A 56343-nucleotide genomic window follows, 5' to 3' on the forward strand; every position below is an offset into this window, starting at 1 on the left:
AACAAGAGCCTGAAGCGTCAAACGGCTTTCGACCGCAGCTTGGATGTGGTCGGCAGGACTGAGGTTCCCGTCTCTAGCCTCAATCATCTTCATAGTCTTGAACGCTTCGGCGAGATAGTAACTCATCGGCCCCAACGCCCCGCCTCGCTTGAGAACAATGGCAGCGTGGTTTTCCCATTCCTTCACTGCCATCTGCATCGCGAGTTCTTGAAGATGCCGGCGACGATCGCGCCCCGCCTGTATCAGCACCACCAACACTGAGCTTGCGCCACCGACAAGTGCCCCGACAAATCCGCTCAGCAGCGGGATCCATACTTCAGCTGTCATCACTTCCTCCCGGTTGTCTCACACGCAAGCTCTTCCCCTGGCGGGGAATGCTTGACGAGAATCGACGTCGGGGGCAACGTGTCCGTGGGCGTAGAAACCCGGACCAGTGCAGCGATCGAACGATTGGCGTCTTTCGAACCGCTGATTGCGCAGTGAGCCTTGGCGGGCTCGAGTCGCACGGCAACGCCTTGGCGGGCGTTCCAACTCGGCTGTTATGGCCGGGGGCGAACGCTATGTCCAGAGCGAAAGCTTAAAACCGTTCGGCCTGTCACTGGCAGGTTTCTACCCCCCGGCTGCCGCGCCCGCCGCGCGGTGCAGGCGCATCGCGCCGCCGGCCGTAGAAAACCGGTTCGACCAGTGAGCACCCCATGACCATCATTACCCGTCGCCGCCTAATCGGCGGTCTCGCCACAATCCCCGCATTGGCCCCAGGAATGGCCTTGGCCGCTCCGGAGGCTCCGGAATGCGTCCGGGACGTCCAAACGCTGCCAGCGGCCGCGCCTGCGGCCTTAGCGCCCGAAACGCCGCTTGACCGGATCAACCGGTTGACCGCGGAACTCGGCGAAGCGCTCGAGGAGTGGGCCTTGGATCACAAAATCCGCTGGCACATCGTCGTGCCCCGCGCGTCGGTCGGTCTCAGATGGTACGTCCTCAACGGCCCGCCCTCGTAACGGCGCGACGGGAGGGTCGAATGAAGGTCCGTGTCAGACCCGCCCTGGTGCTGACCATCACCCGCGATCGGCGCTCGCTGGCCGCGGCGATCGAGCAATTGATCGATGCGCTCGATCGATTGGACAAAGACCCCGACCTCGAGCCGTCGCTGGGATGGACCGAACACGGCCGCGGCGTCAGTAAATTCGATGCTGCCTATGACGATCGCGAGGAAGAGAACGAATACGGCCGCGCGTGATCGGCTTGCCGACTTGCCGCCGTCCGGCAGAAAGCCTCGGTGGGGATCAGAGTGGGGACAGCACTTTCTGATCCCCAATTTATCATATATTTCAGTCAGATAGATAAGGTTCTGGCGGAGGGAGTGGGATTCGAACCCACGGTGAGCTTGCACCCACGCCGGTTTTCAAGACCGGTGCCTTAAACCGCTCGGCCATCCCTCCGAAGCAGGGAGATCTCCTGCAGGAACCTCGACGCCGGAGACGAGAATTCGCGCTAGATAGCACCGAAGACCGCGCCCGTTCGTTGAGGCTTTTCTGTAGTGCGGCAGCCGGGCCGGCGTCAACCGACGAACAGAGCTTCGGTTTCGCGAGCGCCGGCCCACCCACTGCCCGCCTTCCGGTGAGACGAACGAAATCGGGATCCGGCCACTTGTTTGCAACCCGACGTGGGGCGGGGGGCACGCGCGAATTCGGATCGTCGACCCCGTGCCCGCGGGGACAAACAAATGCCGACCAGGCATGGTCGACATTGACGTCACAAATTTGCCCGCTTCGGGTCACAATCGGTTAAGACGGCGCTAAAGACTGAGGCGTTAGAAGCAGACTCGGCGAGCTGGCAGCGGAGGTCGGCTTGCGGAATGCATCAGACACCGGCGTGCCGGACGGTGACATGACGGGGACAGACAGAGCATGACCGACAGGAGAGGCCGGGGGGCGCTCAAATCCGGTGCAATCGTCTCGTTGCTGGCCGCTGCGACGGCTCTTGCAGGCTGCACCTCGCACGAACCCAAGGTGTCGCTGTCGAAACGTCCGGCGACCAAGGAATATTTCCCCGAGGCCGTCTACGGCAAGGCGAGCCCGCGCATGACCAGCCAGCGCAGCAACCTGCCGCGCGGCGGCGGGCGCGACCAGCTCGGCAAGCCGTATCAGGTCGCCGGCAAATGGGTACTACCCCAAGGAACAGCCCGGCTATTCGAAGAAGGGCAAGGCGTCGTGGTATGGCGACGCGTTCCATGGCCGGCTCACGGCCAATGGCGAAATCTACGACATGACGCACCTGTCGGCTGCGCATCCGACCATGCCGCTGCCGAGCTATGCGCGCGTAACCAACCTGAAGAACGGCAGCTCGGTGATCGTGCGCGTGAACGACCGCGGTCCGTTCGCGCATGGCCGCGTCATCGACCTGTCGCGCCGCGCCGCCGAAATGCTGGACTACCAGCACAGCGGCATCGCCGACGTGAAGGTAGACTATGTCGGCCGCGCGCCGCTCGAAGGCCGCGACGACGAATATCTGATCGCCTCCTACAAGCCCGGCAACGCGGCTCCCGATCCGTCGGACGGAATGCCGACCGGTGTGATGATCGCCATGGCAGGCCCAACACCCACGAGCGGAAGTGGCACGTCGCAGGCGGTCGCAGCGGCTGCCTTCCCCGGACAGCTGATCTCTTCGGGAGCAGTCGCTCCCGGCGACGGCGTAATGGAGTTCCCAGAAAACGGCCCGGTCATCATCGACCGTCCTCTGGCGCGGCTTGGTGGGGGCGACGGCGCGAAGCCCCAAGTGCTCGGCTATGCCGAGGAGCGCGTCGGCCGCGCGGCTGTGCCGTTCGACGGCATGGCGAAGGGCGGACTGGCACCGGCCGAGATCCTGTCCTCCTGGTCGTCCGGCCAGCCTTCGGACGGCGAGTATGTCTCCGTGGGCACATTTGCCGATCGCGCGGAAGCCGAAAGGCTCGCGGCCGCATTGATGCCTCTCGGTCTCGCCTCCATCGAGCAGGGCAGGGACGGGTCGCAGACCTGGTATTCCGTCACCGCGCGGCCGAAATCGGCCAAGGCGATCGACGACCTGCTGCGCACCGCCTGGAACGAGGGCGCTTCGGACGCCTTCATCGTCCGCAACTGAGCGCTGCGGCGCGGCCGTCACACATTCTTCCTTCTTTCCGGCTTTCTGCCTTCGCACGACATCTTTAGGATCCGTGTCGGGGACAGGTGGAGGGAACGTGGTGACATCCAGCATCATGCGCGGCTTTTCGGCGGCCCTGGCCGTCGTCGTTTCGCTCGTTCTCTCGGCCGGAGCCTCCTTCGCGCAGTTCGAGACCAAGGCCGCGCGCGCCTACATGATCGACGCCGAGACCGGCACGACCCTCTATGCTAAGAATCCCGATGCAGCCTTCCCGCCGGCTTCGCTTGCCAAGCTGATGACAATGGAAGTCGTCTTCGACGCGCTCAAGTCCGGACGATACAGCCGCGAGACGACATTCCAGGTCAGCGAACATGCCTGGCGCACCGGCGGAGCGCCGTCGAGGACCGCGACCATGTTCGCGGCGGTCAAATCCTTCGTGCCGCTGGGCGACCTGATCCAGGGCGCAACGGTGATCACCGCCAACGATGCCTGCATCGTCATGGCAGAAGGGATTTCCGGATCGGAGGCGGGCTTCACCGAACAGATGAACCAGAGGGCCAGGAAGATCGGGCTGACGAAGTCTATCTTCGTCAATCCGACCGGCCTGCCGGCAGACGGCCAGTCGGTCACCGCGCGCGACCTCGTCACCCTCGCGCGCCATCTCTGGCAGGCCTATCCCGAGTTCTATCCGCACTATTCTCAGCCCGAATACAAGTGGAACAACATCAACCAGCAGAACCGCAACCCGTTGATCAAGCTGGGGATCGGTGCCGACGGGCTCGCCACCGGCTTCGCGGAGGAGGCGGGGTTCGGCATCGTCGCCTCGGCGGCGGGCGACGGCAAGCGGCTGTTCCTCGCCATGAGCGGCATGTCGAGCGACAAGGAGCGCGTGGACGAGGCGCGCAAGCTGATCGAATGGGGTATGCGCGCCTTTCGCAAGATCGACATCTTCGCGGCCGACGAAACGGTGGGCGAGGCGAAGACATATGGCGGCGAGAAGGCGCGCGTCAGGCTTTCCGCGCACGGCCCCGTGTCCATGCTCGTGCCGACGGAGAATCGCGACAAGGTGATCGCGCGCATCGTCTACGAAGGACCGGTCGAAGCTCCGGTCGAGGCCGGACAGCCGGTCGGCAAGCTGAAGATCTGGGTCGGCGACATGCTGACCCAGGAGACGCCGCTCTACGCCGCCGAATCGGTGGGCGTCGGATCGCTGTGGCGGCGGACCCTCGACGCGCTCGAGGAACTGGCGATCGGCTGGCTGCGCTGATGCCGGTGGACCTTTGGGGCCGGGGCGAATAAACGCTTGGACCTGTTATCCGGCACGACGGTGGATTCTTGGCGCGCGGACTTTTCGTGACATTCGAAGGCGGTGAGGGGGCCGGCAAGTCGACGCAGATCGTGCGACTGGCCGAGGCACTGCGCGCCGAGGGGAGGGAGGTGCTGGTGACGCGCGAGCCGGGCGGCTCGCCCGGCGCGGAAGCGGTTCGCCACGTGCTGCTCTCGGGTGCTGCCGAGACCTTCGGCCCGGCGATGGAGGCGATCCTGTTCGCCGCGGCGCGCTCCGACCATGTCGAGCAGGTGATCCGTCCCGCCGTCGAGAAGGGCACGATCGTGCTCTGCGACCGCTTTCTCGATTCATCGCGGGTCTACCAGGGCGTGACGGGCAATCTCGACGCCGGCTTCATGCGCGCGCTGGAAGCGGTCGCGATCAACGGGATGATGCCCGACCTGACGGTGATCCTCGACCTCGATCCAGCGCTCGGGCTGGCGCGGGCCGCCGCACGACGCGGCAATGAGACGGCCGACCGGTTCGAAAAGGAGACGCTCGACATCCACGAGTGGCGCAGGCGGGCCTTCCTCGACATTGCGGCGCGCGAGCCGGAGCGCTGCGTCGTCGTCGACGCGTCCGCGCCCGCCGATCGCGTGGCCGCGGACATTGAACGCGCAGTCCGCGCGCGCCTGATCGGCGAGGACGCGGCGCAGGCAAAGCGGCAAGGGCAGGGTGCATGAGCGAACGTCTCGCGCCCGAACAGGCCGACAGCCTGCCCGACGTGCCTGAGCCGGCCGAGAACCCGCATCTGTTCGGCCATGCGGAGCATGCCGCCCATATCGCCGGCGCCTACCGGACCGGCAAGCTGCATCACGCTTTGCTGCTGACCGGGCCGAAGGGCATCGGCAAGGCGACCTTCGCCTTCCATATTGCGCACCACCTCCTGTCGCACCCGCGCGGCGAGGATGCGCCCGAGACGTTCGGCCAGCCCGATCCTTCGAGCTCGCTGGCGCGGCAGGTGGCGAGCGGTGCGCATCCCGCGGTGCTGCATCTGACGCGGCCCTATGACGAGCGGGCGAAGAAGTTCAAGAGCGCCATCACCGTGGACGAGGTGCGCCGTGTCGGCCGCTTTTTGTCGCTGCGGGCGCATGACGACAGCTACCGCGTCGTCATCGTCGACCCGGCCGACGAGATGAACCGCAATGCGGCGAATGCGCTGCTGAAGAGCCTGGAGGAGCCGCCGGCGCGCGCCATCTTCCTGCTGGTCTCGCATTCGCCGGGAGGCCTGCTGCCGACCATCCGCTCCCGCTGCCAGGTGCTGCGTCTCGCGCCGCTGTCCGAGACGGAGATCGGCTCGGTGCTCAATTCGTTCGGCACCGGCCTGCCCAACGCTCCGGAGGCGCGCCGCGCGCTGCTCGACCGCGCCGGCGGCAGCGCCAGGCAGGCGATCCTGCTTGCGGAGCACGGCGGCTTCGACATCACCGAGGCGGCCGACCAGTTCGTCGGCAAAGCGCGGCGCGATCCGCTGGACGCCTACAGGCTGGCCGACGCCGTGACCGGGCGCGACCAGACGGTGACCTTCGAGATCCTCAACGACCATCTGCTCGAAAAGGTCGCGCGCGCGGCCACCGACGCCGCGGCGCAAGGCGAGGGAAGACGGGCCGCGCGCCTCGCCGAACTGTGGTACGAGGCCAATTCGACGATCCGCGAGACCGACACCTACAATCTCGACAAGCGCCAGCACGTCGTCGGGCTGCTCAACCGCATCGGCGACGCATTGAGCCGGTAGGGCTATCCGGGATAGCAATGCGCCGACCTATGCGCTATCTGACCGCGCAGTGACCGAAGCCCAAGCGTCCCCCATGCCAAAAGAAAAATTCTATCTCACGACACCGATCTTCTATCCGAACGGCAAGCCGCATATCGGCCATGCCTATACGGTGATCGCAACCGACGCGCTGGCGCGCTTCCAGCGCCTCGACGGCAGGCAAGTGTTCTTCCTGTCGGGAACGGACGAGCACGGCCTGAAGATGCAGCAGACGGCCGAGAAGGAAGGCGTGACGCCGCAGGAACTGGCCGACCGCAATTCGGCGATCTTCCGCACCATGGAAGAGACGCTCGGCGCCTCCAACGACGATTTCATTCGCACGACCGAGGAGCGCCACAAGCGCGCCTGCCAGGCGATCTGGCAGCGCATGGCCGACAATGGCGACATCTATCTCGACCGCTACAGCGGCTGGTATTCGGTGCGCCAGGAAGCCTATTTCGACGAGAGCGAGACGACCGTCGGCGAGGATGGTGTGCGCCGCGAGCCGCTGGGCTCGCCCGTCGAGTGGAATGAGGAGGAGACCTACTTCTTCCGCCTGTCTGCCTACCAGGACAAGCTGCTCGAACTCTACGAGAGCCAGCCCGATTTCGTCGGCCCTGCAGAGCGGCGCAACGAGGTGATGAGCTTCGTCAGGTCGGGGCTGAAGGATCTGTCGGTGTCGCGCTCGACCTTCAAGTGGGGCGTGCCGGTGCCCGGCGACGACAAGCATGTGATGTACGTCTGGGTCGACGCGCTGACCAACTACATCACCGCGGCCGGCTTCCCGGACGAGAGCAACCCGCGCTGGGGCTTCTGGCCGGCCGACGTGCACATCATCGGCAAGGACATCGTGCGGTTCCACGCCGTCTACTGGCCGGCCTTCCTGATGTCGGCCGGCATACCGCTGCCCAAGCGCGTCTACGCGCACGGCTTCCTGTTCAACCGCGGCGAGAAGATGTCGAAGTCGGTCGGCAACGTCGTAGATCCGTTCTCGCTGGTGGAGCATTACGGGCTCGACCAGGTGCGCTACTTCTTCCTGCGCGAGGTGCCGTTCGGCCAGGACGGCAGCTACAGCCACGAGGCGATCGTCAACCGCACCAATGCGGACCTGGCGAACGGCATCGGCAACCTCGCCCAGCGCTCGCTGTCGATGATCGCCAAGAACTGCGGCGGCAAGGTTCCGGCACGCGACCTGACGGACGACGACCGCGCCGTGCTCGCCGAGGCCGACAAGGCGCTCGTCCAGGCCCGCCGCGCCATGGGCGAACAGGCGATACACCAGGCGCTCGCAGGTGTAATCGCGGTGGTGAGCGAGGCGGATCGCTATTTCGACCGCCAGGCGCCATGGGCGCTGCGCAAGACCGATCCCGCGCGCATGGAGACCGTGCTGTGGACCACGGCGGAAGCCGTGCGCCGCATCGCCATCATGCTGCAACCTTTCGTGCCGGGCTCGGCGGCCAAGCTGCTCGACCTGCTGGCCGTGGCGCCGGACAAGCGCGGCTTTGCCCATGCGGGCGACGCCAACGCGCTCGTTTCCGGCACGCCGCTGCCGGCGCCGGCGGGCGTGTTTCCACGTTACGTCGAGGCGGCGGGCAACTGATCGGATGCTGGTCGACAGCCACTGCCACCTCGATTTTCCGGACTTCGCTTCCGAGTGCGCGGACGTGATCGCCCGCGCCAAGGAAAACGGCGTCGGCGCAATGGTGACGATCTCGACGCGCGTGCGCCGCTTCGACGAGATCCGCGCCATCGCCGAAACCTATCCCGAGGTCTGGTGCTCCGTCGGCACGCATCCGCACAATGCAGGCGAGGAAGACCGCATTTCGGCCGGCGAACTGGTCGCGCTGTCGGCGCATCCGCGCTGCGTGGCGATCGGCGAGGCCGGCCTCGACTATTTCTACGACCATGCGCCGCGCGAGGCGCAGGCGAGGGGGTTCCGCACCCATATCGAGGCCGCGCGGCGCACCGGTCTGCCGCTCGTGATCCATGCGCGCGACGCGGATGCCGACGTCGCCGCGATCCTGGAGGACGAGACGGGGAAGGGCGCCTTCCCCTTCCTTCTCCACTGCTTCTCCTCCGGCGCGGACCTCGCCCGCACCGGCCTGCGCCTCGGCGGCTATATCTCCTTTTCCGGCATCCTGACCTTCCGCCGCTCCGACGAGCTGCGCGCGATCGCCCGAGAAGTGCCGCGCGAGAGGCTGCTGGTCGAGACCGATGCGCCCTATCTGGCGCCGACGCCGTATCGCGGCAAGCGCAACGAGCCGGCCTATGTGCACCACACCGCCGAGGTGCTGGCCGAGACGATCGGCGTGACGGTGGACGAGATCGAGCGCATCACGACGGACAATTTCTACCGGCTCTTCTCCAAGGCCGTCCGGCCGGCGGCGGCCTGAGCGATGGCGGACCGGCTGCGCCTCACCATCCTCGGCTGCGGTTCGTCGCCGGGCGTGCCGCGTATCACCGGCGACTGGGGCCAATGCGATCCCGACAATCCGAAGAACCGCCGCCGCCGCGCTTCGGCGCTGGTGGAGCGCATTTCCGCGCGCGGCACGACGCGCATCGTCATCGATACCGGCCCCGATTTCCGCGACCAGATGCTGACCGCCGGCGTGACGCGTCTCGACGCGGCAATCTACACCCATCCGCATGCTGACCACATCCACGGCATCGACGACCTGCGCGGCTTCGTCATCGAGCAGCGCCGCCTGATGCCGGTCTACGCAGATGCGCCGACGTCGCTGCGCCTGATGGAGGCTTTCGGCTACTGTTTCGTGACGCCGGAAGGCAGCTCCTATCCGCCGATCCTGAAGCATGTGCCGATCGAGCACGGCGTGCCATTCGAGATCGCAGGCGAGGGCGGTCCGATCACGTTCGAACCCCTGCCCCAAATCCATGGCGACATCATCTCGCTTGGCTTCCGCATCGGCAACCTGGCCTATTGCGCTGATGTCAGCGGCTTCACCGGCGCCACGCCCGAGCGGCTGAGAAACCTCGACTGGCTCGTCATCGACGCGCTGCAGTATCGGCCGCATCCGAGCCATCTGTCACTTGAACAGGCTTTGCAATGGATCGACCGGCTCGACCCGAAGCGCGCCGTGCTGACCCATATGCACACGCCGCTCGACTACGACACCGTGCGCCGCACGACGCCGGACCATGTCGAGCCGGCGTTCGACGGGATGACGATAGAGCTCGATCTCAACGATACCTAGATTCTGGGTCCTAATCCGATGGAATCGGAACTTGCGCGATGATGCAGGGAGACGACAGGTTACCGATTGTGGAGTTTCTCTCTCGGACGATCGGACGTTTCACCGACACCCGCCCGAGAAGCGAGAAGGAACTGAAGAAGGGTTTTCTGATTTCGCCTTCAGCCTGCGACAACGCAGTGTCTGTGGAGGGCCGCGTAACCTGGAGACACTACACATACCAGATCGAGATCATGTTTCGAATCGATAATGCGGAGTTCAAGCGACTCCAAAAACGCTTTTTTGACACGTACTCACCGGGCCAAAAGCCTCAACAGCTGTCGATGATTTTCATAAGTTTCGATCATGCGGCTGGACTCAGCGGCTCCAAGATTGCCCCGCTTATTCACGACGCGGAGACCCAGGCGGCAGCATTCCGACATATCGAAGCGAATTGCCAAACCGTCTTCGAATGGGTCCGCTCATTCGCAAACTCCAACGAAGCGCTTAGACTCTATAGCGAACACGTGTGGCTTCGGGCTTCCTGGTATCCGTTGGTATTTTACGTCCTGATCAGTTCGGTTCACGGCAAGAAAGCCGCTGTCGACTATGCGAGAAACCTTGGCGCAAAGGAACTACCTCGAATGATGGCGGAAATGGCTGAGTTTCTCAGGGTCGAGCAGCCGTAAAGCCGGCCCTCGCTGCAGAGGCATAAGTTCCATAATCTATCTTATGCGATCGTCCGATGCGGTGGTGAGCAGCCGTCGAACGGCACCGTTCACGCCACCCTACTCCTCAAACCGACCGGTGCCGTCGCGATCGCGCTCGTATCGTCTCGTGACCGGAAACGGCGGCAGCCAGGATTCGCGGCGGATGGTCCACAGTTCGTAGGTCGGCAGGAATTGGTCGGGCGCGTCCAGCGATCCCAGGCTCACCTCGACCTCGTCGCCGGTGCGGGCAAAGACGGACGAGCCGCAGCGCGGACAGAAATGCCGCCCGGCATAGTCGCGGGTCTCGCCCTCGATCGTCACCGCATCCTGCGGGAAGATCGCGGACGCGTGAAAGAGCGCTCCGTGATGCTTGCGGCAATCCAGGCAATGGCACAGCCCGACGCGGTATGGGCGCCCTGACGCCACGATCCGAATGTCGCCGCACAGGCAGCCCCCCGTGAATCGCTCCATGCTGCGTCTCCATCTCGAACTGCCGGAAGGAAGGATGCACCTCTTTGGACCTCGACGGAAGCTTGTTCACCCAACAACCTGTGTCAGACTGCCGAATATTTCAGATATAAACCGCTGTTTTTGCAATGAAAACTGAATTTCACCCGGGCGATTTCGGCTCTTCGTCATAGCCTAGGATTTTTATGCTCAATCCGCCTCGAGACGGAAAATCGCCCGGATTTGCGCCACGGCATGGGAAACGCTATTCGGGCAGGACAGACTGTGCGGAGAGCCCGCTCCTGTTCAGTCCTTCGATGCTCAACGACCACCCTCGCCTGCGATGAATTGATGGACTGGACCACGGCGGTAGTTCTGGCAGGCGCTGCGGCCGCGGGCTTCGCGCAAGGCGTCTCCGGCTTCGCCTTCTCGTTGGTGTCGCTGTCGATCTGGGTCTGGGCGATATCGCCGCAGCTCGCCGCGCCCATGGCCGTCTTCGGGTCGCTGGCCGGCCAGTTGGTGACCTTGCCTTGGGTCTGGCGCGGCTTCGACCTCGTGCTCCTCATGCCGCTGGTCATCGGCGGTCTTCTCGGCGTGCCGCTCGGTATCTTCCTGCTGCACTGGCTCGACCCGAACCTGTTCAAGCTGGCGCTGGGCATTTTCCTGCTGATCTATTGCCCACTCACTCTGCTGCTGCCGCATGACTTCCAGTTGCGCGCGGGCGGCCGCTTCGCCGACGCCGCCGCCGGCTTCATCGGCGGGGTCATGGGCGGACTGTCGGGCGCGTCTGGCCCGATCCCGACGCTGTGGACCACGTTGCGCGGTTTTGCAAAGGAGACGCAGCGCGGCGTGCTGCAGGCGTTCAACATCGCCATGCACGTGGCAACGCTGACCGGATACGCCCTCGCCGGCACGATCAACCAGGATACGCTCGGCATGTTCGCCCTTATCGCCCCGGCGCTGGCGATCCCGGCGGTCCTCGGCGTGCAGGTGTTCCGCCGCATGCCGACGCCGGCGTTTCGCCGGCTGGTCCTGCTGCTCCTGGTCCTCTCCGGTATCGTCCTGTTTTCGGGCAGCGTCCGCGCCTTTCTCGGATCGCTGTAGCCGCGCGCCCTCAGGCTTCGATCTGGACTGTGCCCAGCGGCCGCGAGCAGCAGGCCAGGATATAGCCGTCGGCGATCTCGTCATCGAGGATGCCGCCATTGTGCTGCATGTCCACCGGACCGTCGCACTTGACCTTGCAGGTGCCGCACAGGCCGAATTCGCAGGCCGCCGCGATCCTGACGCCGGCCGAGCGCGCCGTCTGGAGAACCGTCTGGCCGGACAGGCAGGACGCCTCGACACCGGAAAGGCTGAAGGTGATGGGCGTCGCCTCTGCAACCGTGCCATCAGCCGGTGCGGCGACGGGGGGCGCCTCTTCCCCGGCCGGCGCAGCGAAGCTTTCCTGATGATAGCAGGCCATGTCGAAGCCGGCATTGTCTAACATTGCGCGAACCGCCTGCATGAAGGGCTCGGGGCCGCAGCAGAACACTTCCCTGTCCCGGAAATCCGGCGAGAGCAGTGGCAGGCGCACCGCGTCGATGCGGCCCATATGGCCGAACCAGCTCTCGCGGCTCGACCGTTCCTCGATCAGGAAGCCGAGCGACAGGCCGGGCATCCGGCTGCCGAGAAGCTCGAGTTCCTTGCGGAAGATAATCTCTTCCGGCCGCCGCGCGCAGTTGACGAAGGCGACGTCCGTCCACGGCGCGCAGTCGTTCAGCCAGCGCAGCATCGACATCATCGGCGTGACGCCGGAGCCCGCCGATATCAAAAGATATTTGGCTGCGGGGTGGCGATGGAGCGTGAAGTCGCCGGCGGGGCCATAAGCCCTCAACAGCGAACCCGGGCGGACATTCTCGAACATCCAGCGCGTGCCCAGGCTGCCCGGCTGCGCCTTGACGGTCACCGCGATCGAGAACGGCCGCGACGGGCTCGACGACAGCGTGTAGGTGCGCATCAGCGGCTCTTCGCCGACCGGGAGCTCAAGCGTGACGAACTGCCCGGGCTGGTACCGGAACCAGGTCTGGTTGTCCGATCGAAACGTGAACGTCTTCACCTCCGGTGCCTCGTCCGTCACGCCGATGCATTCCAGCGTCTGCAGACGGTCGTTCCAGGGCGTCATCTCGTCGAGATGACGATAGAGGGACGGGGCGGCGAAGGCGTTCATGGTCCCCTCCCCGTGCTCAGGCGACGCTGCGCAGCGCAGGCTTGCCGCTGCCGGAGAGACGCGGCTCGATAAAGGCGCGTTACCACTCGACGAACTGCATCACGCCGCCCTCGTGGTCCGGCGAGTAAGGTCCCGGCTCGTAGGCGGGCGACTTGATGCCGAAGGCGTTCTCCTCGACGATCCGCCGGTCCTGGTCGTTGGTCTCGGTCCAGACATGGGTGAGCTCGGCAAGATCGTAGTCGACGCCTTCGACCGCGTCCTTGTGGACCAGCCATTTGGTCGTCACCGCCGTTTCCGTGGCGCTGATCGGCAGCACGCGGAAGGTCACGGCGTGGTCGCCCAGGATGTGGTTCCACGTTGTCGGATAGTGGTAGAGCAGCAGCGAGCCGATGCGGTCGGTCGATACGTCGTCGGACAGGTTTTTCCTGACCGCGCGTCTGCCGGTCATCGTGTAGCTGACCGCGTCGCGCAGCAGCGGCACGCGCGTGGTGCGGTACTGGCCGTCATCGGCGATGGTGAAGCGGCTGGGCAGGCCCGCCGCCTCGCAGCGCTGCCAGTGTCCGACGATCTCGGGATCGCCTTCCGCGCCCTGCACGCCGGTGACAGTCGGGGCCTCAGGGAAGGTCTTGCACAGTTCGGGATGATTGCCGGCGCAGTGATAGCACTCGCGGTTGTTTTCCCAGACGAGCTTCCAGTTGCCCTTCTCGACGATCGTGCTCTCGAAGGCGACCTTGGCCTCGGTGAGCCGATGCGGCTTGAAGAACGGCTCGACGGTCGCGCGGAAGGGGGCAAAATCGGCAGGTTCTTCGGCAAGACAGATGAAGACATAGCCGCCAACCGTCTCGCAGGCGACCGGCTTCAGCGAGAATTGCGACGGATCGAAGTCCGGTCCCATCTGGCGCGCGAAGAGCAGTTTTCCGTCGAGATCGTAGGTCCACTGGTGATAGGGGCAGACGAGCCGCGCCGAAGCCCCCTTCCCGCCCGGACACACCCGGCTGCCGCGGTGGCGGCAGGAATTGTGGAACGCCCTCACCTGCCCTTGCCGGTCGCGCACGATCACCACGGGATAGTCGCCGACCTGCAACGTCACATAGTTGCCGGGCTTCGGGATCTCGCAGTCATGCGCTGCGAACAGCCAGTCGCGATACCAGATCAGTTCCAGATCGACCTGGAAATAGTCCGGATCGGTGTAGAACGGCTGCTCGAGACTGTAGCCGTCGCGCCGGTTGCGCAGGCGGCGCAGCATGTCGTTGCGGATATCCATGTCCTGTCCTCGCGGTCCAAGGACTGAACTGGTGGTGATTTCAGGGAAGAGCATCCGCGCACGGCATTGCCGGGCACGAAGATCTGCCGCTTGACCGCCCACCGCGATCAGTCGAGTTCATCATGTCCAGGGCTGGTTTCCGGGCTTCGGAGCCGTCCTGTCGGACTGTCTCGACACCTTCCCGGGTTCGGCACCCAGTGGTCTCCCGTCGAGACGTTCAGCTCCGCTACCGTTGCGGGGGCAGCGCCGGCCTTTCACCGGCTTCCCAATTCTCCGGCGCGTTCATCGCGCGCCGGCACCTCGGACACGCTGATCTAAGCACCACCGCTCGATTCCGGGCCGCAGGAAAGCGACATCCACGGGGCAAAAGGCGACAGGACGATGCGGGCTACTTCGCCGAGATCAGGGCGCGGTCGTATTTGAACTGCTGGCCGCCGTCGCCGAACCAGCTCGCATCGAAGCTCGCCTGCTTGCGCTCGTGCCATGCCTGGGACGAGGTCGCCTGCCGCTTCCCCTGCTCCACCATCCCGGCGCATTCCCGGCGCGCATCGCCTTTCAACCGCAGAATGTCGCGCTCGACGCGCCTTGCATATTCGAGCGCGATGTCGCGGTGGCGCTTCTCGTGCCGCCACAGATGCGCTTCGAAAGCGGCCCACGCCTTGCGCACGGAAGCGCTCCCCTTCCCTGTCCACTTCGGGATCCGGTAGATGAACGCGATGTGCACATCGAGGCCGGTCACGACGCACCGGGTTCCGCTGACGCCGGCCTTGATGCCGCGCACGTCGAAGGTCATGCTGGTCGTTGCCACCTTGTGGTCGCGCTGGCCGGTGAGCTTCGGCCCTTTCCTGGCGATCTGCGCATAGATTTCCTGGCCGGTGCGGCCGCTCACCGTGTAGTGGATGGTCTTCTCGCTGTAGGTGACTTTGGCGGCCGAGTCGGACAGGCTCGGGGCCGCCAGGAGGACACCAAGGGCGATTGCTCTCAGGCTGGACTTCACGCGTCGTGGTCTCCCGGCTGACCGGGAGATCCGGTGCGCCGAACCAAATTATTGCGCGTGTGGACAAATGCAACCGTCGAGAGATATCGCCCGCCTCATCGAGATCATGGCCGCGCTGCGGACGCCAGGCACGGGCTGCGCGTGGGACCTGGAACAGACCTTCGCGACCATCGCGCCCTACACGGTCGAGGAGGCCTACGAAGTCTCCGACGCGATCGCGCGCAACGACCTGACCGACCTGCGCGACGAGCTCGGCGATCTGCTTCTCCAGGTCGTATTCCATTCCCGCATCGCGCAGGAGGCGGGCGAATTCGAGTTCGGCGACGTCGTCACCGCGATCACCACCAAGATGATCCGCCGTCACCCCCATGTCTTCGGCGATGCGGAGGCACGCGCGGCCGGCTCCGCCAAGGGCCAGTGGGACCGCATCAAGGCCGAGGAGAAGGCAGAGAAACGGGCGGCACGCATTGCCCGCGGCGAGAATCCGGAGGACCACGGGACGGGTTTCCTCGACGGGATTCCCGTCGCCCTGCCCTCGCTCACACGCGCGTTGAAGCTGCAGCAGAAGGCGGCGACGGTCGGCTTCGACTGGGGCGCGGCAGCGCCCATCCTTGACAAGATCGAGGAGGAGATCGGTGAGTTGCGCGCCGCGATGGCCGCCGGACGGCAGAGCGAGATCGCGGAGGAGTTCGGCGACATCCTCTTCGCGGTCGTCAATCTTGGCCGCCATCTCGACGTCGATGCCGAGGCCGCGCTCGCCGGAACCAACGAAAAATTCCGCTCGCGCTTCCATTTTGTGGAAAAGGCGCTTTCCGACGCGAAATCAAACCTGAATGATGCATCTCTTCAAGAGATGGAGGAGCTTTGGCAAAAGGCAAAGGAAAGGTCATAATAGGCTGATTCAGCACCTATTTCTGCCCGACCTTCGCGTTAAATTCGGCCAGCGCTGCAGGTGTTGCGCGAAGTTCGAGCGTTACCGACCCGTCATCATTGTCTTTTCGGGACTGGATCGCCGCGTTGCGGTAGAGCCAGTCGATCGAGCCGAGCTGCTCCGGCGCGAGGACAATCGTGGCGAGCGTCAGCGCGCCGGATATCCGCGCCTCCATCAGGTCCAGCAGCTGCGAAATGCCTTCGCCGGTGACAGCGGAGATCGCGATGGGCGGTTCCTTGTCCGGCGCGCGGCCCTCTTCGAGCAGGCGATGCCGGGTGCCCTCTTCCAGCAGGTCGATCTTGTTCCAGACCTCGATCACATGGCGGCTGTCCGATGCGTCGACGCCGAGATCGCCGAGAATGCGCTCCACGTCCTCGGCCTGAGCTGCGGTGTCGGGATCGGAAATGTCACGCAGGTGCAGCACGAGATCGGCCTCCACCACCTCTTCCAGGGTGGCGCGGAAGGCCGCGACCAGATGGGTCGGCAGGTCGGAGATGAAGCCCACCGTGTCGGAAAGGATGACGATCGTCCCGTGCGGCAGCCGCACCCGGCGCAACGTCGGGTCGAGCGTAGCGAACAGCATGTCCTCGGCCAGCACCCCTGCCCCGGTCAGCCGGTTGAACAGGGTGGACTTGCCGGCATTGGTGTAGCCGACGATGGCGACGATCGGATAAGGCACCTTCTTGCGCTTTGCTCGGTGCAGCTCGCGCGTGCGCTTGACCGTTTCCAGTTCGCGCTTCAGCCGCAGGATCTTCTCCTGCAGGATGCGCCTGTCGGCCTCGATCTGGGTTTCGCCGGGGCCTCCGAGGAAGCCCGCGCCGCCGCGCTGGCGCTCAAGGTGCGTCCAGCTGCGGACCAGCCGGCCCTTTTGATAATTCAGATGCGCGAGCTCTACCTGGAGCGAACCCTCCTTGGTGCGGGCGCGCCTGCCGAAGATTTCGAGGATGATGCCGGTGCGATCAAGCACCTTGGCCTTCAGTTCCTTTTCGAGGTTGCGCTGCTGCACCGGTGTGAGCGGGTGGTCGACGATCACCAGCTCGGCCTTCTTCTCCGCCACGACGGCCGCGAGGTCCTCGATCTTGCCGCTGCCGATCAGCGTCGCGGGACGCGGGTCGGCAACCGTCACGATTTCGGTGTGGACGGGTTCAAGGTCGATCGCGAGCGCAAGCCCGACTGCCTCATCATGCCTGGCTTGGGGAGAGCGCGACAGTCTCGGGCGAGAAAGCGAATCACCGCCCTCATCAGTGCGCGGATGACGCGTCAGCACCGGCACCACGACCACAGCGCGGCCAGTGCTTTCGGGAACAGCCTCCGCGGGTCCGGCTTTGCGGCCCCGCGGCTTGTCGCCGGTTTCGCTCAATCAGGCGCCTTCTTCGCCGTCGAACATCTGCACCGGCTGGCTCGGCATGATCGTGGAGATCGCGTGCTTGTAAACAAGCTGCGAATGTCCGTCACGGCGCAGCAGAACGCAGAAATTGTCGAACGATGTCACGACGCCCGTAAGCTTGACGCCGTTGATCAGGAAGATGGTCAGGGGGTTTTTGCTCTTGCGAACCGAGTTAAGGAACAGGTCCTGGAGGTTCTGCGATCGTTCCGCCATTTTTCTTATCTTTCACCTTGCCCGCAAGTTCACCGACAGTAGCACCGAACAAGACCGGGCTTGTCAAGCGTCGCGGACCTGAATCCGGCGCATGGCAACCCTGCGTTTCGGTGGGGAACTCGACATCGAGCCATGAGGGCTCTGGATGCGGTTATCAGGCCGGAGTCTTTTCCGCAACGTCAAAAAACGCCTGCCGCAGCGATTGGACGACCGAGCCCGGATGGCCATTGGCGATCGGAGACCCGTCTACCTCCACGACCGGCATCGCGATGGTGGTGGCGGAACTGATGAAGGCTTCGCGGGCAGCCTTCGCCTCGGCAACGGAGAAGCCGCGCTCCTCGATCCTCAGCCCCAGTTTCGCGGCGACCTCGAACAGGGTGGTGCGCGTGATGCCGCGCAGGATGCCGTGCTCCGCAGGCCTCGTGACCAGGCAACCGTCCTTGGTTATGATCCAGGCGTTCGACGACCCGCCTTCCTTGACGTTGCCGTCGGCGTCCACGAACCACGCTTCCTGCGCGCCGGCCTCCTTCGCTGCCTGCTTGGCAAGCACGTTGGGCAGCAGCCCGACAGACTTGATGTCGACGCGATCCCAGCGGTTTTCCGGCAGGGTGATCACCTTGATGCCCGTCTCGGCGCGCCTGGCGGCAAGAGCCGGATCGACTTTCTTCGCAGTCACGACGACGGCCGGGACGGTGTCTTCCGGGAACACGAAGTCCCGGCTGGCCACCCCCCGCGTCACCTGCACATAGACTAGGCCGTTTTGGACGCCATTGCGGGTCACCACCTCGCGCATGACCATCACCAGCGCGGAGCGATGCATGGGCCAGCCGATCCGCAGCTCGCGCAGCGACCGATCGAGCCGGTCGAGATGGCGCGTCATGTCCATGAGGTTTCCGCGCGCGACCTCGCAGACTTCGTAGACCCCATCCGCGAACTGGTAGCCGCGGTCCTCGATATGGATAGCGGCGTCCCGATGCGGAACATAGCGGCCGTTGACGTAGGCGATGCGAGGCATTGTTGCTCCTTGGAGGGGTTGGAACGGCCGGTGATCAGAAGAATTCGAGGCTGACGCGGAACATCTGTTCCACCTGCCGGACCTCGTTCGCCATAGCGAAGATCACAACGCGATCCTTTGGTTTGATCCGCATGGCGCCATCCGGCTTCAACACCTGCCCGTCGCGGTAGATCGCGCCGATGCGCATGCCCGACGGCAGGTCTGCGTCTCGCAGCTGCGGACCGACCAGGGGCGAGGTTTCCAGCGCTTCCGCCTCGATGATCTCGGCAGCCCCCTTCTGGACGCTGTGGACGGCCCGGATGCGCCCGCGCCGCACATGCTGCAGCACACGTGAGATCGTCACGTTGCGGGGGTTGATGTAGGCATCGACGCCGATGGTCTTGGTGAGGTCGTGGTAGGACGGATTGTTGATCAAGGCGAGGTTCGACTTGCAGCCGAGCCGCTTGGCCATCACGCTCGACAGGATATTGACCTGATCGTTGTTGGTCAGCGCCACCATCAGGTCGGCCGCCTCGATGTCGGCCTCCAGCAGCAGCTTTTGGTCGAGCGCGCTGCCATGCAGCACGACGGTCTTCCGCAACTGGTCGGCGATGGCAATCGCGCGCTCGCGCGTGTTCTCGATCAGCTTTACGCGGGTGCGGATCTGCCGCTGCTCCAGCGCCCTGGCCACGTAGAGGCCGATATTGCCGCCGCCGGCAATGACGATCCGCGACGCCTCGGTCTCCTCGTGCCCAAACAGACCGAGCGTGCGGCGCACCTGGTCCTTGGTCGTCACGACATAAGCGAGGTCGCCCGCGAGCAGCTGGTCGCTGGAATGCGGCACAAAGAGCTTCCCATTGCGGCTGACGCCGACGACGGTCGACGGCAGGTCGGGAAACAGCTCGCTCAACTGGGCGAGCGGCGTATTGATGACCGGGCATTCCTCCAGGCACTCGATCGCGACCATGGCGACCTTACTGTCGGCGAAGCGCACGACATCGGTCGCGCCGGGCAGCGCGATGCGGCGCAGCACCATTTCGCCCACTTCGAGCTCGGGTGAGATCACCACGTCGATCGGCAGGTGCTCGCGCGAGAACAGGTCCTGGTAGTGCGGCCGCAGATAGGACTGCGAACGGATGCGCGCGATCTTGGTCGGCACGTTGAACAGCGAGTGCGCGACCTTGCAGGCGATCATGTTCACTTCGTCGTAGAGCGTGACGGCGATGACCATGTCCGCCTCGGCGGCGCCCGCGGCCTCGAGCACGTCCGGATGCGCGCCGTGGCCGACAATGCCGCGCACGTCGAGCGAATCGCGGATCGCGCCGATCAGCTCGGGCGAGGTATCGATGACGGAGACATCGTTGCGCTCCGCCGCCAGGCGTTCCGCGATGCCGTATCCTACCTGTCCAGCACCGCAGATGATGACGCGCATAGATCAGACTCCGAGCGACTTCAGCTTCCGGTGAAGCGCGGAGCGTTCCATACCAATGAACTCGGCCGTGCGCGAGATGTTGCCGCCGAAACGGTTGATCTGCGCGATGAGATATTCCTTCTCGAAGAGTTCGCGGGCCTCGCGCAGCGGCAGGGCCATGATGTGCTGGTCAGACTGGTTCGGGGCTCTTGGCATCACGTCGCCGATCTCCGCCGGCAGAAGGTCCGCCGTGATCGGTGCGTCGACGTCGTCGCCGCGCGCCAGGATCATCAGGCGCTCGACATTGTTGCGCAGCTGGCGGACGTTTCCGGGCCAGTTGTGCGCCTGGAGCACGGCCATCGCATCGTCGCCCATGCGACGCGGCTTGATGCCGGCCTGGGCGCCGACAATCTCCATGAAATGGTGCACCAGCAGCGGAATGTCCTCGCGCCGCTCGGACAGGCCCGGCACCGGAACCGGCACGACGGCGAGACGGTGATAGAGGTCCTCGCGGAAGCGCCCGTCGGCGATCATCGCCTCCAGATTGTGGGCGGTCGACGAAATGATGCGCACGTCGACCTTGACGCGCTTCGTGCCCCCTACCCGCTCGAACTGCTGGTCGACGAGGACGCGCAGGATCTTGTTCTGCGTCTCGCGCGGCATGTCGGCCACCTCGTCGAGATAGAGGATGCCGCGATGGGCTTCCTCCAAAGCGCCGATCTTGCGCTCGACGCCGTTCGCCTCGGTGCCGAACAGCTCGATCTCCATCCGTTCCGGCGTCATCGACGCGGAGTTGACGGAAACAAAAGGCCCGCCGGCGCGGGCCGAATGGGCGTGTATCGCGCGCGCCACCATCTCCTTGCCGGAGCCGGAAGGCCCGATGATCATGACGCGGCTGTTGGTCGGTGCGACGCGCTCGATCGTCTGGCGAAGCTGATTCATCGCCGTCGAGGTGCCGATCAGGTCGAAGGTGTCGCCGGTGCGCCGCTTCATGTCCGAAACCTCGCGGCGCAGCTTCGACGTTTCCAGTGCACGCTCAGCGATCAGGATAAGGCGATCCGCCTTGAACGGCTTCTCGATGAAATCGTACGCGCCGCGCCGAATCGCCGACACCGCGGTCTCGATATTGCCGTGGCCCGAGATCATCACGACCGGCAGCTCGGGATGGATCGCCTTGATTTCGTCGAGCAGGGCAAGGCCGTCGAGACGCGAGCCCTGCAGCCAAATGTCGAGAAAGACGAGGCGGGGCATCCGGTCCGAGATCGACGCCAGCGCGCTGTCAGCATCGTGCGCGATGCGCGTTTCATGGCCCTCGTCGCCGAGGATGCCGGCCACGAGTTCGCGGATGTCCTGTTCATCGTCAACGATCAGGATGTCAGACGCCATTTTGCACCTTCTCCGCTTGCTGTTCGCCCTCGGCCCGTTTCACGGTTCGGGAGCCGGCCTGCGCCGCGCCGACGCCCGGAAGAATCATCCGAATCAACGCGCCGCGGCCGCCATGGAAATCGGCCGGCGCGTCATGCAGTTCGAGCCGGCCGCCATGGTCCTCGACGATCTTCTTGACGATAGCGAGGCCGAGGCCGGTGCCTTTTTCGCGCGTCGTCATATAGGGCTCGAGCAGCCTCTGCCGGTTCTCGCGCGGCAGGCCCTTGCCGTTGTCCATGACGTCGACGGCGATGAAGCCCTTCGCCTGCACAGCCCGGATGCGAATGACGCCGGGCTCGCCTTCGGGTCTCTCGCCCGCGTCGATCGCCTCGGCAGCGTTCTTGATCACATTGCCGAGCGCCTGGCCCATCAGGCGGCTGTCGAACGTGCCGACGAGCGGCTGATCTCCGAACTGACGTTCGAAGACGATGTCGGACCGGCTCACCTCGACGAGGAAGGACGCCTCGCGCAGCGCCTCGCGCAGGTCCATCTGCTGCATCGCCGGTTTCGGCATGCGGGCGAAGGCGGAGAACTCGTCCACCATTCTGCCGATATCGCCGACCTGGCGGATGATGGTGTCGGTGCACTGGTCGAAGATCTCGCGATCCTCGACGATCACCTTGCCGAAGCGGCGGCGGATGCGCTCGGCTGAGAGCTGGATCGGCGTCAGCGGGTTCTTGATCTCATGCGCGATTCGGCGCGCGACGTCCGCCCAGGCCGTCGAGCGCTGCGCCTGGACGAGGTCCGTGATATCGTCAACGGTGACGACATAGGATTTCGGGCCGTCGCGCTCCTCGCTGCCTTCCACGGTTATCTGGACGTTGAAGGTGCGCTCTGCACCGGCGCGATAGAACGTCACCTGCTCGCGATAGACCGGTCGCGAGGAATCACGCGCGATCTCGAAGACACGGCCGATCTGCGGCAGCACGACGGAGATGTTCTTGCCGATGGTGGCCGCGAGCGGCAGCGCCAGCATCGTTTCGGCGGAACGGTTAACGATCGTCACCAAGCCTTCGGAATCGACTCCGATGACGCCGGCCGTCACGCCCGCGAGAACCGCCTCCGAGAAACGACGCCGTTCGTCGATCTGGTCCTTGGCGCCCAACAACTCGTTGCGCTGTGACTTGAGCTCGGTCAGCATCGTGTTGAAGGTCTGCGCGAGATAACCGACATCGCCGTCGGACGAGCGCACGGGCACCTGCACGTCGAGATTGCCGGTCGCGACCTCGTCGGCCGCCCCAATGAGCTGGCGCACCGGCCGCACAAGGCGGTCCGCCACCGCGATGCCGGTCCAGATCGCCGACATGACGATGACCAGTGTCAACCCGAGATAGAGCAGCGCGAAGGCGATCTGGGTCGCCGTGCGGTTTTCCTCCAGCCCGCGATAGGCGCCGGCATTCGCGCGCACCAGCTGTCTGGCGCGGATGACCTCCTGGTCGACCTCGCGGACGGTGAAGAGGTAGGCTTCCGGAATCTGCCTGAGCTTGATGATCGCGCCGACGATGTTGCGTATCCGCGGCTCAATCAGCACAGGCTGGCCGTCGGCCGCGGTCTGGACCGCCTCGATCGGCGGATCCGGAAACTCGACGTCGCTCTGTGTCGCTGCCTTCATCATGATCGATCCGTCGGATCGGATGAGGGCGGCGTGTTCAAGCGCCCTGCCCTGCGCCTGCTGCGTCAGCAGCGCCTCGAAGCGGAGGCGATCGAGATTGTAGAGCGTGCGGTTGTTGTCGAGGTCGTTGGCCATCGACAGCGTCGTGCCCTGCAGGTTGCGCGCGTTTTCCCGCACATAGGCATCGGCGATCGACAGCGACGAGTTGATGATCGTCTTGGTACGGATGTCGAACCAGCGATCCAGGCCGACGTCGAGCGTGATCGAGGCGACGATGGCCACCAGAATCGCGGGCAGCGCCGCCACCAGCGCAAACATGGCAACGATGCGCACATGCAGCCGCGCGGCCGCCTTGCCGATGCGCCGCGCCATCAGGATGCGATGCGCCTCGCGACCAATCAGCGCCAGGAGCACCAGAATGAAGGCCGCGTTGATGGCGATGAGAACGAGCGTCGTCTGACGGGTCGGTTCGATCGACGTCAGGCCCATCAGGATGACGAAGGAGATCGCCGCTGATGCCAGCGAACAGACAACCGTGACGATGCCCGGCCATGCGAGCAGGCGCCGGCCATCAGCCGGTTGCGCGGCGGGGACGGCCACGGGAAGCTCTGCTCCCGATATGGCGGGGTCCACGGCTTGGTTCATGTGAGGTCGAGCAGCATGGTCTGCGTTGCAGCTATGCAACGCATTGTGGCGATTCTGCAACAATTCGATGGCAGACCGCGTTTTCCCTCAGGCCTGTCGCGATGTCCGGTACACGTTCACGCCCAGTTCGCGGATCTTCTTGCGCAACGTGTTGCGGTTGAGCCCCAGAAGCTCGGCCGCCCTGATCTGATTGCCGCGCGTCGCCGTCATCGCGGCAAGCACGAGCGGATATTCGACCTCGGCGAGGATGCGCTGATAGAGACCCGGCGGCGGCAGATCGTCGCCGAAGCCGGCAAAATAGTGCTGCAGATAATGTTCCACGGCCTGGCTGACGGAAATGTCGTCCGGCAGGCTGGACGAACTGCCGGCCGGCTGCGGCAGTTCGCCGGTGCGCAGCTCGTGCTCGATGATCTCGGCCGAGATCTCGTCCTGCGGGTAGAGCGCGGCGAGCCGGCGGATCAGGTTCTCCAGCTCGCGCACATTGCCCGGCCAGGGATAGCGCTTCATCAATTCGATGCCCGGGGTCGAGATGCGCTTGGCCGCGAGCCCCTCGTTCTCCGCCTGCTTGAAGAAATGTCGCACGAGGTCGGGAATATCTTCCGAACGCTCCTTGAGCGCCGGCAGGCGCAGCGGCACGACGTTCAGGCGATAGAACAGGTCCTCGCGGAACAGGCCCTGGTTGATCAGCGTGCGCAGGTCCTTGTTGGTCGCGGCGACGATGCGGACATCCGTCTTGATCGGCGTGCGGCCACCGACGGTCGTGTATTCGCCCTGCTGCAGCACGCGCAGCAGCCGCGTCTGGGCCTCCATCGGCATGTCGCCGATCTCGTCAAGGAACAGCGTGCCGCCCTCGGCCTGCTCGAAACGGCCGGTCGAGCGGTTCTGTGCGCCGGTGAAGGCGCCCTTCTCGTGGCCGAACAGTTCCGACTCGATCAGGTCGCGCGGGATCGCGGCCATGTTGATCGCCACGAAGGGTCCGTTGCGGCGGCGGCCGAAGTCGTGCAGCGCGCGCGCCACCAGCTCCTTGCCCGTGCCCGACTCGCCCGAGATCATCACCGTCAGGTCCGTCTGCATCATACGGGCCAGCATGCGGTAGATGTCCTGCATCGCCGCCGAGCGGCCGACCAGCGGCATCGATTCCGGCGGCTCCTCGGCGCGCTCGGCCGTTACGGCCTTCTTGGGCTCGGACAGCGCCCGGTTGACGATGTTGAGCAGTTCGGTGAGGTCGAATGGTTTCGGCAGGTATTCGTAGGCGCCCTTCTCCGAGGCGCGGATCGCGGTCATGAACGTGTTCTGCGCGCTCATGACGATCACCGGCAAGTCCGGGCGCGCCTTCTTGATGCGGGGCAGCATGTCGAACGCGTTCTCGTCCGGCATGACGACGTCCGTGATGACGAGATCGCCTTCGCCAGCCTGTACCCAGCGCCACAGGGTCGCGGCGTTGGAGGTGACGCGCACGTCGTGGCCGACGCGCGAGAGCGCCTGGTTCAGGACGGTGCGGATCGCCGCATCGTCGTCGGCGATGAGGATGCTGCCGCGTGTCGTCATCCGTCGAGACCTCCGTCCGGGTCATTGCCCGCGGGATAAGTGCTTTCTCTCCACGCCGGCATCAGGATGCGGAAGGTCGTTCCGGCGCGGGACGATTCGCATTCGATGATGCCGCCGTGCTCGCCCACGATCTTCGCCACCAGGGCGAGCCCGAGGCCCGAGCCGTTCTGCTTGGTCGTGATGAACGGGTCGAAGAGGATGGGGAGAATGTCTTCCGAAACGCCCGGACCATTGTCCGTAACGCAGAATTCGAGCGGCAGCGAGACGCGATCGGCACTCCCCGGCACCGAGAGGCGCATGCCGGGCCGGAACGCCGTCGACAGTTTGATTTCGCCCTTCGGGTCCGATCCGATCGCCTCGGCGGCGTTCTTCACCAGATTGAGGAACACCTGCACGAGCTGGTCGCGATTGGCGAAGACAGGCGGCAGGCTGGGATCGTATTCCTCGACGATCTTGATGCGGCTGGCGAAACCGTTCCTGGCGATCGCCTTGACGCGGTCGAGCACGGCATGGATGTTGACCGCCGATCGCTCGATCGGCCGCTCGTCGGAGAATATCTCCATCCGGTCGACCAGCGAGACGATGCGGTCGGTCTCCTCGGTGATCAGCCGCGTCAGCGTCCGGTCCTCGTCCGGCACGACCGTTTCGAGAAGCTGGGCGGCACCGCGGATACCGGAGAGCGGGTTCTTGATCTCGTGCGCAAGCATGGCCGCGAGACCGGTCACAGAGCGCGCAGCCCCTCGATGGGTCATCTGGCGGTCGATCTTCTCGGCCATCGAGCGTTCCTGGAACATGATGACGACCGAACCCGGGATCTCGACCACCGGCGCGACGTAGATATCGACGATCTTGTCGGGACCAATGCGCGGCGAGGAAATGTCGACGCGGTATTCGTTCACCGCCGCCTTGCGCTCGCGCACCTGCTCGACCAGCGTCAGCAGCGGACTGCCGAACGGCACGAAATGGTCCAGCGTATTGCGCGATAGGATCACCGCGCTCGCCTTGAAGAAATCCTCGGCGTCGGCATTGGCGAAGGAGATGCGGCCGTCGGGACCTACCATGATGACCGGATGGCGGATCGTGTTGAGGACGATCTGTGCCGAATCCAATTGTGACTTGCGAGACGAGGCGGGCGCGGTCATGCGGCTATCTCCATGCCGCCGGTCGCGGCTTCGGCCAGCGCCCGCCGCAGGCTCTGTTTCACGGCCGCCGGATCGGTTCCGGTCATGATCGTTGACCGCAGCGCATCGGGCACCTGGGGCACATGGCGGTCGAGATACCAGCCGAGATGCTTGCGCGCGTGCCGCACGCCGGTCGCGGCGCCGTAATGCGCGAGCATGTCGTCGTAGTGACCCAGAACGTAGTCGCGAAGCTCTTGAGGCGAATCCGGCGCGGATGCACGCCCATTGCCACCTGCAATCTCTCCGGCCAGCCACGGCGCGCCATAATGGCCGCGGCCGATCATCACCGCATCGGCGCCAGATTGTTCGAGGATCGCGGCGGCATCGTGCGCCGAACAGACGTCGCCATTCGCCACGACGGGGATGGATACGGCCTGCTTGACCGAAGCGATCGCCGACCAGTCAGCACGGCCGGTGTAGAACTGGCAGCGCGTGCGGCCGTGGATGGTGACCATACGGACGCCGGCCTGCTCGGCGCGGCGGGCGATCTGCGGCGCGTTGATCGTCTGGTCGTCCCAGCCGAGGCGCATCTTCACCGTCACCGGGACGGCTACGGCGGACACCACGGCGTCGATCAGCGCCAGCGCATGGTCCGGCTCCCGCATCAATGCCGATCCGCAATAGCCGCCGGTCACTTTCTTCGCAGGGCAGCCCATGTTGATGTCGATGATGTCGGCGCCCTCGCCGGCCGCGATTCGCGCGCCTTCGGCCAGCCAGTGGGCGTCGCGGCCCGCGAGCTGCACCATATGCGGTCCAATGCCGGTCCGGCTGATGCGCCGCGTCGATTCTTCGTTGCGCTTGGCGAGCTCGCCGCTCGCGACCATCTCGGACACCACGAGGCCGGCCCCGTGCGCATAGGCGCGCTCACGGAACGGGCGGTCGGTGACGCCGGACATCGGGGCGAGGAACACCCGGTTGCGGAGCCTCACGCCACCGATGTCGATCGGCTCGGCGAGAGAGTTTGGAAGCTGCATGCACAAAAACCGGGCAACTTTTCTGACTGCTTAGTCTCTAGACATGTTTGCAGCGCGGCGCAACGGGCAAGTGCTGCGATTTGTGCATGGGCAGCCCTGAAACCGTCAGGGCTCTGGTCAAGCCGGATGGCGTGGCTTATCCGAAAGCCCAGTCCAGAAATGTGGCAACGCGTCCATATGACAGAGAATTCCGAAATCGCCGTCGTCATCGTCGCCGCCGGCCGGGGCGAACGGGCGGGCAGCCCGCAGGCGGGACCCAAGCAATACCGCACGATCGGCGGCGAGCCGGTCATCCGCCATACGATTCGCCGCTTCGTCGGCCATCCCGCGATCGGCCGGATCGTCGTCGCGATCCATGGCGACGACAGCGAGCTTTTCGCAGACGCGGCCGCCGAGCATCGCGACCGCGTCAGCGCCGTCATCGGCGGCGCGAGCCGGCAGGAGTCCACCCTGCTGGCCCTGCGCAAACTCTCGGCCGATCCGCCCGGACTGGTGCTGATCCATGATGCAGTGAGGCCCTTTGCCGACGACGATCTGATCGACCGGGTCGTGCGCGCCGCCTCGATGGGCCAGGGCGCCCTTCCCGCTCTAGCCGTGACGGATACGCTCAAGAAGGACATGGTCGAGGGCCTGGTGACCGTCGACCGCAACGGCCTGCACGCCGCGCAGACACCGCAGGGATTTCCCTTCGAACAGATCCTCGCCGCGCACGAGGCCGCCCATCGCTCGGGCCGCACCGACTTCACCGACGACGCCTCCATCGCCGAGTGGGCGGGGCTTCCGGTACGCCTCGTCCTGGGTTCTCCCGATAACTTCAAACTGACCTATCCGCGGGATCTCGCCATGGCCGACGAAAAGCTCAATCGCGACAAGCTCGCATTTCCAGACGTGCGGACGGGCAACGGTTACGACGTTCACGCCTTCGAACCGGGCGACGCGGTCTTCCTGTGCGGCGTGCGCATTGCGCATGACAGGAAGCTTTCCGGTCATTCGGATGCCGACGTGGGTCTGCACGCGCTCACCGACGCGCTGCTGGCGACCTGCGGCGCGGGCGATATCGGCACCCACTTCCCGCCGTCGGATCCGCAATGGCGAGGTGCTGCCTCGCGAATCTTCGTCGAACATGCGGCCTCGATCGTCCGCGCCAAGGGCGGCCGCATCGCCAATGCGGACATCACACTGATCTGCGAGGCGCCGCGCGTTGGCCCGCACCGCACCGCGATGACGGCGGAACTGTCTTCGATGCTCGGCATTTCAGGGGACAGGATCTCGATCAAGGCAACCACCAACGAGCGGCTGGGCTTCATCGGCCGCGAGGAGGGCATCGCGGCGATCGCGACCGCCAGCGTCGTCTATCCAGGGAGCCTGCCAGAATGACCGACCGCGCCGCGCTTGCCCGCACCTTCCTCGAAGCCTGCAAGGACCGCGGCATTCTCGTCGCCACCGCCGAATCCTGCACAGGCGGCGGCATCATCGCGCTGATGACGGACATGCCGGGCTCTTCCAGCATGGTCGACCGCGGCTTCGTCACCTATTCGAACGAGGCGAAGATGGACATGCTGGACGTGCGCAAGGAGACGCTCGACCGGTACGGCGCGGTGTCCGAAGAGACCGCGCGCGAGATGGCCGACGGCGCGCTGGCGCATTCGCGCGCGGGCATCACGCTTGCCGTGACCGGCATCGCCGGGCCGGACGGCGGGTCCGACGAAAAGCCCGTTGGGCTCGTCTGGTTTGGGGTAGCCTGCAAAGGCAAGCCGACGCGAACGGAGAAACGGATTTTCCAGAATCTCGGCCGGGACTACATCCGGCGCGAGACGGTCGAGACCGCGCTCAAACTCGGGCTGGATGCCTTGGGCAACTAGTCTCAGACGACCAATTCGATCACGAATCTGCGCCCCTTTCCGCCGGGTGGCGGCATCATGCGCGGCAAACTGCGGAACTTGCGCTCGACCATCTTGCGCAAATTGACGCTCGCATTCGACCCGGAGGCATCGACCTTCCCAATCCGGCCATTGGCGTCGACCGTGAAAACAATCCGCAGCACCTTTACTCCGGCCGTCGTGGCGGCGGCCCGGAGCTCTCGGTCCGCCTTCAATGAGGACACGCAACGGTGGACCAGGCTCGCATAGTCCTCCAGTGCGCGCGCCGGGACCGCGAGCGCGAGAACGAAGCAAAGCGCGGCTGCTGCAATCCGCATGAAACCCTCCGACGTCGCATCACTTTGCAGATGTCGAGGAGGCGGTCAAATCGCGGACGGTCGGCTCACCACGGCGGCAGGACGGCCATAAATCTCGTCGGCACGCTTTTCGAAAGCGCCGGCGAAGGTACGGAATGCGCGGTCGAAGACGGCTCCCATCAGGGCACCCAGCATGCGGCTCTTGAATTCGTAGTCGATATCGAAGCCGATATCGCAGCCGCCGGCAGGCGCCTGTCTGAACGTCCACAGGTTGCGCAGATATTTGAACGGGCCGTCGATGTATTTGACGTCGATGACAAGGTCGTCGGGCTTGAGCACGACCTGGCTGGTGAAGGTTTCGCGGATCGCCTTGTAGCCGACGCTCATGTCGGCGATCAGCAGCGTGACGCCGTCACGCTCCTTGCGCGAGCGGACGCTGAGCGCCTCGCACATCGGCAGGAACAGCGGATATTTCTCCACGTCCGCGACGAGCGCGAACATCTGCTCGGGCGTATAGGAAACGCGCCTGACCGTATCGAACTTCGGCATTTTGTCTCGTCGTCAAGCCTTGCGGGCAAGCTGTGCATCGCGCGCTGCGCGCAGCCGGGCGAAATCCTCTCCGGCATGATGCGAGGAGCGCGTCAGCGGGCTTGCCGCCACGACAAGGAAGCCCTTCGAATAGGCGACCGTCTCGTAGGAGCGAAACTCGTCCGGCGTGACGAACGCCTTGACCGGATGGTGCTTTTTCGACGGCTGCAGATACTGTCCGATCGTGATGAAATCGACGTCGGCCGAGCGCAGATCGTCCATCAGCTGCAGCACCTCATTGCGCTCCTCGCCGAGCCCGACCATGATGCCGGACTTGGTGAAGATCGACGGGTCGAGCTCCTTCACCCGCTGCAACAACCGCACCGAGTGGAAATAGCGCGCGCCGGGACGAACCGTCAGATAGTTAGACGGCACGGTCTCGAGGTTGTGGTTGAACACGTCGGGTTTCGCGGCGACGACCACCTCGAGCGCGCCTTCCTTGCGCAGAAAGTCGGGCGTGAGGATCTCGATCGTCGTGCCCGGCGCTGCCTGTCGGATCGCTCGGATCGTCTCGGCGAAGTGCTCCGCACCGCCGTCGTCCAGGTCGTCACGGTCGACGGACGTGATGACGACATGCGTGAGACCCATCTGTGCGACAGCGCGGCCGACGCTTTCCGGCTCGGAACGATCCAGCGCATAGGGCTTGCCCGTCGCCACATTGCAGAACGAACAGGCGCGCGTGCAGATCTCGCCCATGATCATGAAGGTGGCGTGCTTCTTATCCCAGCACTCACCGATGTTCGGGCAACCGGCCTCCTCACACACTGTGACCAGCTTGTTGGAGCGCACGATCTCGCGCGTCTCTGCATAGCCGCGCGATGTCGGCGCCTTGACTCGGATCCAGTCGGGCTTGCGCATCACCTCCTGGTCGGGGCGATGCGCCTTTTCCGGATGCCGCAGGCGCGGCTTGGCGATCATATCGAGGACGGTGACCATGATGCTCCCGGTCGCGATTCCAGCGTTGCCGGCCGAGCCGGCACACTCGATACTTAGGCGCAACGGGACAAAAGCGAAAGGCCGCCGAGGCGAATGCCTCCGCGGCCTTTATGCATGGCTCTTCGCTTATGCGGCGCTGCGTCTGAACATGCGGCCGATGGCGATCAGAATGCAGGCACCGATAAAGCCGGCGATCAGATAGCCGACCCAGCCCCCCAGTGCGATGCCGAACACACCCAGAAGCGCATTCGCTACGATCGCGCCGACGATGCCGAGGACGATATTCATCAGCACGCCCATGTTGCTCTTCATGAACATCTCGGCCAACCAGCCGGCAATGCCGCCAATGATGATGGCTGCGATCCAGCCAACGCCTGCGTCTTCCATGAGATTCTCCAGTCTATGCCCGGCGACAACCGCCGCAGCTACAACGCTGCGGTCGGCAGGGGGTTCCGGCGACTGGAACGGCGCCAAACAGTCAACGCGCTCCTTGAGCCCTGCCCCATATCCACAGGATAACAATTGCGCCCGCGATGGCGACCACGAGGTTTCCGAGGAAGCCGTTGAAGGTGACGCCGAGCACCCCGGCAAGTGTCCCGCCGACGAACGAACCCGCGATCCCGACGAGGATGTTGGTCAGCACGCCATGGTCGCGGTTCATGGTCCGCTCGGCGACATAGCCGGCCAAAAAGCCGATCACCAGCATGCCCAGGAAGCCCACGCCGGGCATGGAGAGGATACCGTAGGATGGTTCCATAGCCTGTCCTCCAATGCGGCCCCGGCCGCGGTCAGATGTTCAGTGCCTTTCCATAAGCGTCGAGCACGCTTTCCTTCATCGTCTCCGACAGCGTCGGGTGCGGGAAGATCGTGTGCATCAGCTCTTCCTCGGTCGTCTCCAGGTTCATGGCGACAACGAACCCCTGGATCAGCTCGGTCACCTCGGCGCCGACCATATGCGCGCCCAGAAGCTGGCCGGTCTTCTTGTCGAACACCGTCTTGACCAGGCCCTGGTCCTCGCCGAGCGCGACAGCCTTGCCATTGGCGACGAAGGGGAAGCGGCCGACGCGGATGTCGTAGCCCTTCTCCTTTGCCTTCGCCTCGGTGAGGCCGACGGACGCGACCTGCGGGTTGCAGTAGGTGCAGCCCGGCACCAGCAGCCGGTCGAGCGGATGGGGATGAAGGCCGGCAATCTTCTCGACGCAGACCACGCCCTCGTGCTCTGCCTTGTGCGCCAGCATCGGCGGGCCCGCGACATCGCCGATGGCGTAGATGCCCGGCACGCTGGTGCGGCAGTAGTCGTCGATCTTGACGACGCCGCGCTCGGTGACGACGCCCACGGCCTCCAGGCCGATGTTCTCGATGTTCGCCTGCACGCCGACGGCCGAGATCAGCCGGTCGGCGGTCAGCTTCTCGACCTTGCCGTCCTTGGTCTCGATGTGGGCGGTGACGGAATTCGCGCCCTTCTCGACCTTTGTCACCTTCGCCTCGAGGATGAACTTCATCCCCTGCTTCTCGAAGCGCTTCTGCGCGAATTTCGAGATCTCGGCATCCTCCACCGGCATGACGTTGGCCATCAGTTCGACCACGGTCACGTCGACGCCCATGGTGCGATAGAAGCTCGCAAACTCGATGCCGATCGCGCCCGATCCCATGACGATCAGCGACTTGGGCATCTGCGGCGGCGTCATCGCCTCGAAATAGGTCCAGATCAGCTTGCCGTCGGGCTCGATGCCGGGCAGCGCGCGCGGCCGGGCGCCGGTGGCGATGATGATGTGCTTGGCGGAATAGGTACCCTCGCCCTTGGTGTTCTTGGGCGGCGGCACCTGGGGCTCCATAGGCTTCTTCGTCGTCTTCGCCACGACGATCTCGCCCGGCTTGGTGATCTTCGCCTCGCCCCAGATCACGTCGACCTTGTTCTTCTTCATCAGGATGCCGACCCCGCCGTTCATCCGCGCCGCGATCCCGCGCGAGCGCTCGACGACGGCCTTGAGATCGGCCGAGATCTTGCCTTCGATCGTCAGGCCATAGTCCTTGGCATGTTCGGCATAGTGCATGATCTCGGCCGAGCGCAGCAGCGCCTTGGTCGGGATACAGCCCCAGTTGGAACAGATGCCGGCCAGGTGCTCGCGTTCGACAATGGCCGTCTTCAGGCCAAGCTGGGCTGAGCGGATCGCCGCGACATAGCCGCCGGGACCGGCCCCGATGATGATCACGTCATAGGATTCAGCCATGTCACTCTCCTAAAGTCCCAGCATCACGCGCACGATCGGCTCTAGGCCGCGACCGATCGCGCGAGTGTTAGCCGCGTCGAGATGCACTCCGTCCAGCGGCGAGGCCTTGGCCACGGACGCCGCGTCGAAGAAGCCGCAGCCGGTCAGGTCCGCGAGGTCCGAATAGAGGCTCGCCAGCATGGTCGACTGTTCGAGTCCCGGCCCGAACATGGCGGCAAACTCAGGGTCTCCGGTCTCGCACAAGGGTGGCGGCGAGACCAACAGGATATCAGGCGCATCCTCGCCCATCGGATAGGCATGGCCGCGGATGATATCGATTAGCCGCTGCATCCCCTGCTTGGCGGCGATCGCGCGGCCGGCGATCCACGGCTTCATGTCATTGGCGCCGAGGAAGAGGATCACGAGGTCGACCGGCGAATGTGTGGTGAGGATCGTCGGCAGCAGCCGTGCGCCGTTGCGGTCTGCAGCGCCAAGGTGGTCGTCAAAGGCCGTGGTGCGGCCGTTCAGCCCCTCGGCGATAACCGTGACCTGCGCCCCGAGCCCTGCCTGCAGTACACTCGGCCACCGGTTCTCGAAGGCATGGCGGCCGGGGCCGTCGGGATCGTATCCCCAGGTGAGCGAGTCGCCATAGCAGAGGACGGTTTTCATGCGGACGCTCCCGGGCCTCTGCCGAACAGCATTTGCGACTGCACCGGCCGCGACCGCAAGCGGAAGATCAGCCATTGGACGAGCACAACCGCCACGATGCTGCCGAAGACACCGATGTAGAGCTGGACACCGCGCCAGGCCGCAGCAAGCGAGCCGCTAACGAAGATCTCGAACACCGACAGTGCCGCAAACAACAAAGCCAGCAGCCCGATCGTGGCGAAGCAGACGCGGTTGATCGCCAGTGCAGGCACTGGCCGGGTGGAGGCGACCAGGAAAACGACCGCCACGACCAGTCCCGCCAGCGGGATCGCCATGAAGGCGAGGATAAAACTCTCGTCGCCCCTCGCCCAGTCTGCGATCAGGGTCGCGGCCGCCGATCCACCCAGCCAGGACAGGATCAATGCAAGGACGACGGTGACGACCAAGCGCATCGCCTAGACCAGCATCGCCATCGGATTCTCGATGTATCGCTTGAAGGCGACCGCGAATTCGGCACCGAGCGCGCCGTCGATGACGCGGTGGTCGAAGGCGAAGGTGGCGGTCATCACGGTCGCGATGGCGACCTGCTTGTCCTTCACCACCGGCTTCTCGATGCCGGCGCCGATCGAGACGATCGAAGCATGCGGCGGGTTGATGATCGAGGTGAAGTTCGACACGCCGAACATGCCGAGGTTCGACACCGCGGTGGAGCCGCCCTGGTATTCTTCAGGCTTCAGCTTCTTGTCGCGGGCGCGCTTGGCGAGATCCTTCATCTCGTTGGAGATGACGGACAGCGTCTTCTGATCGGCCTTGCGCACGATCGGGGTGATCAGCCCGTCGGGGATGGCGACCGCCACACCGACATCAGCGCTCTTGTGCAGCACGCGGGCGGAACTGGTCCAGCTCGCATTTGCCATCGGCACGTCGCGCAGTGCGAGCGCCATCGCCTTGATGATGAAGTCGTTGACCGACAGCTTGAAGGCGGGAACGTCGCCCTTTTCGGTCTTGGTTGTCGGCGCGGACTTGTTGATTTCCTCGCGCAGCTTGAGCAGCGCGTCGAGCGTGCAGTCCATCGACAGGAAATAGGCCGGGATCGTCTGGTGTGATTCCGTGAGCCGGCTCGCGATCGTCTTGCGCATATTGTCATGCGGCTTGAGTTCATACGAGCCTTCGGCGAAGAACTTGAGCACCGCATCGTCGGACAGGGGTTTCGCAGCGGGAGCAGCCGCAGCCGGGGCACCGGCCTGTGCGGCGGCAGCAGGGGTTGCCATCTTCGCGCCGCCACCGGCGACAGCTGCCTCGACATCCGCCTTGACGACGCGCCCATGTGGGCCGGAGCCTTGGATCGCCGAAACATCCACGCCGGCGTCCTTCGCGATGCGCCGGGCGAGCGGCGAGGCGAACGTGCGCTCACCGGACGAAGCGGCCGGCGCAGGAGCGCTCTCCGACTTCGCCGTAGGGGCTTCCGCCTTGGAGGCTTCGGTCTTCGGAGCCTCGGTTCTGGACGGCTCCGACTTCGCAGCCTCGGTTGTCGTCTTGGCCTCTTCCTTCTTCGCCTCGGCCTTGGCCGGCGCGGCATCGCCGCCCTTCGCCGCGGCAGAGGCGTCTTCCCCCTCGCCTGCGAGGATCGCGATCACCGCGTTGACCTTCACGCCCTCGGTGCCAGCCGGCACGACGAGTTTCGCGATCGTGCCCTCTTCGACTGCTTCCACTTCCATCGTCGCCTTGTCGGTCTCGATCTCCGCGATCACGTCGCCCGGCGAAACCTTGTCGCCTTCCTTGACCAGCCACTTGGCGAGATTGCCCTCCTCCATCGTGGGCGAGAGGGCCGGCATGGTGATGTTGATGGGCATGACGCGCTCCTCAGCTCTTGTAGGTGACCGCCTTCACCGCCTCGATCACCTCGCCGACATTCGGCAAAGCGAGCTTTTCGAGGTTGGCGGCGTAAGGCATCGGCACGTCCTTGCCGGCGACGGTGATGACGGGCGCGTCGAGATAGTCGAAGGCGCGCTGCGACACCTGGTTGGCGATGAAGTCGCCGACCGAAGACTGCGGGAAGCCCTCTTCCACCACAACGAGCCGGTTGGTCTTCTTCACCGACGCGATCACCGTGTCGAGGTCCATCGGGCGGATGGTGCGCAGATCGATGATCTCGGCGTCGATGCCGAGCTTGGCGAGTTCCGGCTCGGCCTTGACCAGATAGGTCATGCCGATGCCGAAGGAGACCAGCGTCACGTCCTTGCCCGGCTTGTGGATGCGCGCCTTGCCGATCGGCAGCACGAAATCGTCGAGCTTCGGCACGTCGAAGGTCTGGCCGTAGAGAATCTCGTTTTCGAGGAAGATCACCGGGTTCGGGTCTCGGATCGCAGCCTTGAGCAGGCCCTTGGCGTCGGCGGCCGTGTAGGGCTGCACCACCTTGAGGCCGGGGATATGACTGTACCAGGCGGCATAATCCTGGCTGTGCTGGGCTGCGACGCGGGCGGCAGCACCGTTCGGTCCACGGAACACGATCGGCGCGCCCATCTGGCCGCCCGACATGTAGAGCGTCTTGGCGGCCGAATTGACGATCTGGTCGATCGCCTGCATTGCGAAGTTGAAGGTCATGAACTCGACGATCGGCTTGAGACCAGCCATGGCGGCGCCCACGCCAACGCCGGCAAAGCCGTGCTCGGTGATCGGGGTGTCGACCACGCGTTTGGCGCCGAACTCCTGCAGCAGGCCTTGCGTGATCTTGTAGGCGCCCTGGTATTCGGCGACCTCCTCGCCCATGATGAAGACGTCCGGATCGCGGCGCATTTCCTCGGCCATCGCGTCGCGGAGCGCCTCGCGCACGGTGGTCGGGACCATTTCCGTGCCCGCCGGAACATCCGGATCGGCAGCGGCTTCGACCTTCGGCGCGGCAGGAATCTTTGCCGTCTCCTTTTCCACGACGGGCTCCTGCGAAGCCTCGCGTGCCTTGCCGCCTGCATCTTCGGCGGGCACAGGCTCTGCCTTGGCCTCGGCCTTCGGCGGCGCCTTAGTGGTGCCGATGTCGCCAGCGCTCTCGCCGTCCTGTAGCAGCACGGCGATCGGCGTGTTGACCTTGACGCCCTCGGTGCCCGCCTCGATCAGGATCTTGCCGAGCGTGCCCTCGTCGACCGCCTCGACCTCCATCGTCGCCTTGTCAGTCTCGATTTCGGCGATGACGTCGCCTGCGACGACCTTGTCGCCCTCCTTCTTCAGCCACTTGGCGAGGTTGCCCTCCTCCATGGTCGGCGAGAGCGCGGGCATCAGGATTTCGATCGGCATGATCAATCAACTCCGGAAGGTCAGGCTGCGGGACCGGATTGCAGCTTGAACGCCACGCCGAGGGCGGCGGCGGCGATCACGCATCCGAAAAACACAATGAAGGCATAGGCGTAGCGGTTGCAGTGCAAGAGAGCGGCAGGGCCGGAGCGTTCACCGATCCGCGCGAAGTTCATGCTGTGCATGTCGCGAAGGGTCGCAAGCTTGTCGCCCTTCTGCGCGAGCCGCAGCGCCGCAAGGGCGTTCCAGGCTGCGACAAGCCAGGCGCCGGCGGCAACCACGACAAGCAGGGTGATAGCCACCTGCAACATGGCGGCCACTCAGTTTTCGACGTAGATGTCGGTGTAAAGCTCGGAGACGTCCGGCTCCGGATCGGATTGCGCGAAGTCGGCCGCGTCCGCGACAATGTCGCGAACCTCCTTGTCGATCGCCTTCAGGTCGTCTTCGGAGGCCCATTTCTTGTCCCCGAGCCGCGCCTTGACCTGTTCGATCGGATCGTGCTCGGAGCGCATTTTCTGCACTTCGTCCTTGGAGCGGTATTTCGCCGGGTCGGACATGGAGTGGCCGCGATAGCGGTAGGTCTGCATCTCGAGGATGACCGGCCCCTTGCCGGAACGGCACCATTCGGTGGCCATGTCGCCCGCCGCCTTGACGGCGCGGACGTCCATGCCGTCAACCTGAATGCCCGGGATGCGGAAGGAGATACCGCGATGCGAGAAATCGGTCTCTGCCGACGATCGCTGCACCGACGTGCCCATGGCATAACGGTTGTTCTCGATGACGTAGATTACCGGCAGCTTCCACAGCGAGGCCATGTTGAAGCTCTCGTAGACCTGGCCCTGGTTGGCCGCGCCGTCGCCGAAATAGGTGAGGCAGACATTGCCGTTCTCGCGATAGCGGTTGGCGAAGGCGAGGCCGGTGCCGAGCGACACCTGCGCGCCGACGATGCCGTGGCCGCCGTAAAAGTTCTTTTCCTTGGAGAACATGTGCATCGAGCCGCCCTTGCCCTTGGACAGACCTCCCCGGCGCCCGGTGAGCTCGGCCATGACGCCGCGCGGCGACAGTTCCATCGCCAGCATGTGGCCGTGATCGCGATAGGCGGTGATCATCTGGTCGCCCTCGATGAGCGACATCTTGAGGCCGGTGACCACCGCCTCCTGGCCGATATAGAGATGGCAGAAGCCGCCGATGAAGCCCATGCCGTAGAGCTGGCCCGCCTTCTCCTCGAAACGGCGGATGAGCAGCATGTCGCGATAGGCGCGCAGTTCCTCGTCCTTGGTGAAATCCGCGGGCTTCGGCGCCTTCGGTTGCGACAACGCGCCGGATTCGGACTTCGATTTAGCAGAGGCTTTGCGGGCGGCTACGGCCATCGACTACTCCCTGGACTGTCTCTTGGCGGACATGACGGGAGCTCGTCTCCGACACCCCCGTTTCAGGATACCGTAGCACAGCGCCTCACGTTCGGCCATGCCCAATCGCGCACAGCCGCATTGAAATCAAGCATTTGATTTCAAAGACGAAATTCAGAATAAACTGGAATTCAGTTAATGACTATTTCGGTCCGATCTAATGATCATGACCTCGTCCTTGGCGGTCAGGTTCAGCGCGCGGCGCGCCTGCTCGTCCAGCATGTCCTTCTCGATCGTGCCGTCTTGGAGCAACAGTCCCCGGGCCTCGAGCGCATGCCGCTCGCCGCGAAGGCCGGCGAGCTTCGCCTCGAGTTCGGCCTTGCGGTCGACGAGCTGGTAGCTGGAATAGATGCCGAATTCGCCGTGCCAGGCGTGGAAGCCGAAATAGGACAGGAACACGGTTGCGAGGGCTGGCACGATCAGGGCGCCGCTGCGCCGTTTCTTCCTCTGCTTCGTCCACATGCCGCGAATCCATACTTGCGCCGTCAAAGGCAAGGATGGACCCGTCATGCTTAAGGCGCGGTTACCGGCGCTGCGAAACCGCGCTCAGACGGTGAGGAAGCGGCGTACTTCAGGCTTGTCGAGATCCTCGGCCGGCCCGGTGTGCACGATCACGCCGCGGTCCATGATGTTCACCTCGTCGGCGAGCTCGCGGCAGAAATCGAGATACTGTTCGACCAGCAGGATGGCGATGCCCGCCTGGTCGCGCAGGAAGCGGATGGCGCGGCCGATGTCCTTGATGATCGACGGCTGGATGCCTTCGGTCGGCTCATCGAGCACGAGCAGCTTCGGCCGCGTCACCAGCGCGCGACCGATCGCGAGCTGCTGCTGCTGACCGCCCGAAAGGTCGCCGCCGCGCCGGCCGAGCATGTCCTTCAGCACCGGAAACAGGTCGAAGACATAGTCCGGGATGTTGCGGTCGCCCCGCTTCACCGGCGCATAGCCCGTCTCGAGGTTCTCCTTCACCGTCAGCAACGGAAACACCTCGCGCCCCTGCGGCACGAAAGCGATGCCCGACCGGGCGCGGTCATACGCCGCGCTCCGGTCGAGCGCCTTCCCCTCGAAGGCAATCGTTCCACTCGTCAGCCGGTGATGGCCGACGATGGATCTCATCAAACTGGTCTTGCCGACACCGTTGCGGCCGAGCACGCAGGTGATCTTGCCGCCCGCCGCCGTCAGCGACACGCCGCGCAGCGCCTGGGCTGCGCCGTAGTGGAGCGTGGCGTCGCGCACCTCAAGCATGGTGTCGCTCCGCGCCGCGCCCGAAACGTCCCTGGTCCCCCTCCTCCCCCGAAACGGGGGAGGCTGGCATCGCCAGACGGAGGGGGTTCGGGAAAAGGATTGGCAGGGATTCCATGCTGCGCGCCAGCGCCCACAGAAGCTGCGCGCCATCGACCGGCGTCGGCTCGGTTGAAAAGGGAACGCGCCAGTACATGCTCATCTCCCCAGATAGACTTCGATGACGCGCTCGTCCGCGCTCACCGCGTCGAGCGAGCCTTCCGACAGCACGGAGCCCTCGTGCAGGCAGGTGACGCGCACACCAAGTTGGCGGACGAAATGCATGTCGTGCTCGACCACGACGACCGAATGCGTCCTGGAAATCTCCTTCAGCAGGCGCGCGGTCTCTTCGGTTTCCGCGTCGGTCATGCCGGCCACCGGCTCGTCGACCAGCAGCAGCTTCGGGTCCTGCGCAAGCAGCATGCCGATCTCCAGCCACTGCTTCTGCCCGTGCGACAGGTTGGCTGCGAGGTCGTGGCGGCGCTCGCCGAGCCGCGTGATAGCGAGGATCTCGTCGATCCGCTCGCTCTCCTCGGCCGAGCGGCGATGGAACAGCGCCGGGAAGATCGAACGCGGCCCCTTCAGCGACAGGACGAGATTGTCCTCCACCGTATGGCTTTCGAACACGGTGGGCTTCTGGAATTTGCGGCCGATGCCCATCATGGCGATCTCGGCCTCGTCATGCTTGGTCAGGTCGACATCACCGTCGAAATAGACGTCGCCCGCGTCCGGCCTCGTCTTGCCGGTGATGATGTCCATCATCGTCGTCTTGCCGGCGCCGTTGGGGCCGATGATCGCCCGCATCTCGCCCTTGCCGAGCACCAGCGACAGGTTGTTGATGGCGCGGAACCCGTCGAAGGAGACGGAGACGCCGTCGAGGTAGAGGATCGTTTCCTTGCGCGACATCGTCCCTACTCCGCCGGCTGGGGTTCGGCGGCGCCGATCGCGGGGCCGTCCTTGGCTTCCGGACGCGGCGATGCCCGCACGACGGGCTCGGGCGCTCCGCCGGTCGGCGGCCGCGCCGCGACGCGCCTGTCCTTGCCCGCCTTGCGCCAGTAGTCCCACGTGCCGATGATGCCGCGCGGCAGGAACAGCGTGACGAAGATGAACAGGCCGCCGAGCGCGAACAGCCAGTATTCGGGCAGCCAGCCGGTGAAGAAGGTCTTGCCGAGATTGACCAGTACCGCGCCGATGATCGGACCGACGATCGTGCCGCGCCCGCCGACGGCGGTCCAGACCACGACCTCGATCGAGTTCGCCGGATCGAATTCGCCCGGATTGATGATGCCGACCTGCGGCACGTAGAGCGCGCCCGCCACGCCGGCCATGACTGCGGAGACGGTGAAGGCGAACAGCTTCACGTTCTCCGGCCGCCAGCCGAGGAAGCGCGTGCGCGGCTCCGCATCGCGTACGGCGACGAGCAGCTTGCCGTATTTGGAAGAGACGATCGCGGCCGTCAGCGCCACGCCGAGCGCCAGCGCGATCGCGCTTGCCGCAAACAGCGCCGCGCGCGTGCCGCCGGCCTGTACGTTGAAGCCGAGGATGTCCTTGAAGTCGGTCAGGCCGTTGTTGCCGCCGAACCCCATGTCGTTGCGGAAGAAGGCGAGCAGCAGCGCGTAGGTCATCGCCTGGGTGATGATGGAGAGATAGACGCCGGTGACGCGGCTGCGGAAGGCGAACCAGCCGAAGACGAACGCGAGCAGGCCCGGCACCAGCATCACCATGATCGCGGCGAACCAGAACTGGTCGAAGCCGTACCAGAACCAGGGCAGCTCCTTCCAGTTCAGGAACACCATGAAGTCCGGCAGGATCGGGTTGCCGTAGACGCCCCGGTCGCCGATCTGGCGCATCAGATACATGCCCATCGCATAGCCGCCGAGCGCGAAGAAGGCGCCGTGGCCGAGCGAGAGGATGCCGCAATACCCCCCAGACGAGATCAAGCGCGAGTGCCAATAGCGCGTAGGTCAGGTATTTGCCGACAAGCGCCACGGCATAGGCCGGCACGTGGAAGGCGCTCGTTGGCGGTACGGCGAGGTGCAGGATCGGCACCAGCACGGCGACCGCGAGCAGCACCAGGAGAGTGATAACGATGCGTCGCGAGAAGCCGTCGGCGAAGAGGCGGGACAGGATCATGCTTCCACCGCCCTGCCCTTCAGCGCGAACAGTCCGCGCGGGCGCTTCTGGATGAACAGGATGATGAGCACAAGCACGATGATCTTGCCGAGCACCGCACCCGCGTAGGGCTCGAGGAACTTGTTGAGGATGCCGAGCGAGAAGGCGCCGACCAGCGTTCCCCACAGATTGCCGACCCCGCCGAACACCACGACCATGAAACTGTCGATGATGTAGCCCTGGCCGAGGTTTGGCGAGACGTTGTCGATCTGCGAAAGGGCAACGCCGGCGATCCCTGCGATGCCGGAGCCCAGCGCAAAGGTGAAGGCGTCGACCCAGGGCGTGCGGATGCCCATCGAGGCTGCCATGCGCCGGTTCTGGGTTACCGCGCGCATGTCGAGCCCCCAGTGGGTCCGCTTCATCACGAAGAGCAGGATCGCGAAGACCGCGAGCGTGAAGACGACGATCCAGAGCCGGTTCCAGGTGATGGCCAGCTGGCCGACCTCAAAGGCTCCGGACATCCAGGAAGGGTTGCCGACCTGCTGGTTCGTTGGCCCGAAAATGGTGCGCACCGCCTGCTGGAGGATCAGCGAGACGCCCCAGGTCGCGAGCAGCGTTTCCAGAGGTCGGCCATAGAGGAATCGGATGATACCGCGCTCGATCGCGAGACCCACCGCTCCCGAAACGAGGAAGGCGAGCGGCAGCGCGATCGCGAGCGACCAGTCGAACAGGCCCGGTGCGCTGGTGCGGATCACCTCCTGCACAACGAACGTCGTGTAGGCGCCGAGCATCACCATCTCGCCATGCGCCATGTTGATGACGCCCATGACGCCGAAGGTGATGGCGAGTCCGATCGCAGCGAGCAGGAGGACCGAGCCGAGCGAGATGCCGTACCAGATGTTCTGGCCGGCCTGCCACAGGGCGAGCAGAATCGTTGATGCGCTGGATGGCGCTGTCGACGGCGGTCTTGAGTTCGCCCTGCGCCTTCGAACCGTAGGCCGTCAGCAGGGAGAGCGTGTTGCGGTCGCCGCGCTTCCCGAGCAGTTCGACGGCTGCGAGCTTTTCGGCATCCGGCCGGTCGGAAACCAGGATCGCGGAAGCGCGGGCGTCCTCCAGCTTCGCCTTGACTGCCGCGTCTCCTTCCGACGCGATCGCGGCTTCGATGGCTTCAAGGTTTGCCGCATCCGGGTTGAGGAACATCGTCGTGGCCGCCGTCAGGCGCACCGCCGGGTCTTCCGCGCCGAGCGTGAGCGCCCCGATCGCGTCGCGGATGGCGCGCCGCAGCGAGTTGTTGACCTTGATCTTGGTGTAGGCCGCCTTCGGTTCCTCACCGGCCGCCTCGCCCGTCAGCGGGTCGAGCAGGCTGCCCGTCTGACCGCTCTCTCTTACGATGAAGACAGCCTGGTCGGACTTGCGGAACGCGACATTGCCGTCGCCCAACGCAATGAGGAGAGGCTCGACCCGCGCGTCGCCCGTGGCGCCAAGCTCGCGGACGATCTGCCCCGTCTCGTTGAAATTCTTCGCCGTCGCGAACTTCGCGATCGTCGCCCGTATCGAGGCATCGTCGGCCGAGGCGGCGGAGACCATCATGGCCAGCACGCCCAACACCAGACCGATCGCCCTGAAATATCTCATCAATTCTCGACCGCTCATCTGTGTTGCGGGAGTTCCGTTCCGGGCGGGCTTGCCGCCCGGAACGATGATCGACCGATCCCGACGGGGATCAGTTCACGCCCTTGCCGCCGCACTTGCCGGTGGCGACGTTGAAGTTTCCGCACGACATCGGAGCGCGCCAGTCGGAGATCAGGTCCTTCGAATCCGGCAGGTAGTCGGACCACTCGTCGCCGACCACGAGACCGGAGGTCTGCCACACGGTCGACATCTGGCCGTCGGCCTGGATCTCGCCGATCAGCACCGGCTTGGTGATGTGATGGTTCGGCATCATGGTCGAGTAGCCGCCGGTCAGGTTCGGCACGGACACGCCGATGAGCGCGTCGATGACCGCGTCCGGATCGGTGGTGCCGGCCTTCTCGACCGCCTTAACCCACATGTTGAAGCCGATGACATGCGCTTCCATCGGGTCGTTGGTGACGCGCTTGTCGTTCTTGATGAAGGCGCGCCAGGAGTCGATGAAGGCGGTGTTTTCCGGCGTGTCGACGGACTGGAAGTAGTTCCAGGCGGTCAGATGACCGACGAGCGGGGCGGTGTCGAGACCGGCGAGCTCTTCCTCGCCGACCGAGAAGGCCACGACCGGGATGTCCTCGGCCTTGATGCCCTGGTTGCCGAGCTCCTTGTAGAACGGCACGTTGGCGTCGCCGTTGATGGTCGACACCACGGCCGTCTTCTTGCCGGCCGAGCCGAACTTCTTGATGTCGGACACGATTGTCTGCCAGTCGGAATGACCGAACGGCGTGTAGTTGATCATGATGTCCTCGGCGGCGACACCCTTGGCCTGGAGGTAGGCCTCGAGGATCTTGTTCGTCGTGCGCGGATAGACATAGTCGGTGCCGGCGAGCACCCAGCGCTCAACGCCTTCCTCGTTCATCAGATAGTCGACGGCCGGGATCGCCTGCTGGTTCGGCGCGGCGCCCGTGTAGAAGACGTTGCGCTGGCTCTCCTCGCCTTCATACTGCACCGGATAGAACAGGATGTTGTTCAGCTCCTCGAACACCGGCAGGACCGACTTGCGCGACACGGAGGTCCAGCAGCCGAACACGGCCGAGACCTTGTTCACGGAGATCAGCTCACGCGCCTTTTCGGCGAAGAGCGGCCAGTCGGAAGCGGGGTCCACGACAACGGCTTCGAGCTTCTTGCCCAGCAGGCCGCCCTTCTTGTTCTGCTCATCGATGAGGAACAGCATCGTGTCCTTCAGCGTCGTCTCGGAAATCGCCATGGTGCCGGACAACGAGTGCAGGACGCCAACCTTGATCGTGTCCTCCTGGGCAAAGACCGAAGACGTCGCGAGCATGCTCGCGGCGAACGCACCTGCCGTCACCAGAGCTTTGAATGACAAATTGTAACCCCTCATATTGTTGATACCTCCGCGGTTGCCTGTTGCACCGCAGCAATGGAAGCAACGGATATGCCAGATGGCGAAACACAGGGGTTATGCGCCTGACGTGACGGAATATCAGCCTGTTGCGCATGCTTAGCCGGCGTCGGCGCAGGCCGACGACAAGCATGTTAACGATTTGGTGAGAAAGTTTTACGCAGTCGCCACACATCCTGCCTGCGTTTTAGGCAGGATGAATTGACTGACTAGCAAATATGCAAACCGGCTGCGCTATTGCGTCAGCATATCCTTCACGACGGTCGCGAGCTGCTTCAGCGAGAAGGGCTTCGGCAGGAAGCCGAACTTGGCATCCTCCGGCAGGTTGCGCGCGAAGGCGTCTTCGGCATAGCCGGACACGAAGATGAACTTGATGTCGGGATTGCGCTTGCGCAGTTCGCCGAGCAGCGTCGGGCCGTCCATCTCAGGCATGACGACATCGGACACGACGATGTCGACCTTGCCTTCCAACTCTTCGTAGATCTCCAGCGCTTCGACACCCGACGAGGCTTCGTAAACCTCATAGCCACGCGATTTCAGCGCGCGCACGCCACCCATGCGGACCGCGTCCTCGTCCTCGACAAGGAGCACGGTCGCCGAACCGGACAGGTCCTTCGGCGCGTCTCCCTTGGCGGCCGATGCGATCGCCTTGGCTTCGGTCGTCGCGATGTCGCCGGCGGACTGCTCGGCGATGACGGCGCCTGGCACGAAGCGCGGCAGGAAGATCCGGAACACGGTGCCCTTGCCGACCTCGGAATCGCAGAAGATGTAGCCGCCGGTCTGCTTGATGATGCCATAGACCATCGACAGGCCGAGGCCGGTGCCCTTGCCGACTTCCTTGGTGGTGAAGAACGGCTCGAAGATTTTCTTCAGGACGTCCGGCGGAATGCCCGTGCCGCTGTCCTCCACCTCGACCACGACATAGTCGTTCGGCACGAGCTCGCGGTAGCTGTAGTCGGCGCATTCGGCGGCGGTGACGTTCTTGCTGCGGATCGTCAGGTCGCCGCCTTCCGGCATCGCGTCGCGCGCATTGACGGCCAGATTGACGACCACCTGCTCGAACTGGCCGAGATCCGCCCTCACCTGCCAAAGATCGCGGCCGTGATCGATCTTGAGCCGGACGTTGCTGCCCACAAGCCTGGTGAGCAGCATCCGCACGTCGGCCAGGACGTCGGTGAGGTTGAGCACTTCGGGCCGCAGCGTCTGGCGGCGGGAGAAGGCGAGCAGCTGCCGGACCAGCGACGCGGCGCGGTTGGCGTTCTGCTTGATGTTCATGATGTCCGGGAACGACGGATCCGACGGCCTGTGGTTGGTCAGGAGCAGGTCCGATGCCATGATGATGGCCGTCAGCACGTTGTTGAAGTCGTGCGCGATGCCACCGGCGAGTTGACCGACGGCCTGCATCTTCTGACCCTGGGCCATCTGCGCCTCAAGGGCCTTCTGCTCGGTCGTCTCGACCGCATAGACGATCGCGGCCTCCTCGGCGCCGTCGGCGCCGCCGCCGTCGGCCACGGCGCTGACATAGAAGCGCATGTGGCGCTCCTCGTTGTCCGGCAGCACGGTGTCGATCGGAGAAATATCCGCCTGGCGCTGCTTGGCGCGTTCGATGGCGGCGGCAAAGGCCTCGCGGTCGCGCGGATGGATGACGGTGTCGAGCCGCGTGCGGCGGTCGACGGCCGCCTGGTCGACGACGCTGGAGAACAGCATCAGGAACGGGGCATTCGTACGCAGGATGCGGCCGTTGGCGTCGACGCCGGCGATCGCCATCGGCGTCGAGTTGAAGAAACGCGTGAAGCGCACCTCGGAAGCCCGTAGATCCGCCGATGAATCCTCGCCCTGCGTCCGGTTTAGCACGATCGTGCGCGTCGCGCCCTGCACGCCCTCGCGGCTGGCCGTGACGCGGTGCATGAAGCGCACCGGCAGCGCCTCGCCCTTGGTGGTGGCGAGGTCGAGATCGATGACGGCGTTGCGTGTCGCGCCGGGCTCGGCCTTCACTGCGCGCACAAGCGCCATGCCGTCGCCCGCCACGATCTCCGGAAGCGTGACCGAGCCCGGAACGAAGCCGGCCAGATCGATGCCCAGCCATTCGGCGAGCGTCGCGTTGATGTAGGTGACACGGCCGGATGCGTCGGCTGAGAAGAAACCGGCGGGCGCGTGGTCGAGATGGTCGATCGCCTGCTGCAGATCCTGGAAGAAGCGCTCCTGCTCGGCGCGCTCCTCGGAGATGTCGGACAGTTGCCATGCGAACAGCGGCTTGCGCTGCGAGCGCATGTTGAACGTGCGCGCCCGCGCGCGATACCAGCGCGCACCCGGCTCGGCGCCCGGCCTGATCGCCTGGGACAACCGGAACTCGCCGTCGCCGGCCCGCCCGTCCTTGAGCTGCGCTGCAAGGCCCACCACCGTCGAGCCGGCCTCCGGATTGTCGGACAGCAGCCCTTCGACAGTCTTGATCTCGGCCGGCGAGGCCGCACCGGTCATCTCGGCATAGGCGCGGTTGGCATAGATGACGCGGCCGCGCGAATCCGTGACGATCAGGCCCTGCCGCATCGAATCGACGAACGCCTTCGACAGTTCGTCATTGGTCGAGCGGGGCGCGAACTGAACGAAGCCGATCGCGGTCAGGAACAGATAGCCGACGCCGATCATGGCCAGCATGCCGAGCATGCCGACGAGGAAAGGATCGCCGATCCGTTCGCGGAACATCAGAAAGACGACCGCGAGCGGGATCAGCACGAGGATGAAGATGATGAGCCGCGTCACCGCGCCGGGGCGAGAATTCTCGTCGACAAACGGCGCCGGATAGAAATCGCGGCTTGTCTCTTTGGCCATTCTTCCCCAGCCTTCATGCGCCCGGGCGGCGCGTGCGCGCCCTGCAGGCCGCTTGAATCACATTCTGATTATGCCGGAAAGGCCCCGTTCCGCGCCACGGGGGTTTTTCCCGGCGAAACTGGCACCTTGCGACATCGCGCTCAGGGTGCATAGATTGTGGCTCCTGCGGGAGTTATCGGGGCATGGGATTGATCGAGAGCATCCAGGACGCGCTCCCTGAGGGGTATGCCAATGCAATTCTGTGGCTGGCGCTCGCGCTCCTCGCCCTGGTCGTGATCCTCGGTCTCATACGACTGATTCGCGGCTTCTCGGGCGGAACTTTCGTCGCCGGCGGCCGCAACCGCCGCACCCGGCTCGCCGTGATGGATGCCGCAGCGGTCGATAGCCGACGCCGCCTTGTGCTCGTGCGGCGCGACGACGTGGAACATCTCGTCCTTATAGGCGGACCGACCGATGTGGTGATCGAACGCGACATTCGCATCATGTCGCGCCCGGCGCGGCATGCAGAGCACCATGACGAGGCGATATCCGCTCCGCCACATTCCTCGCCCGAGCTGGAACGCGCCCGCGCGCAGATACGGCCCGCCCCCCATCCGGTGTCTCGCCCGGCGGAGGCCCCGCGGCCCGTCGAGCCCGTCCTGCCACCGCGTCCGGCAGCCCCGGCATCCAACGTGACGCTGCCCCGGCCGACCATCCCGATGCCTGCTCCACCGCCGCCGCCCGGCACGGCAAAGCCTGCGACGCCCGTCGCGTCGCCAAGGTCCTACGAACCTTCGAGGCCGACGTCGTCCGCCGCCCCGTCGCGCCTGCCGCCGGCCAAATCGCTGGACGACACGCTGCTCAACGAGCTGTCATTGTCGCTGGAACAGACGACATCCGGCTCGAAATCTCCATCTCCGAAGAAGCCGGATACATCCCTCGACGAGCAGATGAACAAGCTGCTCGGGGAAATCACAAAGAAGGCCTAGGGAGTTTTCGCGCGGGCGCTGCGGTGGAATCCGCGCGCCCTAGTCGTCGCGGTAGACCTTTTCGCGGCGCTCATGGCGCTCTTGCGCCTCGATCGACAGTGTGGCGATCGGACGGGCGTCCAGCCGCTTGAGCGAGATCGGCTCGCCGGTCTCCTCGCAATAGCCGCACGTCCCCTCGTCCAGCCGCAGAAGCGCCGCGTCGATCTTGGCGATCAGCTTGCGCTGCCGGTCCCGCGCGCGCAACTCGATGGCGCGGTCGGTCTCGGAAGAGGCCCTGTCGGCGAGGTCCGGATGGTTTGCGTTTTCCTGCTGGAGGACTTCCAGGGTCTCGCGGGCCTCCCGAAGGATGTCGCCCTTCCACGCAATCAGCTTGGAGCGGAAATAGGCCTTCTGACGATCGTTCATGAACGGCTCGTCGTCACTGGGTATGTAGTTCACGTCCGTGATCAAGCTCATCGAGTCACCCCAAAACAGCTACCCGGGCGCCTATATATTCGCGGCACCGGGACCGCACAAGCGGAAAGGCAAAGGCATTCACGCAAAAGTCACGCCAGTTGAAAAATCGCCACGCGAGCACTTCGTCGCAACTCGCCCGGGCTGGGTTCGGACGAACAACATCTTGTTTCGGCTGACTCTTTTCTTTCGTCCTCTCAAGACGGCGAATGGGCGAGCGACGGTGGATTGCACGAATTGACGCCATTCACTAGACGATGGTGCAGGCATTGCCCGGCCGACCGTCGAAAGCGAGGAGTGCGCAGAATGAGCCGTCTTCTACTGCTGCGCCATGCGCGCGCGGCCTGGGCCGAGCCCGGAATGCGCGATTTCGATCGCCCTCTCGACGCGACGGGCCGCGCCGACGCGGACGCCATGGGGGCCATGATGGCGAAGGATCGCGTCCTGCCGCAACGCGTCATCTGCTCGTCCGCGAGGCGGGCACGGGAGACGTGGGACGCGGTCGTGAGGCACCTGCCCGTCGCGGACGTGATCGTCACCGACCAGCTCTACATCACCGACGCGACCGGCTATCTCAACTTTATCCGCGACAATGCCGCGGTCGAATCGCTGCTGATCGTCGGCCACAATCCGATGATCGAGGACGTCTGCTTCGCCCTTGCACCCGACGGCAAGGACGACGCAACTAGCGCCCGGTCGAGCGGATTTCCCGCTTGCGGGCTCGCCGTGATCGACTTTCGCGGCAACCTGGCCGATGTCGCGCCGTCCACCGGCTTTCTCGAGGCGTTCTACACGCCGGGTGGCTGATCTCACGGCCGAAGGCCATTCCCATGGCCCGTCGCCTTGCCTATATCGAACGGCAGCGCCTCCGGGGCGGGGCATGACGAGGCAGGCTAATTGGCGTCGCATACAACTCTGACAGACGAGGCGCTGATCGCGTTCGACACGCTGGCAGGACGCCTGACGGGCTTCACCAAGCCATCGCTGCGGCTCGGCGTGACTGGATTGTCTCGCGCGGGAAAGACCGTCTTCATCTCCGCCTTGGTGCACAACCTGATCCATGGCGGCCGTCTGCCGCTGTTCGATGCGGCTAAGTCGGGACGTCTGACCAAGGCCTTTCTCGAACACCAGCCGGATGACGCCGTGCCGCGCTTTCAGTACGAGGATCACGTGGCCGCGCTGCTTTCGGACCGCATATGGCCCGAATCGACGCGCGCGATCTCGGAGCTCAGGCTCACGATCGAATTCGAATCGGCGTCCGGCTGGCGCCGAACCTTTGCACCGGGACGCCTGTCGCTCGACATCGTGGACTATCCGGGCGAGTGGCTCCTGGACCTGCCGCTCCTTAGCAAGGACTATGAGGAGTTCTCGAAGGAGGTTCGTTCGACCTCGCCGCGCTCGACGTGCGGGCCGACCTTTCGGAAGCCTGGCTGCGCGAAGCCGCGACGGTCGACCCCGCGGCCGAGGCGGACGAGATGACGGCGCGGCGGCTGGCCGAGACCTTCACCGCCTATCTGCGCGCCTGCAAGGCGGACCACCGTGCGCTCTCGACACTTCCTCCCGGCCGTTTCCTGATGCCCGGCGACCTCGAAGGTTCCCCTGCCCTGACCTTCGCCCCCCTGCCCGGCCTCGCCGGGCATGAAGCCGCGACACGGCTCCCTGCACGCGATGATGCAGCGCCGCTACGAGGCCTACAAGACGCACGTCGTGAAGCCGTTCTTCCGCGAGCACATCACCCGCCTCGACCGTCAGATCGTGCTGATCGACGCGATGCAGGCCCTCAATGCGGGGCCGGGGGCAGTCGCCGATCTCGAACGCGCGCTGACCGAGATACTCGCCTGTTTCCGGCCGGGCTCGACCAACTTCGTCACCGGCCTCTTTTCGCGCCGGATCGACCGGATTCTGGTGGCGGCGACCAAGGCCGATCAGATCCATCACGAGAGCCATGACAGGCTCCAGGCGATCGTGCGGCGGCTGGCCGAACGGGCGGTACAGCGTGCCGATCTCACCGGCGCCAAGGTCGACGTGCTGGCGATGGCGGCGATCCGGGCGACACGCGAAGGCACGGTGAAGCAGCGGGGCGAGACGCTGCCGGTGATCATCGGCACGCCGCTCAAAGGCGAAACGATCGGCGGCGAGACATTCGACGGCGAGACCGAAACGGCCATCTTCCCGGGAGACCTGCCTCGAAAGCCGGATTCGATCTTCAAGGACGACGCGGAGAAGACCGCGATCCGCTTCGTCCGCTTCCGGCCGCCCAAGCTCGAGCGGACCGCCGACGGCCTGACCCTGTCGCTGCCGCACATCCGGCTCGACCGGGCCCTGCAGTTCCTGATCGGAGACGCACTGGCATGACAGAGCCGCGCCAGCCGGCATCCTTTCGCCTGACGCCCGAACCCGAACCGGCAGCGCCGCCCCCTGCGCAGCCGGCGCGCAAGCCGCGGGCGATCCGCAAGGAAGAGGTCGCAGTCGTCGTGCCGGCGGAGGTGGACGTCTTCGACAATGACGGGCTCGATGCGCTGGCGCCGCCAGCGCCGTTGCAGCCGCGATCGCCGTCGCGACTGGGCATCCTGTTCTTCGGCGCGCTCGGCACGTTCCTGTCCCTGGCGGCCGGGCTCTGGGCCGAGCGGCTCATCCGCGACCTGTTCTCCCGCAGCGACTGGCTCGGTTGGCTGGGCATGGGCCTCGCCGCGACCGTTCTGGCGACGTTTCTGGCGATCCTCGTGCGCGAGCTTTATGCGCTTGCGCGCCTTGCCTCTGTCGAGGCCTTGCGTGAACGCGCCCGGCAGGCGGCCAGCACGAATGATGCCAGAGCATCACGAACGGCGGTGGCCGATCTGGTCGTGCTCGTCGGCAAGAAGCCGGAAACCGCAGCCGGCCGAAGGGCCGTCGTCGACCTCAAGGGCGAGGTCATGGACGGCGCCGACTTCGTGCGTTTCGCCGAGGCGGAAATCCTGGCGCCTCTCGACGAGAAAGCCAGGGACCTCATTCTGGATGCGGCCAAGCGCGTGTCGATCGTCACCGCAGTGAGCCCGCGCGCGCTCGTGGACTTGGGCTATGTGCTCTGGGAAGCGGGCCGGCTGGTGCGCCGGATGTCAGAACTCTATGGCGGACGTCCCGGAACGCTCGGCTTCTTCAGGCTGACGCGCTCGGTGCTCGCACACCTCGCCGTCACCGGCTCGATCGCGGCCGGAGACAGCCTGATCCAGCAGCTCGTCGGGCATGGGCTGGCCGCTCGGATCTCGGCGAAGCTCGGCGAAGGCGTCGTAAACGGCATGATGACGGTGCGGATCGGCATCGCCGCCATGGAGGCGGCGCGCCCCTTCCCATTCAATGCAGTGAAGCGTCCGAGCATGGGCGATTTCGCTTCCGCGCTCGCGACATTCGCCTCCAGGAAGCGCGAGACGGCAGGCGACGGGGAGGTTTGACCTTGCTTCCGGCGCCGCGCTCGCGCATTGTGGATAGGCGATGGCGGGTGACGAAGCATTAACCATTCGTGGCCATGCTCCGGTCAGCCCCGCTCCCGAGAATTGCCGGATCTGACATGATGCGCGTGAACCGAACTGCCCTCCTTTCGCTCGCTGCCGCCCTGCCGGCATTCCTGGCACCTGCGATAGGTCATGCCGCGGATAGCGACGAACAGTTCTTCCGCTCGGTCCAGGGCGTGTGGACTGGCCCCGGCGAGATCGTGGCCGGCAATACAAGGGCACCAAATTCACCTGCCGACTCAACGGAACGACACCATCGGGCAAGGTCGGTATGACGCTCGACGGTTCCTGCCGCGTCGGCGTCTTCTCGCAGCGCATGTCCGCGACGGTCGAACGCAAGGGCCGCGGCTACCGGGGAACCTTCCTCGACGGCGCGGCGGGCGAAGGCCTCGACATCGTGTCGGGTGCAGTCGCCGGCAAGAAGGTTACGTTCTCCATCTCGCGCAAACAGTTGAACGGCGCGATGAGCGCGCGGATGCCTAACAAGGATTCGATGAACGTCAGCGTGTCCGTCCGCGTCGACAGTCAGATGGTTCGCGTGATCGCCATGGACCTCAAGCGGACCAGCGAAGCGCCGGTCGCGACCGTGGCGTCCGAGTAGTCACTCCCGCCACCACGATCCGTCCGCCGTCACCTTTTCGATCCCACTCGTGTCGAGCCCCGTCAGGTAGCTCGACACCTTGACGTTCCTGATCGTCAGGTCAGGGGCCACGTCCGAGAGCGGCACCAGCACGAAGGCGCGCAAGAACATGCGTGGGTGCGGCACTTCCAATCCGACCTCCCGGATCGACCGGGTTCCATAGAGAAGCACGTCGATATCGATCAGCCTTGGTCCGAATCGCTCGCCTCGCACCCGCTTGAGCAGGACTTCGGTGTCGAGGCACAGGTCGAGCAGCGCGCGCGGCGATCGCTGCGTCCTGATCTGCGCGACCGCGTTGAGGAAATTCGGCTGGTCGACCTTCCCCCACGGCGGGGTGCTGTAGAGCGACGAGACCTTGACCACCTCCGTCATTCGGTCCGCGTCGATCGCGCGCAGCGCCTTCGTCATCGCCGCCCTTGGGTCGCCGATGTTTCCGCCGAGGCCCAGATAAGCGGCCTCCTCACTGTGGCCAGGCAATGGTGACCTCAACATGATCCAGAACGCCGTTCACGGGCGCATTGGGCTTTCTGACGGTAATGACGGCTTGTGTGACCGGCGCGAAGCGCTCGCAAAGCGTTCTCGCAATGTCGCAGGCCAGAGCCTCTATCAGGTACCTGCGCTGTCCCGTCACGATCTCTTCGATCACGCGAAACGCAGCGCCGTAGTCAACCGTTCCCTCGATACGGTCCAGCTCGACCGCATCCTCCACCTCGACGGCCAGTTCGGCGTCGACATAGAAGCGTTGTCCCATGCGCTCTTCCTCGTCATGGACCCCATGGCGGGCGAAAAAGGCGCAGTTCTTGAGCCGGATCACATAGTTCATGGTGCGGGAAAACCGCTCTGCATCTCCAGGATCGCATCGGCCAGCCTGAGCGCGTCGATGCATGCCGTTACGTGGTGAACCCTGAAGATGGAGGCTCCACGTAACCGGAGAATGGCGCAGGAAACGGCCGTGGCCGTGTCGCGCTGGTCGACCGGGCGCCCTGTGACATGACCGAGAAACCGCTTCCGCGACGTTCCCACCAGGATCGGGTGGCCGAGGTGAAGAAGTTCGCCGAAGCGGGCGATGATCTCAAGGTTTTCGGCCGGATCCTTCGCGAAGCCGAAGCCCGGGTCGAGGACAAGCGCCTCGTCCGCGACGCCGTTTGCGCGGGCGATCTCGAGCGTCTGCCGGAAATAGGCCAACTGGTCGTTGACCGGATCGGAAAGCTTGTCCCGGTCCCGGCCGTTGTGCATAGCGACCAGCCCGCAGCCGGTTTGGGCCGAAAGCCGTGCGATGCCGGCGTCGCGCTGCAGCCCCCAGATGTCGTTGACGATATGGGCGCCCGCGGCAATGGCGAGTCTGGCGGTTTCCGCGCGATAGGTATCGATCGATACGACGACATCGCGGTGATGTGCGAGCGCCTCGATGACCGGAATCACGCGCCGCTGCTCTTCAAGCGCGCTCACCGGTTGCGCGTCGGGTCGGGTCGATTCGCCGCCGATGTCGATGATGTCCGCCCCGGCCGCGCGAAGCACGAGCGCCAGCCTGACCGCGTCCTCGACTTTCTCGGCACGCCCGCCGTCCGAAAAGCTGTCCGGCGTGGCATTCACGATCCCCATCACGACCGATTTCGGTCCGATTGCGATCTGTCGATCATGTGCCAGTGACCAGGCTGCTTTTTTCATCATTATCTAACGGTCGTTGGAATCGACGTGTTGCCCACAATCAGGAGCAATGCAATGAAATTCATCACGACTTCGTGAACACGCAAGGGAAGCCGGGATTGCCGTCCGGCGGCGGCTGACGCATGGTCGCGGCATGATCATCCGCACCATCCTGCCCGCCGCGCTGTCGCTTCCGATTCTCCTGTTCGCGGTCTTCGCGGAGGCCGCCAGCGTATCGCGGTCTTACAGTTATTTCAGCATCGGCGGCGCGACCTTGCCCGAGCTCCAGGACGAACTGACGGCGCGCGGCCCTACGGTCAAAAGCACCGGCAGGCGTCATCCCGGAGCGACGGAAATGCAGTTCGTCAACCGGCTCGACTATGGCGAAAGCAAAGGGAAATGCCGCGTCTCCAAGGCGAGCGTGACGGTGAAGGCGAAAATCACCCTCCCGCGCTGGACGCGGCCGGCAGGCGCGGCGGAGGACACCCGCCTGATCTGGGGCGCTCTCGCAGGCGACATCAAGCGCCATGAAGAGAGCCATGTCAGCATCGCCCGCGCCCATGCCCGCCAGATGGAGGTGGCGTTGCTGGCATTGCCGCCGCAGAGGACCTGCGCAATCGCCGCCGACAAGGCGCAGGAGACGATCCAGCGGCTGCTTGCCCGACATGACGCCGAGCAGGAGCGGTTCGACCGCATTGAGCGGATCAACTTCTCGGACAGGATGGATCGCCTGATCCGCTACCGCATCGAGCAGATCGAATCCGGCCGGATCAAGAACTGATCCCTTCCCTGGCGCCGCCTGGCCCAGTCCATCTTCCTTGCAATCGCGCGCGCAATGTCGCACATGGCGTCGGATTGTCGACGTGCCGTGGCTGAATAGTCCGTCGTGAGCCGTTTTGCCTCATGGCCGCGCGTCGAACCGACTGGATCGATCGTCATGTCCACCCTTGTGCTGGAAGGCCGCGCGGCCCGCGCGGCATGGCTGGAAGAGATTCGCGCGACGCTGTGGCTCGCGTGGCCGATGGTGCTCACCAACGTCGCGCAGACGGGGATGACGGCGACGGACATCATGATGATGGGCCGTCTCGGAGCCAACACTGTCGCGGCCGGCGCGCTGGGCGCGAACCTCTATTTCGCGCCGCTGATGTTCGGCCTCGGCCTGATGCTGGCGACGTCGCCGATGATCGCCAGTGAACTTGGACGTCGCCGTCACTCGGTCAGGGACATCCGTCGCACGGTTCGCCAGGGCCTGTGGTCGGCGCTCGCCGTGTCCGTTCCGATGTGGGCGATCCTCTGGAAC

52 protein-coding genes, 1 tRNA gene, 6 pseudogenes and 1 riboswitch (2 of these 60 only partly in view) are annotated in these 56343 nt (G+C 64.9%); of the genes and pseudogenes, 21 read left to right on the forward strand and 38 right to left on the reverse strand.

The annotated features are described in order from the left end of the window. Positions 1 to 327, reverse strand: the 5' portion of a protein-coding gene (locus tag LRS09_RS24830) for a hypothetical protein (protein ID WP_257809707.1). The gene continues 51 nt to the left of window position 1, outside the view; the window shows 327 of its 378 coding nt (coding positions 1-327); it begins with the start codon at positions 325 to 327; its stop codon lies off the left edge, out of view. Between the two features lie 368 nt (positions 328 to 695). Here LRS09_RS24830 and LRS09_RS24835 point away from each other — a divergent pair, with 368 nt between their 5' ends. Together LRS09_RS24835 and LRS09_RS24840 are read left to right on the forward strand one after the other, a co-directional pair. Next, complete coding sequence (locus LRS09_RS24835; protein WP_257809708.1) at positions 696 to 998, forward strand: hypothetical protein; 303 nt, start codon at positions 696 to 698, stop codon at positions 996 to 998. Positions 999 to 1018: 20 nt separating this feature from the next. Beyond that, positions 1019 to 1237 carry a hypothetical protein gene (locus LRS09_RS24840; protein WP_257809710.1) on the forward strand — a complete coding sequence of 73 codons (219 nt, stop codon included), beginning with the start codon at positions 1019 to 1021 and terminating at the stop codon, positions 1235 to 1237. Between the two features lie 112 nt (positions 1238 to 1349). Here the strand turns inward: LRS09_RS24840 and LRS09_RS24845 are convergent. Further along, positions 1350 to 1439 (reverse strand) — tRNA-Ser (locus LRS09_RS24845). 468 nt (positions 1440 to 1907) lie between these two features. Between LRS09_RS24845 and LRS09_RS24850 the strand changes: the two are divergent. The 8 genes and pseudogenes from LRS09_RS24850 (at position 1908) to LRS09_RS24885 (ending at position 10071) form a co-directional block, all read left to right on the forward strand. Then, positions 1908 to 3117 (forward strand): annotated as a pseudogene (locus LRS09_RS24850) (septal ring lytic transglycosylase RlpA family protein). 115 nt (positions 3118 to 3232) lie between these two features. Next, positions 3233 to 4384: a D-alanyl-D-alanine carboxypeptidase family protein gene (locus LRS09_RS24855; protein WP_257810307.1), complete on the forward strand. Its 1152-nt coding sequence runs from the start codon at positions 3233 to 3235 to the stop codon at positions 4382 to 4384. 68 nt (positions 4385 to 4452) lie between these two features. Beyond that, a complete protein-coding gene (gene tmk, locus LRS09_RS24860) occupies positions 4453 to 5127 on the forward strand; it encodes a dTMP kinase (RefSeq protein ID WP_257809711.1) in 675 nt (224 codons plus the stop codon). Further along, positions 5124 to 6176 (forward strand): DNA polymerase III subunit delta', encoded by a 1053-nt coding sequence (locus LRS09_RS24865; RefSeq protein WP_257809712.1) that lies wholly within the window; start codon positions 5124 to 5126, stop codon positions 6174 to 6176. Before tmk ends, LRS09_RS24865 begins: the two co-directional genes overlap by 4 nt. 73 nt (positions 6177 to 6249) lie before the next feature. Then, positions 6250 to 7794: a methionine--tRNA ligase gene (gene metG, locus LRS09_RS24870; RefSeq protein ID WP_257809713.1), complete on the forward strand. Its 1545-nt coding sequence runs from the start codon at positions 6250 to 6252 to the stop codon at positions 7792 to 7794. A gap of 4 nt (positions 7795 to 7798) precedes the next feature. Then, the gene (locus tag LRS09_RS24875; RefSeq protein ID WP_257809714.1) at positions 7799 to 8587 is read left to right on the forward strand and encodes a TatD family hydrolase; all 789 of its coding nucleotides are present in this window, start codon (positions 7799 to 7801) and stop codon (positions 8585 to 8587) included. 3 nt (positions 8588 to 8590) lie between these two features. Further along, positions 8591 to 9406, forward strand: a complete 816-nt coding sequence (locus LRS09_RS24880; RefSeq protein WP_257809715.1) for an MBL fold metallo-hydrolase — start codon at positions 8591 to 8593, stop codon at positions 9404 to 9406. Positions 9407 to 9444: 38 nt separating this feature from the next. Further along, positions 9445 to 10071 carry a hypothetical protein gene (locus tag LRS09_RS24885; protein WP_257809716.1) on the forward strand — a complete coding sequence of 209 codons (627 nt, stop codon included), beginning with the start codon at positions 9445 to 9447 and terminating at the stop codon, positions 10069 to 10071. Between the two features lie 99 nt (positions 10072 to 10170). On the opposite strand, the gene LRS09_RS24890 is transcribed toward LRS09_RS24885, so the two are convergent. Further along, positions 10171 to 10563, reverse strand: a complete 393-nt coding sequence (locus LRS09_RS24890; protein ID WP_257809717.1) for a GFA family protein — start codon at positions 10561 to 10563, stop codon at positions 10171 to 10173. Between the two features lie 327 nt (positions 10564 to 10890). Between LRS09_RS24890 and LRS09_RS24895 the strand changes: the two genes are divergently transcribed. Next, on the forward strand, positions 10891 to 11643 hold the full coding sequence (locus LRS09_RS24895) for a sulfite exporter TauE/SafE family protein (RefSeq protein WP_257809718.1): 753 nt from the start codon (positions 10891 to 10893) through the stop codon (positions 11641 to 11643). Positions 11644 to 11653: 10 nt separating this feature from the next. On the opposite strand, the gene LRS09_RS24900 is transcribed toward LRS09_RS24895, so the two are convergent. From LRS09_RS24900 to LRS09_RS24910, 3 genes and pseudogenes are all read right to left on the reverse strand, one after another. Beyond that, positions 11654 to 12745, reverse strand: a complete 1092-nt coding sequence (locus tag LRS09_RS24900; protein ID WP_257809720.1) for a hybrid-cluster NAD(P)-dependent oxidoreductase — start codon at positions 12743 to 12745, stop codon at positions 11654 to 11656. A gap of 16 nt (positions 12746 to 12761) precedes the next feature. After that, a pseudogene (locus tag LRS09_RS24905) lies at positions 12762 to 14009 on the reverse strand (aromatic ring-hydroxylating dioxygenase subunit alpha). Between the two features lie 112 nt (positions 14010 to 14121). Next, a riboswitch (cobalamin riboswitch) is annotated at positions 14122 to 14327 on the reverse strand. Positions 14328 to 14397: 70 nt separating this feature from the next. Next, a complete protein-coding gene (locus LRS09_RS24910) occupies positions 14398 to 15006 on the reverse strand; it encodes a DUF922 domain-containing Zn-dependent protease (protein WP_257809721.1) in 609 nt (202 codons plus the stop codon). A gap of 67 nt (positions 15007 to 15073) precedes the next feature. On the opposite strand from LRS09_RS24910, the gene mazG reads away from it, so the two are divergent. Continuing rightward, positions 15074 to 15898 (forward strand): nucleoside triphosphate pyrophosphohydrolase, encoded by an 825-nt coding sequence (gene mazG / locus LRS09_RS24915; RefSeq protein WP_257809722.1) that lies wholly within the window; start codon positions 15074 to 15076, stop codon positions 15896 to 15898. A gap of 16 nt (positions 15899 to 15914) precedes the next feature. On the opposite strand, the gene hflX is transcribed toward mazG, so the two are convergent. The 9 genes from hflX to dusB form a co-directional block, all read right to left on the reverse strand. Next, a complete protein-coding gene (gene hflX, locus LRS09_RS24920) occupies positions 15915 to 17297 on the reverse strand; it encodes a GTPase HflX (protein WP_257809723.1) in 1383 nt (460 codons plus the stop codon). Then, positions 17298 to 17537, reverse strand: a complete 240-nt coding sequence (gene hfq / locus LRS09_RS24925; protein WP_085465474.1) for an RNA chaperone Hfq — start codon at positions 17535 to 17537, stop codon at positions 17298 to 17300. A gap of 154 nt (positions 17538 to 17691) precedes the next feature. After that, positions 17692 to 18552: a D-amino-acid transaminase gene (locus tag LRS09_RS24930; protein WP_257809724.1), complete on the reverse strand. Its 861-nt coding sequence runs from the start codon at positions 18550 to 18552 to the stop codon at positions 17692 to 17694. Between the two features lie 34 nt (positions 18553 to 18586). Beyond that, entirely contained in the window at positions 18587 to 19963 is a 1377-nt protein-coding gene (gene trkA / locus LRS09_RS24935) for a Trk system potassium transporter TrkA (protein ID WP_257809725.1), read from the reverse strand. Between the two features lie 3 nt (positions 19964 to 19966). Continuing rightward, positions 19967 to 21328, reverse strand: a complete 1362-nt coding sequence (locus LRS09_RS24940; protein WP_257809726.1) for a sigma-54 dependent transcriptional regulator — start codon at positions 21326 to 21328, stop codon at positions 19967 to 19969. Then, a complete protein-coding gene (locus LRS09_RS24945) occupies positions 21318 to 23624 on the reverse strand; it encodes a PAS domain-containing sensor histidine kinase (RefSeq protein WP_257809727.1) in 2307 nt (768 codons plus the stop codon). Before LRS09_RS24945 ends, LRS09_RS24940 begins: the two co-directional genes overlap by 11 nt. Before the next feature lie 87 nt (positions 23625 to 23711). Next, complete coding sequence (ntrC, locus tag LRS09_RS24950; protein WP_257809728.1) at positions 23712 to 25172, reverse strand: nitrogen regulation protein NR(I); 1461 nt, start codon at positions 25170 to 25172, stop codon at positions 23712 to 23714. Beyond that, a complete protein-coding gene (locus tag LRS09_RS24955) occupies positions 25169 to 26314 on the reverse strand; it encodes a nitrogen regulation protein NR(II) (RefSeq protein WP_257809729.1) in 1146 nt (381 codons plus the stop codon). The genes ntrC and LRS09_RS24955 overlap by 4 nt, the downstream gene beginning before the upstream one ends. Beyond that, entirely contained in the window at positions 26311 to 27327 is a 1017-nt protein-coding gene (gene dusB, locus LRS09_RS24960; protein ID WP_257809730.1) for a tRNA dihydrouridine synthase DusB, read from the reverse strand. Before dusB ends, LRS09_RS24955 begins: the two co-directional genes overlap by 4 nt. A gap of 177 nt (positions 27328 to 27504) precedes the next feature. Between dusB and LRS09_RS24965 the strand changes: the two genes are divergently transcribed. Beyond that, positions 27505 to 28704, forward strand: a complete 1200-nt coding sequence (locus tag LRS09_RS24965; protein ID WP_257809731.1) for a bifunctional 2-C-methyl-D-erythritol 4-phosphate cytidylyltransferase/2-C-methyl-D-erythritol 2,4-cyclodiphosphate synthase — start codon at positions 27505 to 27507, stop codon at positions 28702 to 28704. Further along, on the forward strand, positions 28701 to 29189 hold the full coding sequence (locus LRS09_RS24970; RefSeq protein WP_257809732.1) for a CinA family protein: 489 nt from the start codon (positions 28701 to 28703) through the stop codon (positions 29187 to 29189). Before LRS09_RS24965 ends, LRS09_RS24970 begins: the two co-directional genes overlap by 4 nt. 2 nt (positions 29190 to 29191) lie before the next feature. On the opposite strand, the gene LRS09_RS24975 is transcribed toward LRS09_RS24970, so the two are convergent. The 19 genes and pseudogenes from LRS09_RS24975 to cckA form a co-directional block, all read right to left on the reverse strand. Then, the gene (locus tag LRS09_RS24975) at positions 29192 to 29524 is read right to left on the reverse strand and encodes a hypothetical protein (RefSeq protein ID WP_257809733.1); all 333 of its coding nucleotides are present in this window, start codon (positions 29522 to 29524) and stop codon (positions 29192 to 29194) included. A gap of 45 nt (positions 29525 to 29569) precedes the next feature. After that, positions 29570 to 30052, reverse strand: coding sequence for a type II toxin-antitoxin system RatA family toxin (locus tag LRS09_RS24980; protein WP_257809734.1), 483 nt, complete (start codon positions 30050 to 30052; stop codon positions 29570 to 29572). 12 nt (positions 30053 to 30064) lie between these two features. Continuing rightward, positions 30065 to 31027, reverse strand: a complete 963-nt coding sequence (gene lipA, locus LRS09_RS24985; protein ID WP_257809735.1) for a lipoyl synthase — start codon at positions 31025 to 31027, stop codon at positions 30065 to 30067. Positions 31028 to 31153: 126 nt separating this feature from the next. Beyond that, positions 31154 to 31414, reverse strand: a complete 261-nt coding sequence (locus tag LRS09_RS24990; protein ID WP_257810308.1) for a GlsB/YeaQ/YmgE family stress response membrane protein — start codon at positions 31412 to 31414, stop codon at positions 31154 to 31156. Between the two features lie 91 nt (positions 31415 to 31505). Next, positions 31506 to 31784 carry a GlsB/YeaQ/YmgE family stress response membrane protein gene (locus tag LRS09_RS24995; protein WP_257809736.1) on the reverse strand — a complete coding sequence of 93 codons (279 nt, stop codon included), beginning with the start codon at positions 31782 to 31784 and terminating at the stop codon, positions 31506 to 31508. A 31-nt stretch (positions 31785 to 31815) separates the two neighbouring features. Then, positions 31816 to 33258, reverse strand: coding sequence for a dihydrolipoyl dehydrogenase (lpdA, locus tag LRS09_RS25000; protein ID WP_257809737.1), 1443 nt, complete (start codon positions 33256 to 33258; stop codon positions 31816 to 31818). Positions 33259 to 33267: 9 nt separating this feature from the next. Further along, the gene (locus LRS09_RS25005) at positions 33268 to 33906 is read right to left on the reverse strand and encodes an SGNH/GDSL hydrolase family protein (protein ID WP_257809738.1); all 639 of its coding nucleotides are present in this window, start codon (positions 33904 to 33906) and stop codon (positions 33268 to 33270) included. Continuing rightward, complete coding sequence (locus LRS09_RS25010; protein ID WP_257809740.1) at positions 33903 to 34331, reverse strand: hypothetical protein; 429 nt, start codon at positions 34329 to 34331, stop codon at positions 33903 to 33905. Before LRS09_RS25010 ends, LRS09_RS25005 begins: the two co-directional genes overlap by 4 nt. 9 nt (positions 34332 to 34340) lie before the next feature. Then, positions 34341 to 35738, reverse strand: a complete 1398-nt coding sequence (locus tag LRS09_RS25015; protein WP_257809741.1) for a pyruvate dehydrogenase complex dihydrolipoamide acetyltransferase — start codon at positions 35736 to 35738, stop codon at positions 34341 to 34343. A gap of 10 nt (positions 35739 to 35748) precedes the next feature. After that, positions 35749 to 37173 carry a pyruvate dehydrogenase complex E1 component subunit beta gene (locus LRS09_RS25020; RefSeq protein ID WP_257809743.1) on the reverse strand — a complete coding sequence of 475 codons (1425 nt, stop codon included), beginning with the start codon at positions 37171 to 37173 and terminating at the stop codon, positions 35749 to 35751. Positions 37174 to 37193: 20 nt separating this feature from the next. Beyond that, complete coding sequence (locus LRS09_RS25025; protein ID WP_257809744.1) at positions 37194 to 37490, reverse strand: hypothetical protein; 297 nt, start codon at positions 37488 to 37490, stop codon at positions 37194 to 37196. Further along, entirely contained in the window at positions 37491 to 38540 is a 1050-nt protein-coding gene (gene pdhA, locus LRS09_RS25030) for a pyruvate dehydrogenase (acetyl-transferring) E1 component subunit alpha (protein ID WP_257809746.1), read from the reverse strand. 174 nt (positions 38541 to 38714) lie between these two features. After that, complete coding sequence (locus LRS09_RS25035; protein ID WP_257809747.1) at positions 38715 to 39041, reverse strand: septum formation initiator family protein; 327 nt, start codon at positions 39039 to 39041, stop codon at positions 38715 to 38717. A gap of 84 nt (positions 39042 to 39125) precedes the next feature. After that, entirely contained in the window at positions 39126 to 39821 is a 696-nt protein-coding gene (gene urtE / locus LRS09_RS25040; protein WP_257809749.1) for an urea ABC transporter ATP-binding subunit UrtE, read from the reverse strand. Positions 39822 to 40016: 195 nt separating this feature from the next. After that, the gene (gene urtD / locus LRS09_RS25045) at positions 40017 to 40763 is read right to left on the reverse strand and encodes an urea ABC transporter ATP-binding protein UrtD (RefSeq protein WP_257809750.1); all 747 of its coding nucleotides are present in this window, start codon (positions 40761 to 40763) and stop codon (positions 40017 to 40019) included. Positions 40764 to 40768: 5 nt separating this feature from the next. Further along, a pseudogene (urtC, locus tag LRS09_RS25050) lies at positions 40769 to 41990 on the reverse strand (urea ABC transporter permease subunit UrtC). Next, a pseudogene (urtB, locus tag LRS09_RS25055) lies at positions 41987 to 43604 on the reverse strand (urea ABC transporter permease subunit UrtB). Before urtB ends, urtC begins: the two co-directional pseudogenes overlap by 4 nt. 88 nt (positions 43605 to 43692) lie before the next feature. Further along, complete coding sequence (gene urtA, locus LRS09_RS25060; protein ID WP_374684934.1) at positions 43693 to 44937, reverse strand: urea ABC transporter substrate-binding protein; 1245 nt, start codon at positions 44935 to 44937, stop codon at positions 43693 to 43695. A gap of 315 nt (positions 44938 to 45252) precedes the next feature. Then, positions 45253 to 47847 (reverse strand): cell cycle histidine kinase CckA, encoded by a 2595-nt coding sequence (cckA, locus tag LRS09_RS25065; protein ID WP_257809752.1) that lies wholly within the window; start codon positions 47845 to 47847, stop codon positions 45253 to 45255. 182 nt (positions 47848 to 48029) lie between these two features. Here cckA and LRS09_RS25070 point away from each other — a divergent pair, with 182 nt between their 5' ends. Then, positions 48030 to 48815 carry a flagellar biosynthetic protein FliO gene (locus LRS09_RS25070; protein WP_257809754.1) on the forward strand — a complete coding sequence of 262 codons (786 nt, stop codon included), beginning with the start codon at positions 48030 to 48032 and terminating at the stop codon, positions 48813 to 48815. A 39-nt stretch (positions 48816 to 48854) separates the two neighbouring features. Here LRS09_RS25070 and dksA read toward each other — a convergent pair whose 3' ends face one another. Next, positions 48855 to 49271: an RNA polymerase-binding protein DksA gene (gene dksA, locus LRS09_RS25075; RefSeq protein ID WP_257809755.1), complete on the reverse strand. Its 417-nt coding sequence runs from the start codon at positions 49269 to 49271 to the stop codon at positions 48855 to 48857. 303 nt (positions 49272 to 49574) lie between these two features. Between dksA and LRS09_RS25080 the strand changes: the two genes are divergently transcribed. From LRS09_RS25080 to LRS09_RS25095, 4 genes and pseudogenes are all read left to right on the forward strand, one after another. Further along, complete coding sequence (locus tag LRS09_RS25080; protein ID WP_257809756.1) at positions 49575 to 50075, forward strand: histidine phosphatase family protein; 501 nt, start codon at positions 49575 to 49577, stop codon at positions 50073 to 50075. 90 nt (positions 50076 to 50165) lie between these two features. Further along, a pseudogene (locus LRS09_RS25085) lies at positions 50166 to 51623 on the forward strand (YcjX family protein). Next, positions 51620 to 52696, forward strand: coding sequence for a YcjF family protein (locus tag LRS09_RS25090; protein ID WP_257809757.1), 1077 nt, complete (start codon positions 51620 to 51622; stop codon positions 52694 to 52696). Before LRS09_RS25085 ends, LRS09_RS25090 begins: the two are co-directional and overlap by 4 nt. Positions 52697 to 52812: 116 nt before the next feature. Further along, a pseudogene (locus tag LRS09_RS25095) lies at positions 52813 to 53357 on the forward strand (hypothetical protein). Here LRS09_RS25095 and folK read toward each other — a convergent pair. From folK to folP, 3 genes are read right to left on the reverse strand one after another with little or no spacing between them, the layout of a single operon-like run. Next, entirely contained in the window at positions 53358 to 53873 is a 516-nt protein-coding gene (gene folK / locus LRS09_RS25100) for a 2-amino-4-hydroxy-6-hydroxymethyldihydropteridine diphosphokinase (RefSeq protein ID WP_257809758.1), read from the reverse strand. Beyond that, positions 53857 to 54219: a dihydroneopterin aldolase gene (folB, locus tag LRS09_RS25105; RefSeq protein ID WP_257809759.1), complete on the reverse strand. Its 363-nt coding sequence runs from the start codon at positions 54217 to 54219 to the stop codon at positions 53857 to 53859. Before folB ends, folK begins: the two co-directional genes overlap by 17 nt. Further along, the gene (gene folP / locus LRS09_RS25110) at positions 54216 to 54998 is read right to left on the reverse strand and encodes a dihydropteroate synthase (protein ID WP_257810309.1); all 783 of its coding nucleotides are present in this window, start codon (positions 54996 to 54998) and stop codon (positions 54216 to 54218) included. Before folP ends, folB begins: the two co-directional genes overlap by 4 nt. A gap of 199 nt (positions 54999 to 55197) precedes the next feature. On the opposite strand from folP, the gene LRS09_RS25115 reads away from it, so the two are divergent. Both LRS09_RS25115 and LRS09_RS25120 read left to right on the forward strand, forming a co-directional pair. Next, a complete protein-coding gene (locus LRS09_RS25115; RefSeq protein WP_257809760.1) occupies positions 55198 to 55824 on the forward strand; it encodes a DUF922 domain-containing Zn-dependent protease in 627 nt (208 codons plus the stop codon). A 156-nt stretch (positions 55825 to 55980) separates the two neighbouring features. Further along, positions 55981 to 56343, forward strand: the 5' end (the start) of a protein-coding gene (locus LRS09_RS25120; protein ID WP_257809761.1) for an MATE family efflux transporter. 1032 nt of this gene lie beyond the right edge of the window; only the first 363 of its 1395 coding nucleotides appear in the window; it begins with the start codon at positions 55981 to 55983; its stop codon lies beyond the right edge, outside the window.

It is taken from the genome of Mesorhizobium sp. J428 (assembly GCF_024699925.1).
In the GTDB taxonomy this organism is placed as follows: domain Bacteria; phylum Pseudomonadota; class Alphaproteobacteria; order Rhizobiales; family Rhizobiaceae; genus Mesorhizobium_A.

What these genes read in the sequence shown, in the direction of transcription:
- LRS09_RS24835 (WP_257809708.1), top strand. Translation starts at nt 696, where the DNA reads ATGACCATCATTACCCGTCGCCGCCTAATCGGCGGTCTCGCCACAATC.
- LRS09_RS24840 (WP_257809710.1), top strand. Translation starts at nt 1,019, where the DNA reads ATGAAGGTCCGTGTCAGACCCGCCCTGGTGCTGACCATCACCCGCGAT.
- LRS09_RS24855 (WP_257810307.1), top strand. Translation starts at nt 3,233, where the DNA reads ATGCGCGGCTTTTCGGCGGCCCTGGCCGTCGTCGTTTCGCTCGTTCTC.
- LRS09_RS24865 (WP_257809712.1), top strand. Translation starts at nt 5,124, where the DNA reads ATGAGCGAACGTCTCGCGCCCGAACAGGCCGACAGCCTGCCCGACGTG.
- metG (WP_257809713.1), top strand. Translation starts at nt 6,250, where the DNA reads ATGCCAAAAGAAAAATTCTATCTCACGACACCGATCTTCTATCCGAAC.
- LRS09_RS24875 (WP_257809714.1), top strand. Translation starts at nt 7,799, where the DNA reads ATGCTGGTCGACAGCCACTGCCACCTCGATTTTCCGGACTTCGCTTCC.
- LRS09_RS24880 (WP_257809715.1), top strand. Translation starts at nt 8,591, where the DNA reads ATGGCGGACCGGCTGCGCCTCACCATCCTCGGCTGCGGTTCGTCGCCG.
- LRS09_RS24885 (WP_257809716.1), top strand. Translation starts at nt 9,445, where the DNA reads ATGATGCAGGGAGACGACAGGTTACCGATTGTGGAGTTTCTCTCTCGG.
- LRS09_RS24890 (WP_257809717.1), bottom strand. Translation starts at nt 10,563, where the DNA reads ATGGAGCGATTCACGGGGGGCTGCCTGTGCGGCGACATTCGGATCGTG.
- LRS09_RS24895 (WP_257809718.1), top strand. Translation starts at nt 10,891, where the DNA reads ATGGACTGGACCACGGCGGTAGTTCTGGCAGGCGCTGCGGCCGCGGGC.
- LRS09_RS24900 (WP_257809720.1), bottom strand. Translation starts at nt 12,745, where the DNA reads ATGAACGCCTTCGCCGCCCCGTCCCTCTATCGTCATCTCGACGAGATG.
- mazG (WP_257809722.1), top strand. Translation starts at nt 15,074, where the DNA reads ATGCAACCGTCGAGAGATATCGCCCGCCTCATCGAGATCATGGCCGCG.
- hfq (WP_085465474.1), bottom strand. Translation starts at nt 17,537, where the DNA reads ATGGCGGAACGATCGCAGAACCTCCAGGACCTGTTCCTTAACTCGGTT.
- LRS09_RS24930 (WP_257809724.1), bottom strand. Translation starts at nt 18,552, where the DNA reads ATGCCTCGCATCGCCTACGTCAACGGCCGCTATGTTCCGCATCGGGAC.
- trkA (WP_257809725.1), bottom strand. Translation starts at nt 19,963, where the DNA reads ATGCGCGTCATCATCTGCGGTGCTGGACAGGTAGGATACGGCATCGCG.
- LRS09_RS24940 (WP_257809726.1), bottom strand. Translation starts at nt 21,328, where the DNA reads ATGGCGTCTGACATCCTGATCGTTGACGATGAACAGGACATCCGCGAA.
- LRS09_RS24945 (WP_257809727.1), bottom strand. Translation starts at nt 23,624, where the DNA reads ATGAACCAAGCCGTGGACCCCGCCATATCGGGAGCAGAGCTTCCCGTG.
- ntrC (WP_257809728.1), bottom strand. Translation starts at nt 25,172, where the DNA reads ATGACGACACGCGGCAGCATCCTCATCGCCGACGACGATGCGGCGATC.
- LRS09_RS24955 (WP_257809729.1), bottom strand. Translation starts at nt 26,314, where the DNA reads ATGACCGCGCCCGCCTCGTCTCGCAAGTCACAATTGGATTCGGCACAG.
- dusB (WP_257809730.1), bottom strand. Translation starts at nt 27,327, where the DNA reads ATGCAGCTTCCAAACTCTCTCGCCGAGCCGATCGACATCGGTGGCGTG.
- LRS09_RS24965 (WP_257809731.1), top strand. Translation starts at nt 27,505, where the DNA reads ATGACAGAGAATTCCGAAATCGCCGTCGTCATCGTCGCCGCCGGCCGG.
- LRS09_RS24970 (WP_257809732.1), top strand. Translation starts at nt 28,701, where the DNA reads ATGACCGACCGCGCCGCGCTTGCCCGCACCTTCCTCGAAGCCTGCAAG.
- LRS09_RS24975 (WP_257809733.1), bottom strand. Translation starts at nt 29,524, where the DNA reads ATGCGGATTGCAGCAGCCGCGCTTTGCTTCGTTCTCGCGCTCGCGGTC.
- LRS09_RS24980 (WP_257809734.1), bottom strand. Translation starts at nt 30,052, where the DNA reads ATGCCGAAGTTCGATACGGTCAGGCGCGTTTCCTATACGCCCGAGCAG.
- lipA (WP_257809735.1), bottom strand. Translation starts at nt 31,027, where the DNA reads ATGGTCACCGTCCTCGATATGATCGCCAAGCCGCGCCTGCGGCATCCG.
- LRS09_RS24990 (WP_257810308.1), bottom strand. Translation starts at nt 31,414, where the DNA reads ATGGAAGACGCAGGCGTTGGCTGGATCGCAGCCATCATCATTGGCGGC.
- LRS09_RS24995 (WP_257809736.1), bottom strand. Translation starts at nt 31,784, where the DNA reads ATGGAACCATCCTACGGTATCCTCTCCATGCCCGGCGTGGGCTTCCTG.
- lpdA (WP_257809737.1), bottom strand. Translation starts at nt 33,258, where the DNA reads ATGGCTGAATCCTATGACGTGATCATCATCGGGGCCGGTCCCGGCGGC.
- LRS09_RS25005 (WP_257809738.1), bottom strand. Translation starts at nt 33,906, where the DNA reads ATGAAAACCGTCCTCTGCTATGGCGACTCGCTCACCTGGGGATACGAT.
- LRS09_RS25015 (WP_257809741.1), bottom strand. Translation starts at nt 35,738, where the DNA reads ATGCCCATCAACATCACCATGCCGGCCCTCTCGCCCACGATGGAGGAG.
- LRS09_RS25020 (WP_257809743.1), bottom strand. Translation starts at nt 37,173, where the DNA reads ATGCCGATCGAAATCCTGATGCCCGCGCTCTCGCCGACCATGGAGGAG.
- pdhA (WP_257809746.1), bottom strand. Translation starts at nt 38,540, where the DNA reads ATGGCCGTAGCCGCCCGCAAAGCCTCTGCTAAATCGAAGTCCGAATCC.
- LRS09_RS25035 (WP_257809747.1), bottom strand. Translation starts at nt 39,041, where the DNA reads ATGTGGACGAAGCAGAGGAAGAAACGGCGCAGCGGCGCCCTGATCGTG.
- urtE (WP_257809749.1), bottom strand. Translation starts at nt 39,821, where the DNA reads ATGCTTGAGGTGCGCGACGCCACGCTCCACTACGGCGCAGCCCAGGCG.
- urtD (WP_257809750.1), bottom strand. Translation starts at nt 40,763, where the DNA reads ATGTCGCGCAAGGAAACGATCCTCTACCTCGACGGCGTCTCCGTCTCC.
- urtA (WP_374684934.1), bottom strand. Translation starts at nt 44,937, where the DNA reads ATGCTCGCGACGTCTTCGGTCTTTGCCCAGGAGGACACGATCAAGGTT.
- cckA (WP_257809752.1), bottom strand. Translation starts at nt 47,847, where the DNA reads ATGGCCAAAGAGACAAGCCGCGATTTCTATCCGGCGCCGTTTGTCGAC.
- LRS09_RS25070 (WP_257809754.1), top strand. Translation starts at nt 48,030, where the DNA reads ATGGGATTGATCGAGAGCATCCAGGACGCGCTCCCTGAGGGGTATGCC.
- dksA (WP_257809755.1), bottom strand. Translation starts at nt 49,271, where the DNA reads ATGAGCTTGATCACGGACGTGAACTACATACCCAGTGACGACGAGCCG.
- LRS09_RS25080 (WP_257809756.1), top strand. Translation starts at nt 49,575, where the DNA reads ATGAGCCGTCTTCTACTGCTGCGCCATGCGCGCGCGGCCTGGGCCGAG.
- LRS09_RS25090 (WP_257809757.1), top strand. Translation starts at nt 51,620, where the DNA reads ATGACAGAGCCGCGCCAGCCGGCATCCTTTCGCCTGACGCCCGAACCC.
- folB (WP_257809759.1), bottom strand. Translation starts at nt 54,219, where the DNA reads ATGAACTATGTGATCCGGCTCAAGAACTGCGCCTTTTTCGCCCGCCAT.
- folP (WP_257810309.1), bottom strand. Translation starts at nt 54,998, where the DNA reads ATGGGGATCGTGAATGCCACGCCGGACAGCTTTTCGGACGGCGGGCGT.
- LRS09_RS25115 (WP_257809760.1), top strand. Translation starts at nt 55,198, where the DNA reads ATGATCATCCGCACCATCCTGCCCGCCGCGCTGTCGCTTCCGATTCTC.